Origin of the sequence: Acinetobacter sp. ESBL14 (assembly GCF_036668815.1) — a bacterium.
GTDB lineage: Bacteria > Pseudomonadota > Gammaproteobacteria > Pseudomonadales > Moraxellaceae > Acinetobacter > Acinetobacter gyllenbergii.
Genome location: NZ_JAZEVS010000008.1, coordinates 1 through 57109, shown reverse-complemented (window position 1 = coordinate 57109; position 57109 = coordinate 1). Strand labels below are relative to the sequence as shown.

The window sequence follows — 57109 nt, the reverse complement described above, 5'->3', positions numbered from 1 at the left end:
CATGAATAACTTTGAGGTACAGCCTTGGTTCTATGCCAAAGTGATTTTATTTTTTGTGTTGTGGTCGTCTTTGATCAAAACCTATAAAAAGGATCGTGATATTTTGCTGCAACAACGTCGTGCAGGGTTATTGATCGGAACGGTTGCAATGGTGGGAATTTTAGGTCTCGTTATGATTAAGCCAGTTTTTGCCTGATTGTTCGACACATTGTTTGAGTAATTGTTTTTGCACTAGGTTAAACTGCGTGCAGTTTACAAAAAATATGCTAGAGGGAAATCAATGTTAACGCGTGTTGTGTTTAACCAGAAAGGTGGCGTGGGGAAATCAAGTATTACGGTGAATTTAGCAGCGATTAGCGCTAAACAAGGTCTCAGAACCTTGGTGATTGACCTTGATCCACAAGCAAACTCAAGCCAATACCTGTTGGGTGAAGATGCAACCTATTCTGCGGATAAAGCCGCATTAGAGCCAAACATTGAAAATTTCTTCGACGATATTTTAGGTAGTACGCAGCAAAAGGGCTTAATTGGTAATGCCATTGGCTCAATCCTAAAAGCACCGCGTGGCAAAGGACTGGACAGTTATGTACATCGGACTACTTTTGAAAATTTAGATGTGATTCCTGCTAGCCCAAGTTTGGGTGCCTTAGAGCATGCACTGGAAAGTAAACATAAAATCTATAAGTTACGCGATTCGATTCAATCCCTCAGTGCACGTTATGACCGGATTTTTATTGATACCCCGCCTGCATTTAACTTCTTTACGTTATCGGCGTTAATTTCTGCAGATCGTGTGTTGATTCCATTCGATTGCGATGTGTTTTCGAAACGTGCGTTACAAACTTTGATTGAAAATGTGCTCGAAACCCAAGATGATCATAATGATCGCTTGGAGATTGAGGGAATTGTGGTCAATCAGTTCCAATCTCAGGCAAAATTACCCCGAGAAGTGGTTCAACAACTCAAAGATGAAGGTTTGCCTGTGCTAGAGAGCATGTTGCCGCCGTCGATCTTGATGAAAGAATCACATCAAAAGAATTTACCCTTGATTCATTTGGCATCTGACCATAAATTGACCGTCGCCTATGTGACCCTGTTCAATGAGATTGAATCAAAGAAATAAGAGAATCTTATGAAACGCTTATATTGGATGCCTGTTTTGGCAGCGAGTCTGTTATTGGGTGCATGTGCATCAACGGTTAAGCCCGCTTATGTGTCACCGACACAATATCAAGCATTGAATTGTCAACAGTTACAAGCAGAATACAACCGTATTCAGCTCTATATCGAAAATGGCGTACAAACACCAAAACGTACAGGTGTAGGCGTTGGTGTTGGACTTGGTGGTGGCTGGGGACGAGGTGGTTGGGGCTTTGGCCCATCGATCTCGCTCAATATGGGTCAGTCAATGAATACCAAAAATACTGAACTTGCCAATGTCATGGGGCAGCAAGACGCAATCGTACAGGCAGCAAAATTTAAAGGCTGCCCAATCATTGTCAAACAACGTCCGAAATCATAAATTTGAGAACTGATCGTCATCGCTTAAGATGGCGGTCAGTAACTAAATTATAGCAAAATGTTTCAAGATATAATGATAAAAAACAAATAATTAAAATTTATAACTCAGCTAATTCATTGATTTTTTTTATTCGAGGATGCCCTGAAAATTTGTATTTTTGCCCTAAATTCGTTTAAGGTGGCGCCCATGTCTAGCCGTTCGGTATGTGTATGATTGAGAGTTGGTTTTTTGTTTTGGCGATGTTGGCGGTATTACTGATACCAGGTCCGACCAATGCTTTGCTTGCCAGTGCAACACACCAACACGGTGTTCCTAAAACCATCACGTTTATTCCAATTGAGTGGTTGGGCTATCTCTATGGGATTAGTTTATGGGCGCTCTTCATTCATTTATTTGATCCGATTTGGCCTGCAATTGGTGCGATTCTACATACGCTCAGTTTGCTCTATGTTCTTTGGATGGCATTCCATTTGTGGAAAGGCTCACATCTACAAAAACTAGATCAACATCACCAACATATTCGTAAAAGACAGCTGTTTTTCTCAACGCTTAAAAATCCGAAAACGGTGTTATTGGCTTCTGGGATTTTTCCAGCTGAAACATGGAATTCGATTGAACAAGCCGCGCTGGTATTTGCAATTTTTAGTCTTATTCTGATTCCCGTTAGTATTTTCTGGATGCTGTTTGGACGGGCATTGTTGGCAGGAAGCCTGATTGGAATTAAAGCCGACCATTTATACAAAGGGTCGGCCATGCTATTGCTTATTTGTATGTTACCGATGCTATTACGTTTCTTTTAACAGCACCTTCGGTTTACTGGGCTTTAGCAGCTTTCATTTTCTGACGAATAAAGCCAATGATGCCCGGTAACACACTGATAATAATGATACCGAAAATAAGATGGGTAAAATTATCTTTCACGATTGGCATATTACCGAATAAGTATCCAAGCGTAATGAACGATGCGATCCAGCAAAATGCACCCACAACATTATAGGTCAAGAAATACTTATAGTTCATACTGCCAGCACCCGCCACAAAAGGAGCGAAGGTCCGCGCAAAAGGTACAAAGCGGGCAAAAATAATGGTTTTACCGCCGTGACGTTGAAAGAACGCTTGGGTTTTAAGCAAATGTTGTTTATTGATGAAGCGTGAATTGGTTTCAAATACGCGTGGACCCACGTAACGGCCAATATGATAGTTCAAAGTATCACCGAGTACGGCTGCGATAAACAATAAAACACCGAGTACCCATGGATCCATTGCACCTGTAGATGCAGCTAAAGCACCTGCGGCAAATAATAAGCTGTCACCAGGTAAAAATGGCATCACCACTAAACCAGTTTCAACAAAAATAATCAGGAATAAAATGGCATAAATCCACACGCCATAATTGGTAATAAATTCTAAAAGATGTTCGTCAACGTGCAGAATAAAATCAATGAGTTCCATGGAGGGGTTAACACTATGAATGTGGACTAAATCCTAGCAGTGCCTCTGTAGAATGTCAGTATAAAAAGCAAATTAATTGGTAACTTTTTAGAACAGATTAAGCGGGTCTTAAAGCGAGAAAAGGTATTTTATTGTTGCAAATAAGGAACGATATGTTAACTAAATTGGTGTTTATTGCAAAATCAAAGCTACATAAACTGCTAGCATGTTAAAAAACAAACAGTGTGGAAATTGATTATGTTTAATCCGAATGTTGTTGTAAAAAATATCGTAACACAGTCTGGCGTGGCCAATGTTGTCACTTTGATTGCGCGTTTGTTATTGGCTTATATTTTTCTTGTTGCAGGTTGGGGCAAGATCGTAGGTTATGCGGGTACAGCGGGTTATATGGAATCGATGGGGGTTCCGGGTGCCTTATTACCTTTGGTGATCTTGGTTGAGTTTGGTGGTGGCTTGGCTCTACTATTTGGTTTCCAAACACGTTTTGCATCTTTGGGTTTAGGTCTTTTTAGTATTATTACAGCCTTTATCTTCCATGCTGGTGCAGAAGATGCGATTAATTTTATGAAGAACTTCGCGATGGCGGGTGGTTTCTTTATGTTGATGCTCTATGGCGCAGGTCGTATTAGCCTTGACCATTTAATTGAAAAATAATAGCTCGGGATCAATCCCCGTTGTTCACAACGGGGTTAAATTTTGCCTAAAGCATCTTGCTTACAAACGAAAGCCGACATTGCGGCTTATTTCTGTTTAGATCATAAATGGTTAAAACAAATAGGACATGACAATGAAAAAAATGCTTTTGGGTTGCGGGATTGTAGTTTTCACTAGTTTATCGACACTGACATGGGCAGGTAAAGATGATCATGTATTACTACAGGAAGCGGCAAAGAATGTAGTGTCAGTGAGTCAAGTCGCGAAATTGGCCGATGAAACGGGTATTACCCTGACTGGCCAAATTAGCAAGCACCTGCAAAGTGATCATTATGAGTTTAAAGATTCGAGCGGCAGCATCGGCGTCGAAATTGATGATGATCTTTGGCGTCAAGCAGGGTTGAAAGTCGGTGATCATGTTCGTTTAGTCGGTGAGGTGGATACCCATCGCTATAAGCCAACTGATATTGAAGTCATTAAAATTGAAAAATATGCGCATCGATAAAGACATAAAAAAAGGAAGCTCAGGCTTCCTTTTTTTATGTCTGATGTTTTAGAGCATGAAATGGATTTGCATTTCCCCGACGAGGAAACCTAGTACCGCACCGACAATGATCAATGACCATTCATCTTCTTTAAATGCAGGACGTAGCATGCCCTCAAACTCTTCTGGACTCAGTTTCTGCATACGTTCAACCAAGGTATTACGCACATTCATGGCATCTTCAGCATAGGATTCGACATAACGCATGGTGTCTGGCAGTTGCTTGAGAATACGTTCTGCCACTTCGGCTTTCAGATTTTGGTATTTTTCACCGCCAATTGCATAGACCACCAATGGACGCACAATACCAGCCTGCAAATCAATTTCTTGTTTGACTTGGCGGCTGACCAACTCAATCACTTTGTCTGAATGCGTGCCTGAGAACAACTCTTCCATCATGTTGCGTGAGGTGAGTAATTGTTTGGAAATCAATGCGGCATAGTCGGCAGCCACTTCATTTTGACGTTTAATAAACAGACCTTGCCAAGTATAGCCCATGATCTTTTTTGGGTATAACGGACGGAACATCATTTGCAAGGCCATCCAGTCGCTAAAGAAGCCGACAAAGCCACCAAACATCGGCAGCATCCATGGATATTTACCTTGAGTCACGATCCAGCACAGCATTTGTACCACACCAATTGCAAAACCAAACACGAAACCGACATTACTAAAGAATTTGAATTCCTGTTTGCCCACTTTCTTAAAGATTTCATTGAGCAAACGTTTGTCTTTGAGCAGGTTATTGACCACCATATGTTTGATATCGAAGTACTTGGCAACATCTTTCTGCACTTCACTCATAATATGTTCAACAATTTCTGGCGCTTTGGCTTGGACACGCTTAATCAGTTTTTGTCGTGCAAACTCAGGCATGCCTTCCCATAGGCCAGGTTGGTATTGTTGTGCCACTTCTCGGGTAATGTCCTCAGCTGCTGCCATCAATGGTTTTTCAATTTCTTGGGCAATACGTTTGGGGTCGAGTCGGGCAAAAATTTCTTCGGGTTTAATCAGCTTGGAGGTCATTAACTCCACTGCTGTGGTGGCCATCTTCTCTGCTTTACGGGGAACAATCCCTTGCCATCCGAGTGGAAGCCCAAATAATCGCAATCCTTTAAATTCAAGTGGTGAAAACATCATTTGAATGGCAATGACCTTGGTCACATAGCCAATAAAGCCACTGATAAAGGGGATTGAAATATATAACCAGAAATTCTGTTGAAAATCCGCAATCATTTCTTGAAACATTATTTTATTGGTCCTTCAAGTCCTAATTGTTGCTCGTGGTCGGGCAAGCGCTAGATGATAGTGAAATATTTTCGGCCATTGATGAAACATCAGGACCCTTAATTTTTTGAGTTACCCTTTTATTTTTCCTTTGAATCAGGACATCACAATCGTATAAAAAGGCAACGATGCTGTCGATTGAATACCTTTCCATGGTAATGCATATCTTGACTCGTCATCTTAGCACCAATTTTTGCTTTGTGTTGAGCAGAATGGGCAAGAATTGTTGATTTAATACTCCTTATTTTGTGCTTTGCTGTGAAATTTTAGTTTAAATATCAGTGTCGATTGCTCAATCCAATGAAAAAATAAGATAGATGATGAATTGCGATGCGCCAAAGCGTGAAAAATGTTAGAATATGGCGCTTAATTCATTTGCCTTTAAGATGAACCATGACGACCAATACTCAAATTACTGAAGATCGTATCCTTATTTTGGATTTCGGCTCTCAATATAGCCAGCTCATTGCACGTCGTGTACGTGAAGCGGGTGTCTATTCTGAAATGTATGCATTCGATATGTCTGAAGCAGACATTCGTGCGTTTAATCCGAAGGGGATTATTTTATCAGGTGGCCCTGAAAGCGTACATGAAGAAGGAAGCCCACGCGCACCACAAGTTGTATTTGAATTAGGCGTACCAGTGTTGGGTATCTGTTATGGTTTGCAAACCATGTCTGAACAACTTGGCGGTAAAGTAGAGCCAGGTACAGTACATGAGTTTGGTTATGCAGAAGTAGATATTCTAGTACGTGATCAATTGATTGGTAACTTGCAAGATCGTGAAAACCAACTTCATGTTTGGATGAGCCATGGCGATAAAGTCAGTGCCATTCCAGAAGGCTTCCAAGTGACTGCGAGTACACCAAGCTGCCCGTTCGCTGCGGTGAGTGATGAAGCACGTCGTTTCTATGGTGTTCAGTTCCATCCAGAAGTGACTCACACTGCAAAAGGTGCTGAATTACTGTCTAACTTCGTACATCAGATTTGTGGTTGTCGTGGTCTGTGGACGCCTGAACACATTATCGATTTACGTGTAGAACAGTTACGCGCACAAATTGGTGATGAAAAAGTTCTGTTAGGTTTGTCTGGTGGTGTGGACTCATCTGTGGTTGCTGCGTTATTGCACAAAGCCATTGGCGACCAGTTAACTTGCGTATTTGTAGACAATGGTTTACTTCGTTTAAACGAAGGTGATCAAGTGATGCAAATGTTTGCAGAAAACATGGGCATTCGCGTCATCCGTGCCGATGCTGAACAGCGTTTCTTGTCTGCTTTGGCAGGTGAAGTTGATCCTGAGAAAAAACGTAAAATCATTGGTCGTGAATTTATTGAAGTATTTGCAGAAGAAGCACGTAAACTTGATGGCGTGAAATTCTTGGCACAAGGGACGATTTATCCAGACGTAATCGAATCTGCTGCAAGCAAACAAGGTAAAGCACACGTAATTAAATCACACCACAACGTGGGTGGTTTACCTGATGACCTAGAATTTGAATTGGTTGAACCATTACGTGACTTGTTCAAAGATGAAGTACGTAAATTAGGTACAACCATTGGTTTACCGCATAGCATGATTTACCGTCATCCGTTCCCAGGTCCAGGTTTGGGCGTGCGTATTTTGGGTGAAGTGAAGAAAGAATATGCTGATATTCTTCGTCTTGCTGACGACATCTTTATGCAAGAACTGCGTGACAGTGGTTGGTACGACAAAACTGCACAAGCATTTGCTGTATTCCAACCTGTAAAATCAGTGGGTGTTGTTGGTGATGGTCGCCGTTATGCATGGGTGATTGCACTTCGTGCGGTAGAAACGGTTGACTTTATGACAGCACGCTTTGCACATCTTCCATATGAATTGGTTGATAAAATCTCAACTCGTATCATGAATGAGATTAAAGATGTTTCACGCGTCGTCTACGACGTGTCATCTAAGCCACCAGCAACGATTGAGTGGGAATAAGATGAAGGGCAGGATGAAAATCCTGCCTTTTTTTATGCGATTGAAAAAAGAGGTCAAGCATGTCCGAAACCTTGCAACTCGAACAGTTAACAGGATCTTTACAGCAGCTTTTGGGTGAATCCCTCTTTGCCATTTATCTGTATGGTTCAGCTGTTGATGGCGGGCTAGGTCCAGAAAGTGATCTGGATGTTTTGGTTGTGGTGAGTCAAGCACTGACACTCCAGCAACGACAGCAACTGGCAGAAACCTTATTAAAAATTTCGTATCCAATTGGGGCTGCACAGCGTGCACTTGAAGTCACCATCGTACTTAAAGCGCAAATTCTTTCAGGCAGTTATCCACTCAGCTACGAACTACAATTTGGAGAATGGTTACGGGAGGAGTTAAACCAAGGTGCTTTGCTCCGCACACATACAGACCCTGATCTGAGTATTTTGCTGAAGAAAGCACAAGTGCATCATCGTAGTTTGTTGGGGCCAAGTTTGACACAGTGGTCAACGGCAATTCCTGAACAGCACCTCTGGCAGGCAATGGCAGACACCTATCCCTCGATTGTGGCGCATTGGGATGAGGATGCCGATGAGCGTAATCAGATTTTGGCCTTATGCCGTATTTATTTTAGTTTGGTGACGAATGAGATTGTACCTAAAGATCAGGCTGCGCAATGGGTGATAGCTCAGTTACCGTCGCAGCATCAACCCATTTTGCAGCGCATGATCCAAGAATATAAAGGTGAGATAGGCAAGCAAAGCTGGCAACAACAGCATCAGGCTTTAGGACCTGTTGTTGACTTCCTGAGTTCAAAAATTGATGAACAATTTAAGAAGAAGAGTAGCCTGATCAAATAATAATATTTTAAAAAGGTGGCTTTTTTATTACTTAACTTTTTCTAAAAATCGATCTGTAAAATAAATAACTCATTCAATATCAAAAAATTAAAATTTAAAGATATATCTTAACTTGCCATAAGACTATTTAAGATATATCTTAACATGCATAAATTGAGCAACATGAGAAAAATAAAGATGAAACACGCATCAGATCATCACGAAAACGAGCGTGATATCGAGCATCGAGAGCATCACCGTTCAGGGCGTCGTGGGCGCTTATTTGAATCAGGTCGCATGAAACTGTTGGTGCTGCATTTGATTCAACAAAGCCCCAAACATGGCTATGAAATTATTAAAGAAATTAGTGATCTGGTCGGAGATGGCTATACCCCAAGTGCAGGAACGATTTATCCAACGTTAACCGCATTGGAAGAAATGAATTTGATTCGCGTGCTGGATGCCGAACGTAAGCAATATCAGATTACCGACTATGGCGATAGCTATTTAAAAGAGCAGCAAGACATGTTGGCCGCTTTATTGCAAAAGCTGCGACTAAGACGTGAAATTCACAATAATGATCAGTTGATTGATATCCATCGCGCGATGGAAAACTTAAAAACGGCATTGCGTTTAAAACTGAACATCACAGATTTGCAGCAAGAACAGATCCATCAAATTGCGGAAAAAATTGATCAGGCTGCCATCGCCATTGGACGCTTATAAGTTGGGAGCGAAACATGTTAGAGCTACAACAGAAAATCAAGCAGGCGGGTCTAAGGGTGACACATCCTCGGATGTCGGTGCTGTCTGTCTTGGCACAACAATCAGAAGAACTCACAGTGAAACAGATCTATCAACAGCTGAATCAACAGAAACAGCAGTTGAGTTTGGCTACGGTGTATCGGGTGGTCAGTGATCTGGTGCAGGCAGGCTTGATTGCCAGTTATCAGTTTCATCGGGCAGAGACCAAGTTTAATTTGCCTTCAATTCCTAACAGTCAAATGCTGCATATCCGTTGCGCCGATTTAACCACGGCCAAACAGACCGCATTTTTACAGTCTTTGGCTGCGGTATTTCATCAATTTCAAGTCGACCTGATGCAGGTTGAAATTAAAGAGAGTGCTTAAAAGCCTCTTGGAGCAGAAGTATGAAACAACATCAATATCATGTCACAGTACAGCATTTAAAAGATGCGAAAGGGCAGGTTTCAACCTATACCGAGCGTTTGGAGTTTTATACGGGCAATCATGATGATATTTTCGAGATTGTCGAACGGTTGAAAAAGGCTGATTTTTTTGATGATCAAACCACAAAATCCTTTGCAGTGGGTTTAAAGCTGTTTAGTGAAGTGATGTTGGAAAATAAAGATCATCCTTTATTTGAGGCATTTCTTCCGCAATTTGGTCAATTCATGAAAAACTTAAAGCAACAGGTAAAGAAATAGTGAAAAATTTCAATAATATCGAATTGGTTGCTAAAAAGTGGTCGATGAAAAAACTACCAGCAAAATATGCAGCGTGGATATTGCCTTTAATTTTATCATTTTTTATGAGTGGAACTTTGTCATTGGCCAATATGTGGATGAGTATTGGCTTCATTCCAGAGTTTTTAAGTAAATGGTCAGCAACATGGATGTTTTCTTGGCTGATTGCTTATCCATTGGTCTTGGTTTTATTGCCTGTGGTACGGCGTTTAACAGGCTTGATCGTCGAGATGCAAACCCATTAATGCAATTCGAGCATTTTCTATTTCGGGGTATCAAAAAAAGGGGGTAGAGATTGTCCCATGAATAACACTCTGTGTATTACTAAAAGACTATATTGCTGAGTGATTGTATTGTTAAGATCAAGCTATCAACTCATTGCATTAGCATAGGTAAAAGAGAGTAATATCATGAGCAATAATAACGACTACGATATTTCTGATTCAAAAGACTGCGAAACATATATTAATCAATTTATTCAAGAATTTACCATTCGTTCTGCCGAAATTGGTAAGGGAACCGTGATTAAACGTGCTCTGCCGAGTCGACAAAAACGCTTGGTCGGGGCATGGTGTTTTCTAGATCATGCTGGGCCAGTGAGTTTTCCAGCGGGCGATGGTTTAGATGTGGGGCCGCATCCGCATATTGGTTTGCAGACGTTTACATGGATGATTGAAGGCACCATGATGCATACCGATAGTCTAGGTTCAAAACAATTAATCCGTCCGAAGCAGGTCAATTTGATGACGGCAGGTCGTGGGATTTCACACACGGAAGTTGCACCAGATACTGAAACTAAAATGCACGCTGCCCAGCTCTGGATTGCCCTACCAGATGACAAACTGAATATAGAGCCTAAGTTTGAGCACTATCCAGAATTGCCTGTGGTGACGAAAGATCAGGTTGAGTTTACCGTACTGGTCGGTGACTTTCTCGATACAACCTCTCCTGTGCAAGTGCATACGCCTTTGGTTGGCGTCGATCTCACTGCACAAGCTGATACCAAGACCCGTATTCCACTCAATCCAAAGTTTGAGTATGCCTTTATGGCACTTGAAGGCACAGCCCGCGTTAATGGGCATGAACTGACTGCCGATAATATGGTGGTTTTAGAAACGGGTTTAACGGAAATTGAAGTGGAACTCACCCAAGGTCATCGTTTACTGCTAATAGGCGGTGAACCGTTTGAATCACCGATTTTACTGTGGTGGAATTTCGTGGGACGGACGATGGATGGTTTAAAGCAAGCCCGTGAGGATTGGATTAATCATGATGCTCGTTTTGGAGAAATTCCTGATTACCAAGGTAAGCGTCTAGAAGCACCTGTATTACCTGATCAAATGAGGGCATCAAAATGAGTATTATTGCCAGTGCAACCGTCCAGACTTTGCCAGAACCTTGGAAGGGGGAGGTGAAGAGTGGCACACATCAATTTCTTACCGATAAGCCAGAACAGTTCGGTGGACATGATACAGGGCCAGCACCTTATGATTTCCTGACTACAAGCTTGGCCTCCTGCACCATGATTACCTTGCGGATGTACGCGCAACATAAGGAAATGGATTTGGGTGCGTTTTCAGTTGAAGTGGACTTCCATACCAATCGCGAACAACAGGAACGAATCGAACGCCGTGTAATATTTGAACAACCTCTTTCACAAGATTTAAAAGAAAAGCTTCTCAATGTCTGTAGCAAAACCCCTGTTACTAAAACTTTGTTACGTAGTTTAGACATTCAGACCACGATTCTTTAAGACTAAAGTGCTATTGTGCTTGGGCAAAACATAATTCTAAGCGTAACTATGCGAGGGACTGAAACCATAGTTACGCAGCTAAAAAGCAGGCACAAAAATGATTACCTTACATTACCTACAATGCTCGCGTTCGTTCCGTATCTTGTGGGCATTAGAAGAACTTGGTGTGGATTGCCAAGTTGAGTATTATCAAAGGTTAGCCAATTTCTCAGCACCAGACAGCCTCAAACAGATCCACCCACTCGGTAAAGCACCGATTTTAGTTGATGGTGAAGATGTGATTGTTGAATCTGCTGTGATTCTTGATTACTTGCAACAACAGTATGATCTTCAACATCAATTTAAACCGCAACAACCGGCTGAGCAGCGTCAATATTCATATTGGATGCACTATGCAGAAGGCTCATTGATGCCTTTATTGGTCATGACCTTGGTGATGAACAATGTCAGCAAACATGTTCCATGGGTCATTCGCCCGATTGCTGAAAAAATTAGTGATGGCGTCAAAGCTGGCTTCGTACGTCCACGAGTGAAAGAACATATTTTGTATCTTGAAGATTATCTGGCAAAACATGATTATTTTGCAGGTGATTTTTCTTTTGCCGATATTCAAATGGCCTTTCCACTGATTGCCATCCAAAACCGTTTACACGGTAAATATCCAAACATTCAAGCCTTTGTGCAACGGGTCCAACAACGCCCAGCCTTTCAACGTGCTGAGCAAAGAAGCTTGCATTCGCAATGCGCATAAATTTTTTGAGTATAAAAAAGGGAACAGATTGTTCCCTTTTTTATGCTGAATTGGTTTAGCGTTTAATCACAATCGAATCAATACCACTATGTTGCAGGGTTTGTTGCGCTGCCAATGCTGAATCTTGACTGTCATAAGGGCCAGAGAACACACGGTACCATGTCTGACCATTTTCAACACTTTTCACCACATCTGCAGATAAACCATTCAGGATGATTTCTGCACGACGTGCGTCGGCACTGTCTGGGTCAGGGTAGCTACGTACTTGTAAAATATAAGTCGCATGTGCAGGTGCAGCAGCTTGTTCACTTGGTGTGATGCCGCTTGGATCTTCTGTTGTAGTGGTCTCAGGTTTTGGTGACTCAATAATCACAACATTGCCTTGAGGTTTGGCCTCAGGCACAGCTTGTTCGGGAATTGGAGTTACTTGTTGCTGAGGCAGTAAATCATAAAAACGGTAGTCTTTATTGGTATTTTCTTCTTGGTAATGTTCTGAGGTTACCTGATTTTTTGCAGGAACTGGCTGCCAAGGTTGCCAAAGCATTAACATTACCGCAGCACATAGGATCGCGAGAATTGCGACAAGCATTCCTAACCACTTTGGAATGAGTGGTTTTTTTGGCTTGTTTGGTCGTTCAGATACACCACGTTGCGTTTTTCCAAACACCGGAAAATTCCTCTTGATCCTATTAGGTTATTTGTAACTTGAATCTGCTTAAAAACAAAGCATTATGTTTAAAAATAATGCTTTGTTTACCATATTGTTTAACAATGATGGCTTAAGTTTACATGTGTTTAAGCTTTAATTTACTGGTTGCCGTTTTAGCTCAGGCATCGCCTTCGGTCTTGCGACGATGTGCAAAGCGTTGCTTTGCTGTTTTACAGCCCACCTCAAGCATAGCTTTCGGTCTTGCGACGATGTGCAAAGCGCTGCTTTGCTATTTACATCGTCTCAGGAGCGGATACACCAAGCAATTCTAAGCCATTACGCAAAACTTGCTGTACGTTGATTGAAAGCAATAAACGTGCTTGTGTCAGTGCCACATCATCACCCAATACTTTATGTTCGTTGTACCAAGCATGGAATAGGGCAGCGAGCTCTTTCAGATAGTTACCAATTTGGTGTGGTTCATACACATTTGCTGCACGAACTAAAACATCTGGATAAGCTGCGAGCTTAGATAAGATCTCAGTTTCAGCATCAAGTTCTAAATGATTGGCTTGTTCACGTGCCGCAACAGCATCAAAACTGATCCCCGTAGAAGCTGCTTTTTCTAACATACGGCAAATACGTGCATGGGCATATTGAATGTAATACACCGCATTGTCTTTGCTTTGTGAAACAGCAAGATCGAGATCAAAGTCAATGTGTTGTTCAGACTTACGCATCACATAGTAGAAACGCGCGGCATCATTACCTACTTCTTTACGTAGATCACGTAAAGTCACGAATTGACCTGAACGAGATGACATTTGTACCATCTCACCACCACGCCACAAGCTCACGAACTGAACCAAAAGTACGGTCAGTTTCTTCGAGTCGTAGCCCATGGCATCAATGGCTGCTTTAACACGTGAGATATAACCGTGGTGGTCAGAACCCCAAATATCAATCAGGTCAGTATAGCCGCGTTGTAGTTTATTCAAGTGATAGGCGATGTCAGAAGCAAAGTAAGTGGTTTGACCATTACGACGTTTCACCACACGGTCTTTTTCATCACCGAACTCAGTTGATTTAAACCAGATGTTACCGTCCTTTTCATAGAGGTAACCACGTTGGTCTAATGTCTCCAGTGCTTCGTCAATTTTGTCAGTTAAAGAGTCTTCACTGAACCATTTGTCAAAGGTTACGCCAAAGTCAGCTAAGTCATCTTTGATGTCATCTAAGATGGCATGCAAGGCTGCTTGATGGAAAACACGGTAGTCCGCACCCAAGTGTTGTTGAGAGTTTGCGATCAAACCATCAATGTGCTTTTCTTTGTCGCCAGAAAGGACAACTTTGTTGCCTTCTGCATCGAGTTCTTCAGCGTATTGAACATCTTCTGGTACATCTTTATAAATGTCAGCAACAGCACGAACATGTGCATTACCATCTTTATCAATAATTTCTTGAGCGATTTCTTTAACGTAGTCGCCTTGGTAGGCATTTTTAGGGAAAACTAAAGTTTGTCCCGTCAATTCTAAATAACGTAGATAGGTTGAAGTCGCCAAAATGTCCATTTGACGGCCTGCGTCATTGACATAGTATTCACGATCAACTGTTGCACCTGTTGCTTCTAATAGATTTGCAACCGTCATGCCATAGGCTGCGCCACGACCATGTCCGACATGCAGACTAGAGGTCGGGTTTGCAGAGACAAACTCGACTTGGATTTTTTTAGCTGCATTGGCTTGGCTGCGGCCATAGTCATTTTTTTGTGCTTGGATTTGATCAAGCACGGCATAGCGTTGGTCTGCATTTAAAAAGAAGTTAATAAAACCCGGACCTGCAATTTCTGCTTTGGTAATATCAGCCACTTCTGGGAGGGCTGCCAAGATTTTTTCAGCAAGATCGCGTGGTTTCATGCCAGCCGCTTTTGAGCCGATCATGGCAATATTTGAAGCAAAGTCTCCGTGACTTCGGTCTTTGGTACGGGTTAAATGGCTCGTGTTGGTCCAATCGGAAGGAAGTACACCTTGCTGTTGCAGGGTTTGTACCGCATGATCGAGAGCTGCTTGTATTGCCGTATTCATAGTTACCGAAAATAAATGTCGCGGAAAAACGAACAATATAGCAAACTTTATCGGCTTAGGGGGAGTGGGAATGATCTGGAATTAACATATTCCTATAAAACTTTTTAAGTTCATGTTTTTAAGTTGTGTGTTGAAGATGCTATACCCTTGATAGATATAGCATCTTGGTATTTTAGTCTTCTAAAATTTGTTCCAATAGTTCATCACTTGGCGCAAAATAATAAGCACCATCAATGGCAGTGGTGAAATGCAATAAGCGGTCATGAATACCATCACCTGTGGTGCCAAACATGCGTTTTAGCATTTCATCAATAATACTGAGCTGGTTGGTATAAGCGACGAAAAATAAACCTTGCTCACCTTTACCATCGCCATAAGGCAGGCTGTGACGCAAGATTTCCATTTCTTCACCTTCATCATCTTCCACGACAGTACGTGCCACATGCGAGTTTTGTGGTTTGATGTCATCATCCAGTTCAATCGACTCGAGTTTGGTCCGACCAAAGACATGCTCTTGTGCATCAACTTTGAGTTGTTGCCATTTTGCTAGGTCATGGATATAGCGTTGCGCAAAGATAAAGCTACCATCAGCAAACGCCTCTGCCTGCTCAGAAAGTAGTGCTGCTTCAGCACGGTCATCAGGGAATTGTGGATTTTCAGTGCCGTCAATGAAGCCAGTCATGTCACGACCATCAAAGAAACGGAAACATGCACGTTCGTCCAAGACCTCTACTTTATCTTGGATACCATTAAAGAAGGCTTGGCTCATGGCAAAGCAGATATCAGCACGGGCACTGGCAATATGAATAAATACATCAGCGGGTACCACAGGCATTTGAAACGCACCCTGTTGCGGGTCGAGTTGCTTAAAGCCCTCAGGGGTTTGAGCATAAAGTTGTGCCCACAGTTCAGGACCAAACGCGATCGCTGTTTTAATCTGGTCATTCGGGTGTTGTGTGATTAAACGGTCACGGGTCGAAAGTAGCGCTTCAATTTGTTGTTTTAATTCAGCAATGCTTAAATCTTTTAAACGTAAAACAATAAAGCGGGCATGGTCGGAAGGCAATGGAAGAATGACAGATTGCGCAGTCATTAAAATCTCCTTAGTTATTTTTAAGGGGCAAAAAGGATAATTGTGCCTGATGTTATGAGGGCTGAGTAGCTTATTTGTTAAATTTTCTTGCCTAAAATATCATCGTGAGGCGTTGATAAAACGGTATAATTCATCTTTTATTGTTCAAATCTTTTGCTATGGCTGTGCAGGTTTGGTTTGCTTTTATGTTGGCGTGCTGGGTGATTAGTGTTTCACCAGGTGCTGGCGCAATTGCCTCAATGTCGAGTGGGTTAAACTATGGATTTCGACATGGCTATTGGAATGTCATAGGTCTGCAAGTCGCGTTGATCATTCAAATCATGATTGTTGCAGCAGGTGTCGGCGTCTTGTTCGCGACCACACCTTGGGCCTTTCAGGTGATGAAATGGTTTGGGGTGATCTATTTACTATACTTGGCTTATACGCAGTGGAAAGCACCCATTCAGAACATCGAGATTCAACAGGAGCAGAATGATAAATCTGCCTTGGCTTTGGTATTTAAAGGCTTTGTGGTGAATATGAGCAACCCCAAAGCAATCGTGTTTTTATTGGCTGTTTTGCCACAGTTTTTGGACTTGAATCGACCGCAATGGCTGCAATACTGCATCATGGCGACGACAATGGTGACGATCGACCTGATTGTCATGGCGGGTTATACCGGACTAGCATCGAAAGTATTGAGACTGCTTCGTTCACCGACACAGCAAAAATACTTAAATCGTGGTTTTGCGGTGATGTTCAGTTGCGCAGCCTTATTATTGAGTGCCATTCAGCAATCGGCCTAAACCTCGTTAGGCAGATTGTGACTGGCTTTTGAGTTTCTGTACGATAAAAATGGCAGCAAAACACAGTGCCATGCACAACACAATGCTCAGGCCTGTTGAAATATTTAAGGCAGCACTTGACCATAGGCCAACTGTGACGCCAAGCTGTGCCAGAATAAAGGCCCAGACCACCATCTGTTTGGGAGAGTGCGCCAGTAAGCGTGCGCTAAGTGCTGGAATCACCAACAGTGCACCCATCAATAATGAACCCACCGCACGTAAAGCCAGTACCGTAAACAATGCCAATAACAACATAAAGATCAGGCGTTGCCAATTGGCACTGACGCCTTCACTCATAGCAATATCAGGATCAATCGCAATTTGAATTTGTGCTGACCAAGAGCGATACAGTACGATCAATGCGGCGATGATGACCACCGCAAACATCGGTAAATCAGACCATTCGATACTGAGTAAATCACCGAATAAATAGCTGAGCAATTCAGGGCGTAGACTTGGCACTTGTTGAATCAAAAGTAAGCCTGAGCAGAGTAGGGTCGCAGAGCTTAAAGCGAGCAAGGCATCATTGGGAAGGCGAGAGTCATGCAGCACCCACAGCAATGCAACCAGTAACAGCGCCAGACAGGCAACACCCAACCAGAAAGGTAAATTTAAAATACCTGCAACTGCGACCCCCAGTAGGGTGCCGTGAGCCATGGTATCGGCAAAAAAAGACATTCTGCGCCACAGCATTAGGCAACCGAGTGGAGCGGTCAGAAAAACCAGCAATGACCCCATGATCCAAGCAGGTAGGAGGAGTTGTAACCATTCCATCATGGCTTAGACCTTTGGCTCTGGGTGAATGTGTGGGCGTGGATCGTGAGAACACGGTTCGGCATGATCACTATGCCCACAGTGATTATGGTGATGCTGATAGAACATTCGTTGTGTGCCAAAAATGGCTTGATATTCTGGATGCTGTTGAATATTTTCAGGCAAACCGCTGCAACAGATGTGTTTATTGAGGCAGACCACACGATGCGTACCTTGCATGACCCATTGCAAATCATGCGACACCATCAGGACGGCACAACCATAGCGTTCGGGTAAGCTGCGTACATATTCATACAGTTCAGCTTCGGACTGGATGTCCAGACCTTGCATCGGTTCATCCAAGACTAAGATATCAGGCTGCCGCAGTAAGGCTCGAGCCAGTAAAACGCGTTGCCGTTCACCGCCTGATAGCTGCTGTACTTTGGATGCTTGTAATTTTTGGATGCCGGTGTCGCGGACAATCTCTGCACGTAAATCAGCGCTGCAGATTTCAAGATCAAGTAAATCTTGTACCCGTAAAGGCAGGCTAGCAGACGGATTAAACTTCTGCGGCACATAAGCCAGTTTTAATTTTTTTGAAAAGTGCACCTTGCCTTTATTGGGTGACATGATGCCAAGGAGTACTTTGATTAAGGTTGATTTACCTGCGCCATTGGGACCAATCAGCGTCACAATCTCTTTTGACTGCAAAGCAAAATCGACATTTCTCAAAATATCCCGTTCGTCACGTCGAACCGAGACTTTCTCCAACTGTATAAGCGGAGTGTTTACTGGAGTGTGCTGCACTGATGACATTTTCCAGAAATTTCAATAATGCTGTGTTGCGCTAAAAACTGGTCTGAGGCGGCAAGTTGGTCGAGTTGTTGAATCAAGCCTTGCGCAGAAGCCTCTTTGACAGAATGGCATTCGGTACAAATCAGGAAAGCAGCTTGGTGTCCTTCACGTGGATGGCAACAAGGTATATAGGCATTGATTGAGGTCAGTCTGTGAATGAGGCCTTTTTCTAATAAAAAGTCTAAACTGCGATACACTGTCGGTGGGGCAGCAGGGCGGTCTGCTTGGCCTTTAATTTTTGCCAATAAGTCATAAGCACCCATTGGGCCAGAGGCATTCAAAATGAGTTCAAGCACTTCTTTACGCAAAGGGGTCAGGCGAGCGCCAGTCGCAGTGCATAACAATTCTGCTTCAGCAAGTCGCGCTTTAATATCGTGATGACCATGAACACCATGTAATGCATTGTCATGTTCATGTGAACAAGAACTCATAGATTGACCTCATTGTTTTTGTAGAACCTATTGATCTGTTACAGCGCCATAAAAGGCTGATGGCCTTACAATAGATTCAATATCATAACACGCAATTTAGGATAACTATCTATATATAGTTAAAGCCAAGTCTGTTCAGGTGATGAATCTCGAAAATAGACATAGGCATTTTTTAACTTTTGTTATATTATAACATGCTTCGCTAAATTGAGTAATGCTGTGATGTCTCGCCTAATTGTTTTGGTCTTGTTTTCGATGTTAAGCACATGGGGCTGGACACAAAGCTTGGTGGTTTCAACACACCCAATTTATTTGATTGCTAAACAAGTGACAGACGGAGTAGAAGAGCCGATCCTGTTATTGAAAGATCAAAGTGGCCATGATGTGCAACTCACACCCGCCCATCGTAAAGCGATTCAAGATGCTTCCTTGGTGATTTGGCTGGGTAAAGCCCATGAAGCGCCACTGGAAAAAATGCTGAACCAAAACCGTAAAGCAATTGCTTTATTAGACTCAGGCATTTTAACCGCTTTGCCGTTACGTAATTTACGTGGTGTATCTATGGCCAATACCGTAGATAGTCATGTGTGGTTAGATCCGAATAATGCGGTTCGGATCGCTTTCTTTATTGCAACTTTACGTTCTCAGCAATACCCAGAAAATAAAGCCAAATACATGGCCAATGCCAAAGAATTCTCTCAGCAGATGCTGCAAGCCTCACAACAATATGAAAGCTCGAATAAAGCCAAAAACTATTGGTCTTATCATGATGCCTATCAGTATCTAGAACGTGCTTTGAACTTAAAATTTGCGGGTGCATTGACCGATGATCCACATATTGCCCCAACGGCAGCTCAAATTAAGTACTTAAGAGACAATCGTCCGCAAAATAAAATGTGTCTATTGGCCGAAACGACAGCAAGTGCCAGTCAGTACCAAAAAATGAACCCAGTAGTTTTCCAGTCGGTCGATGAAAGCATGCGTGGCGAAGACAATTTTGTAACAGCGTGGCAAAAATTGGCTTCAAAAACCGATAAATGCGTAATAAGTGCACAAAATTGATCAAAAAAATAAAAATCAATTGACTCTATCGTCAAAAAATATGGTAACGAAAAAAGCAGACTTAAGTCGAGAAAAGATTGCATGTTCAGGGGTGTAACTCTATAATGCCTGCGATTCGAAACGATCATGATTAAAACTTGTCAAGCAGTTCTGCTGTAAGTGGGTAAAAAATGAGCCAAACTAGTCGCATGATTGACCGACGATTAGCAAAAGCTTTGGTCTTCTTACAAGCGTGTATGATTCCTGTTGCCGCTTTACTGGCATGGGCAATCAAAGATACAACTGCTGCTTTGAGTGCTGCGCTTGGGGCTTTGGTATGTTGGTTGGCACATTGTTATTTTGCTTGGCAGTCGTTTAGAACGGCAGGCGCAAGAGCATCAAAACAAGTCATGCTGAATATGTACCGAGGAATGCTCGGTAAGTTTGCGATTGTGATTGTGGGTTTTATATTAATTTTGAGCAATGTTAAACCGCTGTCACCGGTTGCATTGTTTTGTGGATTTATTCTCGTACAAGCGATGTCGTGGGTCGCGCCATTTTGGGTGGCACGTCTACAAAAACGAGGGTAAGGCACATTTTGAGATTTTTGGAAGTAGAGACGGGATCTTTGCCATCCGCTTGATTCGTTTCTACTTCTTTTTAATGATTGACATTGACCAGGTGTGATTTATGGCTGCTGAAGAACATGCCCTGACTTCGACCGAGTATATCAAGCATCACTTGACCAATATGACCTATGGCAAAATGCCTGACGGTACATGGAAATTGGCTGAGACTGCTGAAGAAGCTCATTCGATGGGGTTCACTGCAATTCACTTGGATTCAATGGGTTGGTCTATCGGACTTGGTGTGATTTTCTGTTTGTTGTTTTGGACAGTTGCGAGAGCTGCGAATGCAGGTGTTCCAACTAAATTCCAATCAGCAATTGAAATGATTATCGAGTTTGTTGACTCAAGTGTTCGTGATACTTTCCACGGCAAATCACGCTTAATTGCACCCTTGGCATTAACCATTTTCGTGTGGATTTTCCTCATGAACGCAATGGACTTAATCCCAGTTGACTGGATTCCGTATACAGCTCAATTGATTGGTGCAAACGTATTTGGCATGGACCCTCACCACGTTTACTTCAAGGTTGTTCCTTCTACTGACCCGAACATTACCCTTGGTATGTCGTTGTCTGTATTTGTTTTAATCTTGTTCTATAGTATTCGTGAGAAAGGGATCGGCGGTTTCGTCGGTGAATTGGCACTTAACCCATTCAACCCAAGTAACCCAGTTGCAAAAGCGTTATTGATTCCAGTGAACTTAATTTTGGAATTAGTAACTTTCCTTGCTCGTCCAGTTTCGTTAGCTCTACGACTGTTCGGTAACATGTATGCGGGTGAGTTGATCTTCATCTTGATCGCATTATTGCCGTTCTGGATCCAGTGGGCGTTATCTGTGCCTTGGGCTATCTTCCACATTCTCGTAATCACGCTGCAAGCATTTATCTTTATGATGCTGACCATCGTTTACTTGAGCATGGCAAGCGAAAAGCATTAATGGTATTGCCTGATTGTCACCTGACAGTTGGGCTTAAATTTTAGTTTAATTTGGTAATAACCTAACCTCTGAGGAATTTTTCATGGAACTCACTTTAGGTCTAGTTGCAATTGCATCTGCTATCTTGATCGCTTTCGGTGCTTTAGGTACTGCGATTGGTTTCGGTCTTTTAGGCGGTCGCTTCTTAGAAGCTGTTGCTCGTCAACCAGAATTGGCTCCACAACTTCAAACTCGTATGTTCTTAATCGCGGGTCTTCTTGATGCTGTGCCTATGATCGGTGTTGGTATTGGCTTGTTCTTCATCTTCGCTAATCCATTTGTAGGTTAATAGCTTAATTCCTAAATCCACATATTGAGGAATAGCGAAATGAATATCAACCTCACATTGATTGGCCAAGCAATTGCATTTGCGATCTTTGTCGCATTCTGCATGAAGTTTGTATGGCCTCCACTAATCAATGCGATTAGTGAGCGTCAGCGTAAAATCGCTGATGGCTTAAATGCTGCTGAAAAAGCAAAAGCTGACCTTGCTGATGCGCAAGCACAAGTTAAGGCAGAATTAGACGCAGCAAAAGCACAAGCGGCTCAATTGATCGAACAAGCGAACCGTCGTGCAGCACAATTGATCGAAGAAGCGCGTACCCAAGCATCTGCTGAAGGTGAGCGTATTCGTCAACAGGCGAAAGAAACTGTTGATCAAGACATCAATTCTGCTCGCGAAGAATTACGTCAACAAGTTGCTGCTTTGGCAGTTGCTGGCGCAGAAAAAATTCTGAACCAACAAGTTGACGCAGAAGCTCATAATGCCATGCTGAATCAGCTGGCTGCTAAACTTTAAGCGAGGCGAATATGGCTGAACTCTTGACGTTAGCACGCCCGTACGCCAAAGCAGCATTTGCTTATGCATCTGAGCAGAATGCAACTGACGCTTGGTCAAATGCGTTACAACTGCTCGGTGCTGCGGTGCAAGACGAAGCATTTTCCGCTTATTTAAATCGCCCTGAGCTGACTCCTGCGGAACAAGTAGGTCTTTTTGCCAAGGTTTTAGGTGAAGATCAGTCTCAATCAGTGTCAAATTTTTTGACCTTGCTTGCAGACAACGATCGTTTGGTTTTATTGCCTGAAATCGCAGCAGAATACGAATTACTTAAATCGCAGAACAACAACACATTGGAAGTAGAGATTGAATCTGCTTTCCCAATGGATGCGACACAAGAGCATATTTTAGCTCACGCGCTTGAAAAACGTTTTAACAGAACAGTTCATGTCTCTGTTAACGTTAATCCAGCGTTGATCGCAGGTGTTGTGATTCGTGCAGGCGACCAAGTGATAGATGACTCTGCGCTTAACAAGCTTGAAAAAATGCGGACTCGTCTTCTTGCCTAACAGCAATAAGACTGAACTTAAAAAAGATTGAGGAATAGCGCAATGCAACAACTGAATCCATCCGAGATCAGTGCGCTCATTAAACAGCGTATCGGCGATCTGGACACCAGCGCGACCGCGAAGAATGAAGGTACCATCGTCATGGTATCTGACGGTATCGTGCGTATTCACGGTCTTGCAGATGCAATGTACGGTGAAATGATCGAATTCGACGGCGGCTTATTTGGTATGGCACTGAACCTAGAACAGGATTCAGTGGGTGCCGTTGTTTTAGGTAACTACCTAAGCCTGCAAGAAGGTCAAAAAGCTCGTTGCACAGGTCGTGTATTAGAAGTTCCGGTTGGTCCTGAACTTCTTGGCCGTGTCGTAGACGCTTTGGGTAACCCAATTGATGGTAAAGGCCCGATTGATGCAAAATTAACTGATGCTGTTGAAAAAGTAGCACCAGGTGTAATTTGGCGTCAGTCTGTCGACGAACCTGTTCAAACTGGTTATAAATCAGTTGATACCATGATCCCTGTAGGTCGTGGTCAGCGTGAGTTGATTATTGGTGACCGTCAAACTGGTAAAACAGCAATGGCGATCGATGCGATCATCGCTCAGAAAAACTCTGGCATTAAATGTGTATACGTTGCGATTGGTCAAAAACAATCAACAATTGCAAACGTAGTACGTAAGCTAGAAGAAACTGGCGCTATGGCGTATACAACTGTTGTCGCAGCTGCGGCCGCTGATCCTGCAGCAATGCAGTATTTAGCTCCGTACTCTGGCTGTACAATGGGTGAATACTTCCGTGATCGTGGTGAAGATGCATTAATCATTTATGATGATTTGTCTAAGCAAGCTGTTGCTTACCGTCAAATTTCATTATTGTTACGTCGTCCACCAGGTCGTGAAGCGTATCCAGGTGACGTATTCTATCTTCACTCGCGTCTTCTTGAACGTGCTTCGCGCGTTTCGGCTGATTATGTTGAGAAATTCACGAACGGTGCAGTAACAGGTCAAACTGGTTCTTTAACTGCATTACCGATCATTGAAACTCAAGCTGGTGACGTATCTGCATTCGTACCAACCAACGTAATTTCGATTACTGACGGTCAGATCTTCTTAGAAACATCATTATTCAACGCAGGTATTCGTCCTGCTGTGAACGCGGGTATCTCGGTATCACGTGTTGGTGGTTCAGCTCAAACTAAGATCATCAAAAAATTGTCTGGTGGTATCCGTACTGCTCTAGCACAATACCGTGAATTGGCTGCGTTTGCTCAGTTTGCTTCTGACCTTGATGAAGCAACACGTAAGCAACTTGAGCATGGTCAACGTGTAACTGAGTTAATGAAGCAAAAACAATATGCTCCATACTCAATTGCTGACCAAGCTGTTTCTGTATATGCATCTAACGAAGGCTACATGGCTGACGTAGAAGTGAAGAAAATCGTAGACTTTGATGCTGCGTTAATCTCTTACTTCCGTTCTGAACATGCTGCGTTAATGCAACAGATCGATGAAACTGGTGATTACAACAAAGACATCGAAGCAGCGTTCAAAGCAGGTATTGAGAGCTTCAAAGCGACTCAAACTTACTAAGTTTATCTTTAGTTAAGTTTGGTTCACGGATCAACCTTCGGAAGCTCGAAAGAGCTTTCGAATACTAGGTTAAGCGTATGGCAAATTTAAAAGAAATTCGCGCCAAAGTAGCTAGTATCAAGAGCACGCAAAAGATTACTCGCGCGATGCAAATGGTAGCTGCTTCGAAAATGCGTCGTGCGCAAGAGCGCATGGCTCAGGGCCGTCCGTATGCCGATAATATGCGCCGTGTAATTGCTCACTTGGTCCAAGCAAACCCTGAATATAAACACCGTTATATGGTTGAACGCCCAGTTAAGCGCGTTGGCTATATCGTAGTGTCTTCAGATCGTGGTTTGGCAGGTGGCTTGAACATTAACTTGTTCAAGAAAGTTGTGCAGCATGTCAAAGCACAACAACAGCAGTCAATTGAAGTTGAATTTGCTTTGATTGGTCAAAAAGCGGTTTCGTTTTTTAAGAATTACGGCGGTAAAGTGCTTGGTGCAACGACCCAACTTGGCGATGCGCCGAGTTTGGAACAGTTAACAGGCTCAGTGCAAGTTATGCTTGATGCATTTGATAAGGGCGAATTAGATCGTATCTACCTCGTATCAAATGGCTTCGTCAATGCAATGACTCAGCAGCCTAAAGTTGAACAACTTGTTCCTTTAGCACCGGCAGAAGAAGGCGATGACCTCAACCGTACTTATGGTTGGGACTATCTCTACGAACCAGAAGCAGAAGAATTGTTAAATGGTTTGTTGGTTCGCTACATCGAGTCTATGGTTTATCAAGGTGTGATTGAAAACGTTGCATGTGAGCAGTCAGCTCGTATGGTCGCGATGAAAGCAGCGACAGACAACGCAGGACAATTGATTAAAGACCTACAGCTCATTTACAACAAGCTGCGTCAAGCCGCGATTACTCAGGAAATTTCCGAGATCGTTGGCGGTGCCGCTGCCGTTTAACATTATTAAGTTTGAATTGAGGAGACAGCAATGAGTAGCGGTCGTATCATTCAGATCATCGGCGCGGTTATCGACGTCGAGTTTGAGCGCAATAGCGTTCCTAAGATCTATGACGCTCTCCAAGTTGACGGTACTGAAACTACATTAGAAGTTCAGCAACAGCTTGGCGATGGTGTTGTTCGTACCATCGCAATGGGTTCTACAGAAGGTCTTAAACGTGGCCTAAATGTAACCAGCACAAATGCACCGATTTCTGTTCCAGTAGGTCCAGCGACACTTGGTCGTATCATGGACGTATTGGGTCGCCCAATTGATGAAGCAGGTCCTGTAGCGACTGAAGAGCGTTTGCCGATTCACCGTCAAGCACCTTCTTATGCTGAACAAGCAGCTTCGACTGACCTTTTAGAAACTGGTATTAAAGTCATCGACTTACTTTGCCCGTTCGCGAAAGGTGGTAAAGTTGGTCTGTTCGGTGGTGCCGGTGTTGGTAAAACCGTTAACATGATGGAGTTGATCAACAACATCGCGAAAGCTCACTCAGGTTTATCTGTGTTTGCTGGTGTTGGTGAGCGTACTCGTGAAGGTAACGACTTCTATCACGAAATGAAAGATTCTAACGTTCTTGACAAAGTAGCAATGGTCTACGGTCAGATGAACGAGCCACCAGGTAACCGTTTACGCGTAGCGTTAACTGGTTTGACCATGGCTGAATACTTCCGTGATCAAAAAGACGAAAATGGTAAAGGTCGTGACGTATTATTATTCGTCGACAACATCTACCGTTATACACTTGCGGGTACTGAAGTATCAGCATTGTTAGGTCGTATGCCATCTGCAGTAGGTTACCAACCGACACTTGCAGAGGAAATGGGTGTTCTTCAAGAGCGTATTACGTCGACTAAATCTGGTTCGATCACATCGATCCAAGCAGTATACGTACCTGCCGATGACTTAACAGATCCATCGCCTGCAACAACGTTTGCTCACTTAGATGCTACCGTTGTATTGAGCCGTGACATCGCATCTTCTGGTATTTATCCAGCGATCGATCCACTTGACTCAACTTCACGTCAGTTAGATCCATTGGTTGTTGGTGCTGAGCATTATGAAATTGCACGTTCTGTACAGAACGTATTGCAACGTTATAAAGAGCTTAAAGACATCATCGCAATCTTGGGTATGGACGAGTTAGCTGAAGAAGATAAATTGGTTGTTTACCGTGCGCGTAAAATCCAACGTTTCTTCTCTCAACCGTTCCACGTCGCTGAAGTATTTACTGGTGCGCCTGGTAAATTAGTACCACTTAAAGAAACGATTCGTGGCTTTAAAGGTCTATTAGCTGGTGAATACGACCACATCCCAGAACAAGCGTTCTATATGGTTGGTGGTATTGACGAAGTGATTGCTAAAGCCGAGAAACTTTAATTAGCAACTCTAATTTAAGGAGATTCTCATGGCGACTATGCAATGTGACGTTGTAAGTGTGAAAGAGTCGATTTACTCTGGACAAGTTACGATGTTAATCGCAAAAGGTGCGGGCGGTGAGCTTGGTATTTTACCAGGACATGCGCCACTCGTAACTTTACTCCAACCGGGCCCGATTCGTGTTCAGTTGGAAAATGGTACAGAAGAAATCGTGTATGTATCTGGCGGTGTGTTAGAAGTTCAGCCTCATGTTGTGACCGTGCTTGCAGATACTGCAATCCGCGCTGACAACTTAGATGAAGTAGCAATTATGGAAGCTCGTAAACAAGCTGAACAATTGCTCGCAAATCAAAAGAGTGATCTGGATTCTGCTGCTGCGCTTGCTTCGCTTGCAGAAACTGCAGCTCAGCTTGAAACGATTCGTAAAATCAAAAACCGCGCACTTTAATTATTGCTGGTTTGAGATTGAAGAAAGCCACCGTCAGGTGGCTTTTTTTTTATTTTAATGTCTTGAATAATTATAATTTTTCTATAAATTACAAAGCTTAATTTAGAATTATTAGTCCAAAGAGAAAATCATCATGAAAATGATAAAAAGTCTTCCGTTTTTGATCGCTGTGGCTTTTGTGGGGTGTGCATCGGTACCAACAGCAAATAATCAACTGAATGAACAAGCTAAGAAGCTTGAAGCTCCTTCGCAAGGCAATGCTGCAATTTATGTCTATCGTTCAAACAGCGCGTTTGGTGCCGCATTGAAAAAAGATGTATGGATTGACGGTGAGTGTTTGGGTGAAACGGCACGTGGTACCTTTTTCTTCAAAGAGGTCTCAGGTAATCAAGAACATACAGTTTCAACTGAATCAGAGTTCTCGCCTAACCATTTAGTGCTTAAAACAGAACCTGGTAAAAATTATTTTGTTCAACAATCGATCAAAATGGGCGCATTTGTTGGCGGTGCAAATGTGAAACTAGTTGATGATGAAACTGGGAAAAAAGCAATTCGTGAGTATCAGTTAGCCCAATCAGGTAAATGCAGTAAACCCACCATCGCACTCGATAAGAAATAAAGAGAAAGCCACCGTCAGGTGGCTTTTTTATACATTCAAATCAGGAGCTATATTTTATAGATAATTATCATTTTAATATTAATTCTTGTTATCATTTGTAAACTTGAAAAATGAGAACTTTAACGTGCAATCTAAAATCTTACTTCTAGCGCCTTTATTTATCATGTCTGTTGGCTGTACTGTAACTAAAACGCCTGAGGGGAAATCTATTGGCATGTTGCCAATAAAATCAGCGCCTAAGCATGAGCGTTATTTGAATATAGACAGTAGTGCGAGTAAAGCTGACAAAATTCAGATGTATCGTGATCAGTTAATTGAAAAGTTTCCGAATCAAGACTTTACATTTATCCGTACTTTTCCATACCGTGCTTATCAATCCTATGACTCTTTTACCCCTCGTCCTTATATGATCAATACAATTGATGGTCATCAGGTCAAAGTACCTGAATTTATAATGTTTGGATCAAAAAATGTATTGTTAACAGAGTTAGCTCAACAGGATTTAAAGGTACCTGTTGGCGTGCATGATTTAGTGATTATAAATGGATTCAAAAGTACAAGTTATTATACCGAAATAAAAAATGTGAATTTTGAGAAAAATAAAAATTATGTCATGGGTGCGGATTATAGTAAGGAAACTGGTTCTCGGCTTTATATTGCAGAATATGAGATAGATCAAAGGTTTAAAACGAATGAGCCAGAATCTATTGTGATTAAGAAAAAAATTGTTGAAGGTATTGAACAAGGAAATTTGAAGTATGTCAAAATTTACTAAATCCGTATTTAAATTTAGTTTATTGTTTTCGATCTTGCTGTCTAGTGGCTGTGTGCGAATGATGCTGCCGACCTCTGAATCACAGCTTATTCAGCAATCTGTGGGGGGTGGATATAGCACTGAACTCAACATGGATTATATTCAAGTATATGCAAATTTAAAACGAGCTTATGATAAATGTGTCGCCTATAAAAGCCCTGTACCTAATGATATGAGTTATATTGCGGTAGACGGTCAACTCGAGCGTGATAAGCATCAAGCTACAATTGAAGCTAAAGCAAACTATGGAACCTATGTTTCTAAAGTGAATTTGAAAGAGATACCAGATGGAAAAACTTTGTTAACCTTATATCTTTCAAAAAGTAAGCTTTTGACCGGAAATAAAAATGCTGAGTTGTCGCAGAAGAGATTTGAACAAGAACAGTTAAGAGCCTTAGGAAATGATCCTAAGTGTAATTAGAAAGATGCGATAAAAAAGAAAGACTGAGTAATAAACGAATCGTTTAGCTCAGTCTTTTGATTTTTTATCTCTAAGCGTTTGAATCAGCTTTATCTCCCAATACCAAGGTCGCAAGCTTCACCATATCCATTTGAATCGTATTGAACTGTTTTTCAATCTTGGCAAAATCAATTTTTGATAAATCCGTTTGACCATGTAATAAGGGCATATTTAATAGCTGTTGATTAGCAGCCAATAAGCTTTGGCGGATCTGATCGACTTCATTACTTTTTAAATTCAGTGATAATAAGGCATCGTGCAGCTTATGCAATTCTTGATTCAACTCACCCGTAGTACTTTGTAGCTGTTGCACATTTTTATCTTGGATGGCCTGCTCCAAATTACTTTGCGATTGCTTGAGCAAGGTGACATAGTCACCAGTTTCAATCTGCAATTTGGCAATATCACGGGCGATATTGAACATATTGCCACGGCTTAGGTTCTGCGTATCTTGAGCTGCTTCGGCTTCTACTTGCTCATCCTCCGCCTGGGTCAGGTTCTGTTCAATCCCAGCTGTTGATTCAGCCCCTTCATTGCCCTGAGGCGTTTGATCACAACCAGCTAGTATGAAAGCTGTAGCAAGTGTGGATGCGAAAAGAATGGCTTTGATAGAGAATTTTTCCATCATGGCTGAACGACACCAGATTACAAGAAGAGGGTCACTATAATGAGAAACTGTGGAGAAAAAACTGATTTTTGCAAATTAGCAACAGTTTGAAGGGCATAGGGGAGTTGAACGCGGATTCTACATTTTGCATAGAAAAGAACAGATTAACTGCTCTTTTCTATTTGTTTCTTAAATTTATTTTGCTAATTCAGCTTCAATTGCACTGACAATACGTTCATCATCGGCAGTGATATCTGGTGCAAAGCGAGCAACAATTTCACCCTGCTTATTTACCAAGAATTTTTCAAAATTCCATAACACTTCAGGTGGGTTATTTGGGGTTAAACCATAATCGACCAAGTCTTTCCACCATGGGCCTTCGCCTTGACGTTCTGGAATAGCCTGTGTCAGGGTTTGATACAAGGCATGTTTGTCATCACCCGCAACTGAGATTTTTGCGAAAAGCGGGAAGTGCACATCATAATTCAATGAACAAAACTGTTGAATTTCATCATTGGTTCCAGGCTCTTGTTCTAAGAAGTTATTCGCGGGGAAGCCCAGAATTTCTAGGCCTTGCTCTTTTTTGGCCTGATACAATTTTTCTAAACCTTCGTACTGTGGGGTAAGGCCACACTTTGATGCCACGTTAACGATCAACAGAACTTTGCCTTGATATTGATTGAGATCAATCTCTTGGCCTTGGATGTCCTTAACGGGAATGTGATAAACCGACTGGCTCATGGGATACGTCCTAATTTGTTGTTGTGACAAAACCTATTTGTTTTAACTGCTATTGCTGCTGAGTGCAATGCTCTTAAGATGATTGCATACAAATAATGTGTAAAACCAAGCCTTTGTTTTAAAGTGCTGCATTTTTGAGTTGAATGGGAGTCTGCCCTGTATAGCGTTTAAAAAACTCAATAAAACTGGAACTGTGCTGATAACCCAGGGCAAAAGCGAGTTGTTTGATGGTCATGCCTTGGCGGATCTGATTAATCGCAAAAATAATTTTGGCACGATTACGCCACTCGGACAGGGACAGTTGCAGCTCTTGCTGGCTGAGGCGTAATAGATGTCGCTCACTGACTGCAAAGTGTTGTAGCACTTGTTGCAGACTGCTATTAAACAGATCGGGATCGGCAAGTTGTTGCAGAATCGGTGCTAAAATTGGATGACTGCTTTGAGGTAAATAATGTGAATAGGCAGGTGCCTGCTTAAGTTGATCGAATAAAACTTGAAGCAGATGTTCGAGATATTCAGGCGCGGCAAGCTGTTTTTGCTGCTCTAAGATTTGCAGTACTAAGGCCCGAAAAAACGGTTCAATACTGAAACAGCGACAACTATCCCCTAAAAAATCACCAAATTTTGGATGTAGACGAATACAGATATAGTGAATTTCGTGTTCAACCGGCAGTGATTGATGTTCAGTTCGTGGCGGTAACCATAATCCATAACTGGGCGGTGATAAGTAGTATTGACCTTCAATATCAAATTCTAAAGTTCCATTTAGACTGAAATTGAAATCGCCCCAAAGTGAAGAATGAGGTGTGACAATATCATCCTTTTGATACAGAAATTCATGGACTTCTATACCGTGCAAGAATGGAAATTGTTCAGCAACATCATGCTTCATTTGAGGATCTCATGTTAATTCTCGAAAGTTACTTTCGGGTTATTCAAGCCTTTGGCCAAAGTGAAGATACTAATCAATGCTAAGGCAACAAAACTGATTACACCATAAATTAAGATATTTTCATTGAAATGATCAACCACATAACCGCCTAGTAGCGAACCTGTGGCAATCATGACTTGGAACATACCCACAAACAGAGGCATGCCTTTTTCAACTGCGTGAGGTGCATGCACAAACATCCAAATATTGGCAGAAGTCGGGAAGGCACCAAAAGCGAAGCCCCATAAAGCAGTCAATACAATTGCCCCAAATTGGTGAGTCGCGAAAATCGGAAAGCCGAAGAACACGATTGTAAAGCAGACCCCAACAAAGGCGAGGGTATAGCGTACATTTAAATTGCCGCTATAGCCTGCAAATGCATTGCCAAAAATACCTGCAATACCGTAGAGCAATAATAATGAACTGATCGTAGTACCATCAAAGCCAGCAATATTCTTAAAGAACGGTGCCAAATAACTATAGGCACAGAAGTGTGCAAGACCGATGAGCAGAACAATCAGCATCCCACTGCGTGCTTTGGGGGTACGGAGTAAGGCGGGTAGGTCACGTAAATGAATGGCTGACTCAGGTTTGAGTGCTGGTAGGAAAATCAACTGTAGCACTAACACCACCAAGCCGATTGCTGCGGTAATTCCAAAGGCACTACGCCACCCATAGAATTCACTGAGCCAAGTCCCGATTGGGACACCTAAAACGGTAGCAAAGGTTACTCCAGCCATCACAATGGCAGTTGCTTTCGCAATCGGCAAATGTGGGGGTGCAAGTTTGCCACTGAGCGCGATGGCAGTGGCCCAGAAGCCACCAATTGAAATACCAAGGACCAAACGACTGAGCAGCAATACATTAAAGCTATCTGCAAAGGCCGTAATGGTGTTGGCAATCACCATAATCGCGGTTAATAGAATCAACACATAACGACGATCCAGTTGTTTCACGGAAATCGGCAGTAAGGGTGCAGCAATCGCAGCCATCACCCCAGGTAAGGTAATGATTAATCCTGCTGTACCTACTGAAATGTTTAAGTCGGTTGCGACACTATTGAGAACACCCACAGGTAAGAATTCGCTGGTGACCAGTGCAAAGGCAGCAACAGCGACAGCTAAAATTGCATACCAGCTTCCTTGTGTGGTTTCAGTGGGTCGTGCGTCTGAAGAGGTGGATTGTTCCATGAGAATTTCCTTATTTGTCAGTTGGATGACAAAAGGGTGGAGAATAAGTTGGTTTTTATAACGATCACTATAAAATAAAATAGTGGATAAACAACGTGTCGTCAAATATTTTTATAATGATCATTATGAAAATATCTGTAAGGCTTATGAGAAATCTGCATAGCTGGGACAATTGATACTGGAACGGGACATTATCAATACGGTCGCCTTAACTTATCGTTGTAGAGCGGCGACCATTGATTATTGCTCAAAGACGAGTTTCTTCTCGGCTTGTATCATTGTTTTTGATAATGGATTTTAGGATTGTTGAGACCGCGTGCCAGTGTAAAGATCAATACCAAAGAACAGAGCACTAACGGCAGCATGGCGAAAAATAAGACCGTACCATTAAAATAATCCACGATAATACCGCCAAACATACTGCCCAACGCAATCAGGATTAAGAAGGTTAATGTCACCATTGGCATGCCTTTTTCAACAGCCTCAGGGGCATGGGTGAACATCCAGATGTTGACTGCGGTTGGGATAATGCCATAAGCGAAGCCCCATAAAGCCGTCAAGATGATGGCAGAACCGATATGTGCTCCAGTTAGCGGTAAGCAGAGAAAGGCAAAGAAGAAGGTGATCGCACTGACTGCAAAGGTATAGCGGATATTCTTCTGACCCAGATAGCCTGCAAAAATATTGCCAAAAATCCCAGCAATCCCATAGATCAGCAGTAAACGGCTAATCAGACCATCAGAGAAGTCTAGCTGATGCTTAAAAAAGGCAGAAAAATAACTGTAGGCCGCAAAGTGTGCAAAACCCATAAAAATAAAGATGATCAGTCCTTTACGTGCAGCAGAATGTTGCAACAAGATTGGTAGCTCTTTCCAACGTAGAGAAGAAGCAGGTTTCAATTGAGGCAGATAGAGATACTGGAAGATAAACAGGAGTACCCCCATCAATGAAATCGCCGTGAAAGAAGTTTGCCAGCCATTATACTGAGCCAACCATGTACCCATCGGCACACCCAATACACTGGCCAAGGTCACTCCGAACGCGACCCAAGCAGTGGCCTTGGCAATGGGTAAATGAGGTGGGGCAAGACGACCGCTTAAAGCAACTGCAGTGGCCCAGAATCCACCAACCGCAACGCCTAAAATGATACGTCCGACTAAGAGCAGGATAAAGTTAGGCGCAAAGGCTGTAAGCAGATTGGCGACAATCATCAGCAGGGTAAGCATCAGTAATAAAGTACGCCGATCCAGTGTCTTCGCCGAAATAGGAATCAGCACTGCCGCAAACATGCCGACGATTGCGGTCAATGAAACGGTTAGACCTGCTGTTCCCACAGAGACTTGAAAATCCCGTGCGATGTCATTGAGTACTCCAATCGCAAGAAACTCACCTGTGACCAAGGCAAAAGCGCTGAAGGTAACAGAGAGCAATGCCAGCCAGTTCCCTTGGGAAGGGTTTGACGCCAGTGCGTTGATGTCTGTTGCTGATGGGTTTTCCATAAAAATTCCCTTTATTGTTAGTGAGATAACAATAAAATTGAAAAATATTAATTTTTTATAACGATCGATATAAAATAAAATAGTTGATTAATGTTGCTGCGTCAATTAATTTGATAGTGATCGTTATGAAAATATCTGTGACTGTTATGACAAATGCACCTGATCCTCTGCCAATACCGTGTGATGACAGCTTGAAAAAGAAGCGTGGTCGTCCGAAGTGTTTTGACGAGCAGCAGGCTTTGGAAAAAGCCATGTTGTTATTTTGGGAGCATGGTTATGAAGCCACGTCGATCAGTGATTTAACGCAAGCGCTAGAGCTGACCGCGCCAAGCTTATATAGTAGCTTTGGTGATAAAGCTGGGCTGTTTTATAAATGCATCGATTATTATTTGGCGCATGAGGCTTGTCCGATTGTGCCTATTTTTTTAGAAGCCAAAACCGCAAAAGTTGCATTTGAGCTTTATTTATATGACAACGTCAAACGTTTAGCGCAACCCAATAAACCAGCAGGGTGTATGTTGGTGGTTGCTACCATGAACTGCTCGGACAATGCACAGGCGGTGCAACACAACATTCTGGAAAAGCGTTTGCAGACCAAGCAAAAACTGTTTGAGCGTTTAGAGCAGGGCGTTGCCAACGGGGATTTGCCAGCAACAGCACCTTTACAGGAAATGACAGACTTCTATGCAACGGTTGTGCAAGGTTTGACTATTCAGGCACGAGATGGGGCAACGGTTGAACAATTGCATAAAGTGGTTGAACATGCGATGCGTGCTTGGGAGCTATTCTAAGCAGTGATGTCGTGACTGCGATATAAATGTCTGAAATACGATATTTCAATTATTTTGGACATCTTCCACAATACTCCCATTGCTGAGATATGGTGAGGAAATGATGGGTCAGTTGAGTAAATACCAGAAATGGGCTTTTGTCTTGCCCTTGATAGCCGTTTTGATTTGGTCGCTGAATATTGCCGTGACCCGCTATGTGGCGGACTATATTTCACCCGTCAGTATCAGTTTTTACCGCTGGTTGGTCGCCTTTGTGATTTTAACGCCGTTTATGTTACCGAAAGTATGGAAACAGCGCAGTTTAATTGTGCCATACCTTCCTAAATTAGCGGTGTTGAGTGCCTTTGGCATGGTGTTATATCAAGGTCTTTCTTATACCGCGGCGCACTATACCACGGCAACCAATATGGGCATTGTGAATGCTTTTGTCCCGATCTTTACCATTTTTATCTCTTATTTCATTTTAAAAGATGCACCGAATCGTTTTGCGATTTTTGGTAGCGTATTGTCCTTTGCTGGCTTGATCTATGTCATGAGCCAAGGTCATCTTTCGAGTCTATTTGCACAAGGTGGACATTGGGGCGATGCGGTGATGGTACTCGCTGTCGGGTTCTATGCCTTTTATGGCGTCTTTCTGAAAAAGTGGCAGCTACAATTGCCATTGCTGACCAGTCTCTACGTACAAATTGCGTTTGCTTTGTTGTATCACCTGCCATTTTTACTTTGGTTAGGCCTAGATAGTATCAATGCTGAAAATGCAGCCAGTGTTTTCTATGCAGGGATGTTTCCATCGCTGATTGCACCCTTATTATGGATGGTGGCGGTACAGGCGATTGGCCCAAACCGGACCAGTATTTTTATGAATTTAATGCCTGTATTTACCGCAATTATTGCAAGCCTATGGTTGTCGGAACATTGGACGATTTACCACACCATCGGTGGCGTGATGATTCTGATCGGTATCGTTATGGCACAGAAGAAAACAGTGAAAGCACCTGCACAATTAGCAGAACCTGCAGCATAAATGTGAAATAAAGCGGTGCGTTTGCTCAAAATAACAACAAACGCACCAAATTATTTTTTTAATGACTGTGCTTTCTATATGATTTGCAAATATATTTTTAAGATTTATTAAATTTATGATCAAAAAAAAGCTGAATAAAAATATAAATATAATTTTATTGAAAATGCAGAACTGACAAAATTGGTACGCTTTTCACACTTTTTGTTAGATAAATAATATATTTGTATAAATGAGACGATTCCCCCATAATAACCAACACAGCAAGATGATTCATTTGAGAATGAATAAGTTGCTTATCAAATTTGCGAACCCTCTGGATGTGATTATACACATCCTTTTTATGCTCAGTTATCCCTATATAACTGAGCTTTTTTTTGTCCGCTATTCACCTAATTAGGCGCGAACAACTTCACCTGTCAGTGCATTCAAAATGCGACTTGGTTCTCGACTCAACCCTAAATCACCTTGTAGGTAATTTAAGTTATTACCAAAATAAGCCTGAGCATCTTCCAAGCGTTGCGCGGGTGCAAGACCTGCAGGGTTGGCACTGGTAGAGACAATAAAGCCGCCAAATTGCTGACATAGCGCCATGCACAATGGATGTGTTGTTACTCGAACCGCGACCAAAGGATGTTGGCCTTTGATCCATGTTGGAATACTTTGATCAGCAGGAAGTAGCCAGGTTGTGGCACGTTCTGTCTCAAGGCGATTCGACCACGTCGCAATCACTTGCTGACGGATTGTTGTGTCTAAGTCCTGCAATAAATGTTCCACTTGCTGTAAGTGGCCAGCCAATAAGATCACACCTTTTTCAATAGGGCGATGTTTCAGTTCCAGAATCTGCTGAAAGGCTTGCTCCTTGAAGGGATCACAGCCTAAACCCCAAACCGCTTCAGTTGGGTAAGCCAGAACCTGCCCTTGTTTTAGAAAGTGTGCTGCTTCGGAAATAGAAGATGTGATCATGGAGTGTGTAAAAAGAAAAGGGAGAATAGGACTAGTTTAATGCATTGGGCGACAACGTAAATAGCGTCCTGCTTGTTGTAGGCATAAGCCCAGTAATTCCAATTCCATTAATTGAGCGGTTAACTCTGCAATCGTGATTGGATGGTGCTGAGCCAGTTGATCTAAATCTTGTCCAATCCAGTCCAAACTCTGATATAACGCAATTAAATGTGTAGGTAGGCTCGGTGGCGCTGTTGTGGTGTGTTCCGCTGTTTGTTGTTGAGTTTGCCATTGCGTTGGTAGTGCTAAATCTTCGATGACCTGTTCGGGATGATCGACCAGAATCGCGCCTTCTCGAATCAGTTGATGACAACCTTGATGATGTTCACTGTAAATATGCCCAGGAATCGCGAATACCATTTTACCTTGATTGGCTGCTTCATTGGCAGTGATGAGAGAACCACTTTTCAGTGCAGCCTCAACCACCAATACTCCTAGACTTAGGCCGCTGACAATTCGATTACGTCTTGGGAAGTGTTGTTGTAAGGGCATCGTGGTCGGCAGAAACTCAGTCACGATGGCTCCAGATTGGGTAATTTGTTGTGCCAGTTGTTTGTGCTGAGCAGGGTAGACGCTATCGAGACCTGTACCTGTCACTGCAATGGTGCGTTGATGTGCCAATCCACCCTGATGTGCAGCTTGGTCAATCCCATGTGCCAAACCACTGCTGATATAAAAGCCTTTTTCACTGAGATAATAAGCAAAATCATAAGCGACTTGGCGCCCATGTGGACTCGGTTTACGGCTGCCGACCATGGCAATCTGTGGCTGTAATAAGGCCTGTGCCTGACCTTGTCCAAATAAAATAGGAGGACGATCTGCATATGGCAAGAGCTGAGTGGGATAACCTAGATCTTCAGGCGTTAAAATAAAATCACTAGATTTACAAACCAGATCAAGCAATTGTTGGAATTGTTGTTGACCCTGAGGGCTTTGAAATTCTGCTAAACGTTTTAAGTGATTGGCATGTAAGCCCAGTTGTGACCATTCTGAGAAACGATGCGGTTGTGTTGCTTGTTCACAGTCACCAAAGTGCTGCTGAATTTTGCTAAAACTCGACAGCGAATGCTGAACCAAGTACCACACCAACACGGTGTGATAGTGATGAGGTGATAATTGATTCAACATAGGCGTTTACTTAATCATCTAAACGAGGTGGCTTAATATCCGAGCCAAGCTTGATCGGTAACTCGCTTTCAAGGATATAGGCATAGCTGATACGATCAAAACTCTTAAAGATCATAGCGCTGCCCAAATATTGTCCAGGTAACTTCACTTTCTCTTTGGTTTTAGGATCTCTGACCACTTCACCATCTTGATAGACACTGAACACCTGACCAATTTCCACACCATCTGTGGTACCACGATCAACAGTCACCACGCCATTTTTGGCTGCGGTACCAATTGAACCCATCACACGAATGATTTTGCCGCCGTCTTTTACTTGATTGGCATCAATTGGGTAAAATAAGGTCGGAAGCATGGCATCCTGTTCAGCCATCACCCGATCGCCACGACGAACTTCACCATTGTAGCTTTCGGTTAATTCTATCGTGGTGATGTCGTTTTCATTGCGAATGGCAACACCTGAAGCCATTTGAGTCAGCTCAACCCCAAGGCTTTGTTTTTTACCATTTTGATCTAAGATAACGTACGGTTCACCTTCACGGAATACGCCATAACGTTGACCATTTTCAAGGCCTTGACCACGCACATAAACACTCTGGCCTTTACCCGCAAGTACACGGTTGTCTGCTGTACCTAAAATATAAGGGGTGTTGGCAATTGCATCTGCTGGCAATACTGAAGTACGTTCTAACCATTGCTGAATGTGTGCCAAAGGAATCACAGGAACGCTATTATTCAAAGCCTCAACACGGACTTGTGGACGTAGATTTGAAGTGTTGCCTGTGTAGCGACGAATAATCCCGTCACAACCATCACCCTCATCTTTACCGATTAAGGGTTTACCGTTCAAGCTACATAACAATAAGCGATCGCCTGGGTAAATCCAATGTGGATTTTTGACGTGTTTGTTGCTTGCCCAAATTTCTGGCCAGCGCCAAGGCTTGCTTAAAAATTTCCCTGAGATGTCCCAAAGCGTATCGCCTTTTTTCACCACATAGACATGTGGCGCACCGACTTTCACCGAAGGTGGACTCACATTTGGGCTTGCTGCATGGGCCATGTTCATGCCCATCCCCAATCCCGCACAAATTGCAGCGGCAATCAGTTGTTTTTTTAACCCCAAGGCATGAAATGAGTGTATGCCGTTTAAAACCTTTTTCATTATCATAATTCCTAAAAATTATGTGTGTAGTTGCGTTATAATAACGACTTTACACACAATTTTTTTGATCAAGTATTCCCTTTAGTTGGTTTTTTTGATCAATGGCATAAGTGAGGACGACTGTATGGCCTTATTACCTATTCTAAGTTTTCCTGATCCCCGCCTTCGTACCATCGCCAAACCAGTCGAAGAAGTCACTGATGATATTCGTCAGCTTGCAGCAGATATGTTTGAAACCATGTACGAGGCACCGGGTATAGGTTTAGCGGCAACTCAGGTTGATCATCATATTCAGCTTATTGTTATGGACATCTCTGAAGAGAAAAACCAACCGATGGTGTTCATTAACCCCAAAGTCATTCCACTGACTGAAGATACCCAGCCTTATGAAGAAGGCTGTCTCTCTGTGCCTCAAATATACGATAAAGTTGAGCGCCCGTCACGTGTAAAAATCGAGGCAATTAACCTTGAAGGTCAAGCATTTGAGTTAGAAGCTGACGAACTTCTCGCTGTTTGTATCCAACATGAAATGGATCACTTAAATGGCAAACTTTTTGTTGATTATTTATCGCCATTAAAGCGTCAACGTGCACGTGAAAAAGTGGAAAAAGTGGTTCGCCAACGCGATAAAGAGAAAGTTGCAGTCAAACGCTAAACTGCAACGATGATGATAGAGTAGATGTTGTCCTTGTTTCGTTGTGGCTTGTTGCTGGCTTTAACCGCGGTCTGTTTACAGATTGCGGTTTTCTTGCAGCCACTACTTCCGAAGCAATATCAAATCGCGCCTGTCTGTGAAACCATCACTCAGGCGTTGCTATTACCTAAGTTACAAGCTTTGCATAGCCATTCGGCCCATGCATCTCAGCAGCATGCGCATCAACTTGAACACACGCAAGTGTCGATGCCACAACATGATCATCACGACCCTAACCACCAATGTCAGTACTGTACGGTCTATGCCAATCTGGTGTTGCCGCCTGAATTGGGGGTAAAAGAGGTTCTGGTACGTGTCCAAATCCGTTTAGTTGCCTATCAACATGCTTTTAAGCATGTTTATTTTGCGCTACAACGGTTGTTTCTATTGCCCCAAGGACGGGCTCCGCCACTCTTTGCATAAATTAAAACTTTATTTTCGTTAGGGTTTTTTTTGAACTCTGGCTCTGTTTTATCTATGTTTTAAGAGAGACCGATGATGGCTCAACCTAAATTTTTATTACAACCGCTAACGGTTGCGATCTTGGCTGCTTCAAATACCGCAATGGCGTGGGCAGAACCCGTTCAGCATGAGCAGGCACATGTTTCACTTGCACCGATTGTGGTCACGGCACAACAACCAAATGAAAGTAATGGTTTGGTGGTGAAAGCAGACCCGAAGAAACCGATACAACCTATCCCTGCGACAGATGGGGCGGACTATCTACAAAGTATTATGGGTTTTAACTCGATACAAAGTGGTGGCACCAATGGAGATGTGACCTTTCGTGGCATGTTTGGCTCCCGTATCAAGATTCTGACTGACGGTACGGAGAACCTTGGCGCATGTCCTTCGCGTATGGATGCACCGACCTCTTATATTTCTCCTGAAAGCTATGATCGAATTTCAGTGATTAAAGGACCACAAACGGTTCAATATGCCAATACTGGCTCAGCAGCAACAGTGATTTTTGAACGTGAACCTGAAAAGCTCACGCAAGACAAACCCTATCGTGGACAGGCGAGTGTATTGTGGGGTTCATTTGGGCGCTTAGACCAGAATGTTGAAGCAGCGATTGGTGATGAGAAAAAATATATCCGTTTAAATGCCAATCGTTCTGAATCGAATAGTTATCAAGATGGCGATGGCAACACTATACCGTCTTCATGGGAACGCTGGAATGCCGATGTTGCATTGGGTTGGACACCAGATGAAAATACGTGGCTGGAATTGACCGGTGGTAAAGCAGATGGTGAGGCTGAATATGCTGGGCGTGGAATGGATGGTGCACAATTCGCCCGTGAAAGTTTAGGTTTACGGTTTGAAAAGAAAAATGTCACTGATGTAATCAAGAAAATTGAAGCTCAGGTGAACTATAGCTATAACGACCATATTATGGATAACTATAGTTTGCGTACACCGCCATTGGTTGAAATGAGCCATGATGGCATGACCATGTTGATGCCAAACCCGATGGCCATGCAAGTGACACGCCGTACTTTGAACTCACGTTTGGCGATGACATCTGAATGGGATCAGTGGAGCTTAATCACTGGGGTCGATTCTCAGTTCAATAAACATGGTGGCAGTATGTCATCGCCGACCATGCCATCGATGAATGTGCCATTCCGTCAAGATATGCGTTTCCAGTCTTATGGGGCATTCGGTGAGTTGACTTATCAATTGAACCCACAGAATAAAATCGTGACAGGTGCTCGGGTAGACCAGGTCAAAGTTGAGGATGAGCGAGCGGACACTAAAGCCAAAGGTTTTAACACCCAGCTTGAAAAAACCTTACCTAGTGCTTTTGTTCGTTTGGAAAATCAAAATGCTGAACATGGCCTAAATAGTTATGTCGGTGTGGGCTATGTTGAACGTATGCCTGATTACTGGGAGTTGTTTAGCCCAGAGCATGGCAATGCAGGTTCGACGAATACCTTTAATGGTGTGCGGCCAGAGAAAACCTTACAGTTAGATCTTGGTTTTACTCAGCAACAGGGCGCGTTTAATTCTTGGGTGTCGGCTTATGCTGGCTTGATTGACGATTATATTCTGATGAATTATCACGATCATAGCCATTTACATGCGGGTGAGCATGGCGGACATGGCGGTGGTGGAATTACCGCAGGTGCCAAGAATGTGGATGCCACCATTGCGGGTGCTGAGGCTGGAATCGGCTATCAGTTTACCGATCGCATTCAAGCAGATGTAAGTGCCATGTATGCGTGGGGTAAAAATACCACGGACAATACGCCATTACCACAAATTGCACCTTTAGAAGGTCGGGTGAATCTACGTTATGTTGCCGATAAATATACATTGGGTATGTTATGGCGTGTAGTGGATCAGCAAAATCGTGTCAGCTTGCATCAAGGGAATATCGTTGGCTATGACTTGAAACCAAGTGCTGGTTTCTCAACGGTTTCATTGAATGGTAGTTATAGCCTCAATAAAGATATCGATCTTTCAGTGGGGGTGGATAACGTCTTGGATAAGACCTATACCGAACACCTCAATAAAGCAGGCAGTTCTGGTTTTGGTTTTGCCAGTGAAGAGCAATTCAATAATACGGGTCGAAATTACTGGATGCGTATGAGCATGAAGTTCTAAGCTGAGTTAGAATCAGTCAGCCCAATCAAACACGTTGGGCTGACTGAATCGAGGTGAAGAAAAAGATGCATCATATTGTGGATGACAAAATAACAATTATTCAAGAATTACAACAACAGGGCTATGCTCGTATTCTAGTTGAAGTGTGGACTGATGAAGTTCGAGACAGTATTGATCAGATGTTGCGACAAGCAGGATTCGCGCACTACCATGTACATAAAATTAAGAATGAGCAGAATAGTTACGTACTTGTTCTAAGCAATTTGACTCATGACCTCCCTTATTCTGTGGAAAAGGACTACCCAGCCAGATCTTCATTTTTACGGATTTTACCGTTAATTTTGGCTGCAAGTTTGATTGCATTTACCGTACTGTTAAGCAGTTATTCCAAAGATCTAATGTCCTTTGTTGTGGTTATTGTGATTCCGGCAATACTCGGCTCATTGTTCGAATATTTTATGATTCGAAAGCAGCCCAATCCCATTTTTCTCTCCAAGCTGTTCAAGATTCAGCCGCTTGTTTTTGTAATCGTGATTATGTTCTGTGTGATCGTGTTAAGAGAAGGCATTATCTGTTTGATCATGCTCTTACCGATTTTACTGATCGGTTTACTGCTGGGTGCAGGTTTGATGCGATTGATCTGTCATTATCTATGGAAGCCCAGCGCCAAAATCTATTCTTTTGCACTCCTGCCGCTGATTTTATGGTTGTTATTACCTGATTTTAGCCGTACTGAATATGGACAAACCCAACGTTCGGTCGTGATTCACGCCCCAGCACAGCAAGTATTTCAGGCCATTAACCAGATTGGCAAGATCCAACCAGAGGAGGTCAAAGACAGCTTTATTTTTAGCATGGGCTTTCCCAAGCCTATTTTTGGTATGACAGAGCAGCATGAGGGTGAGCTGATACGCACCATTCAGTGGGAACGTGGTATCAAGTTTGAAGAAAAGGTGACCGCATCGCATGCGCCATATTTATTGTCCTGGACATACCAGTTTGCTCCAGATTCTTTTCCAAAGGGGTCATTGGATGATCATCTGGAAATGGGCGGCAAGTATTTCGATTTGCTGAAAACAGATTATCAATTAGAACAAATCGATGCGCATACCACCAAGTTGATTCTAAGCATTGATTATCGTTTATCCACTGAATATAACTGGTATAGCCGTTTATGGGTCAATTATGTTTTAAATGAGTTTAGTGATGTGGTGATGCAAATTCATAAACAGCGTTTAGAAAAAGATCTGCCTTGAGCGAAAGTCAAAGAGAAGCCACAATCTTGGTTGTGGCTTCGGCTGATTAAGCCAAGCAATCTTGTTTTGGCATTAAGCTATCGCAATACAATGGGTTTAAAGCACATTGTAAATCATCAATCTGCTCTTGAGTCACATAGCCTTTGGCTTTGAGGTATTCAGCAACACGGTCATCACGCAAACTTAAAAAGGCGGCATCATATACGCCTAAATCAACAAATAAAGCCGCGGTTTCCAAGCTGTTAAAATGGTCTAAGAACACATCATTTTCATACATCAAGAAAATATGCGTCAAAGCGGCATTAGCATCAACTTTGAGGCGCTGTGCTAATTGCTCAGGACGCGTTTTAATAAACAATAAATCAGAAAGCTCATCAAACTGGGTTTTGTCCAGTTGATGTTCACCGCCTTTAACATGACCTAACCATGCTTTGAATACCAGTACCGCACCACCGCGCAGTAACATACTCCAGATTTGATGACGGCTTTCATGGTCGAGGTGAGCCGATTCAGTTTCGAGAGCGTCTAAAAAATTTTCTTCCTGTTGCGCTAGTTTTTCAAATAAACCTAAACCTTGTGGGTGGTAGGCCGCAGGTGCAAACACATCAAAATTGAGTTGATCAAATACATTGAGCGCCAGAGGAACAGCGGCTTGATAAAGCGTGTTCAGTGCACGTAAATGGGTATCATCTAGTTTGCTGTGTACAAAAATTGTTTGCCAATCCAGTTCAGGTAGCAGAGCATTGGCACTGTATTGGCGATAAAGCTGTTGTGAGCTATGATCCGTTGTCGGGTTGTTGTGATTCATGATCAATGTCCTTTTTGACAATTTTGTGATGAGAAACCCAACAAGCATGGCGCTAGGCTTCGATTCAATTGATCAATTTATGCGGGATCAAGAAAGCAAGTAGAATACGACTAAAGTCGTAGATGTGATTTTCACCCTGAAAATTTATATTAAAAACAATTACTTAATTAATTGTAAGTAAGTGTACAAACGTTCACTAATGTAAGTGAACGTTTTTGCCATAGCCAATAATGATTTGAGCACTTTGGTCAATTTGTCGTCAACAAAAGGGCTTGTTTTTGATCATTTTGGCCTATGTTGCAAAATATTTAGTCATTTATTGCATTGGCATGATTTTGAGTCCCGATAACCAAGCTCTTAAACCCGCAGGTTTAAGCGGCTTTTTCAACAACACAATATTCTGCTGTTTTAAGTACTGTGGTAACTCTGGATCAGAATCTGCAGTAATCAGGGCGACTGGAATATGAGGCAGTCGATGTTGTTCAATGAAATCTAGACCGCGTTGATCATGATTTAAGTGCTGATCGATCAGCCAGACCTGAATGTCTTCTTGCTCAATCAGACGCAAGGCTTGCTCAGGTTCAGTCGCGGTGAAAATCTGATAGCCCCATTTACTCAATAAAGTGCGCATCCCTTGCAGAATGGTCTCATCATTGTCTAAGCACAATACTTTATAAGCCGTATGTTGCAGTGCTGTCACATGTGGGAGGGTCATTTGAATTTTGGGCGCTTCAGCAAGAGGAACTTCAATCATGAAGCAAGAGCCTTTGCCCAGTTCAGAATAGACATGCACAGGGAAATCCAACAGGCTGGTCATACGTTGTACGATGGCCAGTCCGAGGCCAAGGCCTTGTTCACCCCAAGGCGAAGTATGGCCACAGCGCTCAAACTCTTGGAATAATTTGAGGCGTTGCTGTTCATGAATGCCGGGACCTGTATCCCAAACCCCAATCCGGATATGGTTTGGACGTTGTGCAGAACGTAATACCCCAACCACCACACGACCTTGAGCGGTATAACGCAATGCATTGCTGACAAAGTTTTGGATAATACGGCGCATCCATTGTGGATCGGTATCGACCCAAAATTTGGTGTCGTGAACAGACAACTGAATATTGCGTTGCGCTGCAATGGATTTGAACTGTAACTCCAGATCATTTAAGAGGTCGTGTAATGCATAAGCTTGGCGCTTGGGCTGAATGGTCCCCCCTTCCAAACGGGCAATATCTAGGAGTGCTGAGAGCATACTTTCTGCGCCGTAAAGTGCTCGATCCAGTTGTTGCAAGGTTTGTTGATCTTCTGCTGAATGCACACTTTGCTCTAGCGCGGTACTAAATAAGCGAGCTGCATGCATCGGCTGTAATAGGTCATGACTAGCGGCTGCCAAGAATCGACTTTTTGATTGATTGGCTTTATCGGCTTGTTCCAGTGCCAGTTGTTGCTCGGTCAAGGCATTGGCAAGCTGTTGAGTTCGGTCACTGACACGTTCTTCCAACACCGCTTCATTTTCACGGAAGGCGGTAATATCGGCGAAAGTGGTCACGAAACCACCACCCTCAATGGGATTACCACGCATCTGAATGACCAGACCATCTTTACGAATCCGCTCAAACTCATGGGCGCTACCGACTTTCATCCAGTGCAGTCGTTTACGCACATGTTCCTCGACAGGACCAGGACCGCATTCACCACGTTCTGCGTTATAGCGAATCAAATCAGAAATTGGACAGCCAACGTAGACTAAGTCTTTAGGATAATCAAATAACTTCAGGTATTGATTGTTCCATGCCACCAGACACATGTTTTTATCTACCACACTCACACCTTGGGTCATATGGTCGATCATGGTCATGAGCAAGTTTTGGTTGAAACGTTGCCATTGTGAGGCTTGGTCAAGAATATTGGCGACTTGGCCTAAAGCTAGACCATTGTTAATCATGGCGGTGGTTAATAAGGTGCGGGCAGACGCTGCACCAATAATCCCAGCCAGATATTGTTCAGTGAAACGCCACCACATGCCATTGGCGACATGATTTTCATTTAAAACCACATGGTTTTGTTCACAAAACTGTTGGAAGGCTTGAAGGGTTGGCTTATCACCGGTGACCCGTTTAGCCAAGGCCAATAAGTCCCCAACCTTGAGACGTGCTGCATTCAGGTGTAGATCTGTTAGATCGGTATTGGATTGAGCCGATGGCAGGGGTTTACTTTCATAATAGAAAAAGCTTTCCGCCTGAATTTGTTCAGCCACACTTGGACGATACAGGCGCGACACCCAAATATACAGCACCACGTTGAGCCCCAGTGACCACAATACGCCGTGAGTGAGAGGTGCAAAGGATTCAAATCCAAGTAACGCTTCAGGACGTAGGCCATTAATATCGAAAGGCCCAAACAATAATAGATGTTGTGCAAACTCTTGATAATGATCTGGTAGGCTGCGCAATACTGTTGGGAACAGTAGCGTGTAGCTCCACATGGCAAAGCCCATAAGTAAGCCAACATAGACCCCTTGACGACTTGCACCACGCCAATACAGCCCCCCAATTAGGGCAGGGGAGAATTGGGCCACCGCACTAAAGGCCAATAAACCAAAAACCGAAAGCTGATTGATGTCATTAAAGAAATGAAAGAATAAAAAGCCCAGTAGCATCACGCTGACGATACTGATGCGGCGGGTCAATTTAAGTACACGCGGCAGATGCTGATCATGGCGAGAAATGATTTTAAAGCGCCATAATGCAGGCATGATCAAGTCATTACTGAGCATGATTGATAGTGCCACCGAAGCCACCAACAGCATCCCAGTCGATGCTGAAAAACCGCCTAAAAAGGCCAACAAAGCCAGCCATTCTTGTTGATAGCTTAAAGGCAGGGCTAAGACCGCAATATCAGGAGTACCGAGGGATTCAGGTAAGGAATGCAAGGCCCAACTGGCAATCGGTATGATTGCAATCACAGTTAGGATCAGATAAGCCGCGAACCAGCGGCGTGCGCCACGAATATGCTTTTCATCGCGTAATTCGACCACCGCCACATGAAATTGACGCGGCAAGCAAATCATGGCTAAGCCTGCCAATAGGGTCTGCACCCAAAAGGTTTCAGGAACCCCCAATTGTTGCAGGTCATGGAAATGCTGATGGACGTCGCTACTGACCTGTTTGATATTCTCAGGCGATTGTAATAAGAAAAAAGCAGCGACACAGAGCAGTGCGAACAGTTTCACAAAGGATTCAAAGGCAACCGCCAGCATTAAACCGCCATGTTGTTCGGTATGGGCAATATGGCGGGTACCAAAAATCATGGCCAAAATCGCCAATACCGCAGTCAACACCAGCACGCTATTGGTGGTGGTATGAATATGTGCGTTTTGCTCAAGAATGACTGAGGCACTCAACGCAATGGCACGCAGTTGCAACGCCAGATAAGGCACAATCGCAATGACCGCAAGAATCGTGACCAAGGCCGCCAAGCTCCCGCTCTTGCCATAACGCGCCGCGACAAAATCGGCAATTGAGGAAATGGCATGATGTTGGCGAATGCGTCCTAAGCGCTTCCAGATGTCATAGCCAAACCAGATAAACAGCAACGGGCCTAAATAAATGGGCAGGAAAATGACGCCTTGACGCACTGCAGCACCCGTTGCGCCGTAAAAGGTCCACGAAGAGCAATAAACCCCTAAAGTCAGACTAAACAGCAGCATACGCCCACGAGTACTTAAACGGCTGGCGTGTTTTTCACCAAAAAAAGCACAGCCGAATAACAGCACGATATACAGGGCAAGGACGCTAAGAATAAGCCAACTGTTCATATTGCTCACGTGATCGAATTCCATTTTTTATCATACCCGAAGCGCAGGTAGGGCAAGGAGTAGAGATTTGCATTTAGAGACCAAAGTCTAAGTTACGAGTCAAGCATAATCTTGTTACTTTGGATAATGAAAAATCCCATGCAAAAAAGGGGTCCACGGTTGGACACAAAAATAAGGAGTTGATTATGGATGATTCACAGGTAGATCGAATTCTACATAATCCAAAGTTTCAAGAGATGGTCAGCAAAAAGCGCACATTAAGTTGGACATTAACAGCAATCATGTTGTTTATCTACGTCGGGTTCATGCTTTTGGTTGGCTATAACAAAGAATTTTTAGCAAGTTCATTTAGCGGTGGTGTAACAACATGGGGAATTCCCCTAGGTTTAGGCATTATCGTGTTGTCATTTTTATTATGTGGTGTGTATTCCTATATTGCCAATACCAAACTTGATCAACTGAATGAAGCAGCCCTCAAGGAAGTTGAGGCCATTGCACATGAAAAAGGGATGCACTGAGATGAAAGGGACATCATTCAAAGCGATACTGTTTACGCTGCTCAGTTTTTGTTGTTCAAGTGTGGCATTTGCCGGCCCTGATCTAGGTGCAGCGGAACAGCAAGCAACCAACTGGCACGCGATCATTATGTTTATGATCTTCGTGGGCTTTACCTTGTTCATTACTAAATGGGCAGCGAAACAAACCCAGTCAGCACAAGATTTCTATACCGCAGGTGGCGGAATCAGCGGTTTCCAAAATGGTTTGGCGATTGCCGGTGACTATATGTCAGCAGCATCGTTTCTCGGTATTTCGGCCTTAGTTTTTAGCTCGGGTTTTGATGGTTTACTTTACTCACTTGGTTTCATGGTGGGTTGGCCAATTGTACTTTTCCTTGTTGCAGAGCGCTTACGTAACTTAGGAAAATATAACCTGTCAGACGTGGTCTCATTCCGTTTGGAAGAAAAACCAGTACGTACCTTGGCAGCATTCAGTTCATTGGTTGTGGTGGCATTCTATCTGATTGCACAAATGGTGGGTGCGGGTCAGTTGATCAAATTGCTGTTCGGTTTGAACTACAACATTGCGGTGGTCATCGTTGGTTTATTGATGATGGCTTATGTCATCTTCGGTGGCATGTTAGCGACCACTTGGGTACAAATCATTAAAGCAGTGATGTTACTCAGTGGTGCAACTTTTATGGCCTTTATGGTAATGAAAGCAGTAGGCTTTAGTTTTAGCAATATGTTTAACCAAGCCATTGGTGTGTACAGCCAAGCACATAGCATAAGCTGGGACGAAGCAGCCAAAATCATGGGACCAGGCAAACTCGCGGCGAATCCAATCGATGCATTATCACTTGGTCTTGCCTTGATGTTTGGTACAGCAGGTTTACCGCATATCTTAATGCGTTTCTTTACCGTAAAAGATGCCAAAGAAGCACGTAAATCAGTTGTGGTGGCGACAGGTTTTATCGGTTACTTCTACTTATTAACATTTATTATTGGATTCGGTGCGATTCTATTTGTTGCCAACAACCCGCAGTTCTTGGATGCGGCGAAAGCAATGGCAACAGGTAAATTAGAATTAGTCGGTGGTAACAACATGGCTGCGGTTCACCTAAGTGATGCTGTTGGCGGTGATTTGTTCATGGGCTTTATCTCGGCAGTGGCGTTTGCAACAATCCTTGCTGTAGTGGCTGGTTTAACCCTCTCTGGCGCATCTGCAATCTCACATGACTTATATGCCAATGTGTTTAGAAAGGGTAAAACCACACCTGAGTCTGAATTGAAGATGTCAAAAATTGCAACCTTAGGTTTGGCAATCTTTGCCATGATCTTGGGGATCTTATTCGAGAAGCAAAACGTTGCCTTCATGGTGGGTTTGGCATTCTCAGTCGCGTGTTGTGCAAACTTCCCAGTATTGGTGTTATCAATGTTCTGGAAAGGTTTAACTACACGTGGTGCAGTGATTGGCGGTGTGGTTGGTTTAGTCGGTGCAGTGAGTTTGATTATTCTGTCTAAAGCGGTTTGGGTGGATACTTTGGCGATTTCTGAAACTGCGCCAAACCCATTCAATGGTCCAGCACTGTTCGCAATGCCGTTATCATTCCTTTGCTGTTGGTTCTTCTCTGTAACTGATAAATCAGCACGTGCACAGAAAGAGCGTAAAGCATTTGATGCACAGTTCGTACGTTCAATGACCGGGATCGGTGCATCTGGCGCGTCAGATCACTAATGACCTCGAGCAAAAAGACAGCCCTTATCTTTTGATAGGGGCTTTCTTTATTTGAAATACATAAAAAATATGATTGAGGTACGTGGTGAGGCTAAAAATAAATTTTGAATTGGTTTTTATTATTTAGATGACATTATAATTTTGAAAAATTTAAAAATTGCGACCATTACTTTATTTGTCGTCAAATTGATATGAGATAGCTTTATGTATTTAATAAAGAATATTTTAATTTTCTTAACTCTTGTATTTTCAACCATGGCATGTAGCGAAAGTTCAAATCTTCCTAAAACTCAACTCGCACAGATAGATGCAATGTTAGATGAAGATTTTGTGAAAAAAGATATCCATGTTGCTTATGCAAAATATTTAGAAGAAGCCAAACAAGGGGATCCAAATGCTCAACTTAGCCTTGGGATGATCTATAAACGTGGTTCATATGGCCCTGAAAGAGATTTTACCAAAGCTGTAGAGTGGTTTCGACAGTCTGCCCAATCTGGCAATCCTTATGCTCAATACAATCTTGGTTTAGCTTACTTGTTTGGACAAGGGGTTGATGAAAATTTTGAAGAAGCATATGCATGGTTTATGAAAGCTGCGATGCAGGGGCATGCAAATTCACAATATGAACTTGCATCAATGTATCGTGCTGGTGAAGGTGTAGCCAAAAATGAGATCAAAGCCATGGAATGGATGACAAAGGCCGCTGATCAGGAAATGGCGATTGCAGCATATGCACTCGGAGAAATGTATGAAGATGGTTCTGCTGGAGCAGTGAATATTAAGTTGGCCAAAAAATGGTATAAAAAGGCTGCTGAATATGGCTTATCATGGGGTGCAGATAAGCTCGTGGAATTACAATAGCAGGCGAGAAATGCAAAGCTCCCGATGGAATATCATTGGCATTTAAAAGAAAAAGGGTTGAGGCATAATTCAGTGAGCTACAAGAAGCTCGTATATCAATAATATGATCAATTGCTATTTATAAAGGTATTGGTGTCGTGAATAAACAGGGTTGATGAATCTGCTCCTTAACCGATATGTCAATATAATGAAGCCCTCGTAGATTGAGGGCCTTTTTTTATGAGCTATTGATGCATGCTGGCCAGTTGCTGCCCTTGGTTGCGATATAAAGACAAGCCGATTCGTTGCAAATGACGTCCATTTTGTTCAAGGAAGTTGTTTAATTTTGGAATATGTTTGGCACCTGTATAGAGGGCTAAATTACGACCTATTAAATAATAAGCAAACCATGATGCCGATTGAGTGGGTAAACCTAATTTCTGCATTTTTTTGCGACCGATAAAAAACTGGGTAATTTCTAGATGCTGCTTATAGGCCAGTTTTTGTTGGAAAGAACGTAGATACTGATATTTTCGCTCAAAGGGTTCTTTGGAAAGGCTAGACCCCAGAGAAATACTGCTTGCATCTGCTTGAGGGTGTGCGAAGTGCATCCAGTAAATGAGTTTCCAACCATCAGCCTCATGATCAACCAACCATTTTTCCTCTACACCCATTAACCAGCCCGCATATTTCCAGAAGTGTAAGAAGCTATCGACTTCTTGTTTGCTTGGAAAAATGCCTAAAGCCCGTATTCCAATCAAGACGACGCCACTAAAAGCGATATTGGTCATCGCCTGATCATATTGATTGATCGGTATGCCCCAAGTGTCTGCATCCCATTTTTCTGATTTTTGTAATTGATGACGCACTAAGGCATGGATGAAGCGTACAAAAATGGTGGAGGTAAAACCTTTGCTATAACGTTCAAACCCATTGGGCTCAGTGATATCCACCCACCATTTGGTGGTTTCGGCTAAACGTGTTCCCGCCTGTTTCTTTAATGCGCCTGTTAGGATTAAAGGTTGATTAAAACCAGGATACATATAACCCGTCATTAAGGATAGATCTCGTAGGATCAGTCCGTTATTGATGCCCAAGCGATAGGTGAATTTCAATGCAGCATCAATTTTGTTTTGCTCATACCAAGCAGGTTTTTTTTCAACAAATTGGAAGAAGGCAGTGAGTTCGGGAATTTCATGTGGCAGTTTATCGAGGCCTTGATATAGCGCCGTTTCAAAATATTTACGATGCAGCTTAGGATTTTGTAACACCCACAGCAGCAGCTGATCCATCGGTGCATCACCACTTTGCAGGGCAGTATTCAGTGCCTGATACTCTTGATAACTCGGCTGAACGTCCTGTCGGGTCATGTAGCTGAGAAGCTTGGTTTTGAGATTAGATTGACTCATGTCTTCAAACGCTGCCAAACGTTTAGGTTTAACGATGCTCTGCATTGCATAAAGCCTCTGATTGTTATTTAATCAAAGCTTAATACGAATAATTATTCGTATTCAATTCGCATTTCCATTGAGGCTGAGTATGAGAAAACGACCACAGCAGCAACGTGCCAAAATGATCGTCGAAAGTATTTTGGAAGGGGCGCAGAAATGTATCGCTGAATATGGCGTGTTGCAGGTGACGACACCTAAAATCTCTGAAAAATCAGGTGTGAGTGTTGGGTCGATTTATCAATATTTTGAAAATAAAGAACAGATCATCGCAGAACTATTACTGCGTAAAAGTGAAAATTTGGGGCAGGCAGTCAAGCAACTGGTGATGCGACAACAACAAACCTCTATTCAGGACATCATCACATTAAGCATTGCTTTTGGCTTTGAATCTTTGAAATCCGATCAAGGTTTTTTTATCGAAATCTTAAAAAACTGGCATGCCTATAGTGATTCCGAAGCAGCACAAGTTTTGGAGCAGCATTTTTTAGAAATCGGTATGTATTTATTCGGGCGTTATTATCCGCATTGGGATTTTGAGACCTTAAAGCACAAGTCTTTTGTGATTATTAATAGTACCTTATTTACCATGATGCGTTATGCCAGTAAAAATACTTTTCTAATTGAAGAACAGCGACTACAACAAGAACTGTCTAAAATGATTGTTTCTTTTTTAGATGCAGTATGATGCACTCAACATAATCAAAACATAACAAGATTCAGGACAATAACATGCAAAGTTTAAAACAATTTTGGAGCGGCTTTCGTTTACTGCCATCAGCATGGTTATTACTGGTTCAACTGGCATTATTAGTTTTATATATGTTGACCACAGGTGACAGTGAATTTCGGGCTTTGACTTGGTCATTAGGTGTCTTGGCCTTGTTGATTATTGCCAAGGTGATTCGACAGACACCTGTGTTTACTTTTTGGGGCTTGGTTTTTGTCAGTGGTGCCTTTCTATTTTCGATTATGATTTTTATTGGTTATGGCAATCAGACCATTCAAATCATCGCGCATAGTTTTGAAGCTTTGGCCTATTTCTATGCTGCCTATGGCTTATTGCGCTATATGTTTGCAGATCGCTATCTCACTAAAGATGAGTTATTTGCGGCAGGGGCGGTATTTACCCTCATCGCTTGGGGGTTTGCCTTTTTATATAGTATCTGTCAATTAATTTTGCCCAATAGTTTCCAAAATCCTAATCAACCTCAAGCCTTACAGCATTGGCTTGATCTATTATTTTTGAGTTTTAGTCTACAGTCTGCAACAGGATTGTCGGATTTGATCCCGATCAGTCCTGCGGCTAGAGTATTGGCGATGCTACAAATGTTTGGTGGGGTAATGTATCTGGCGGTAGTGGTCTCGCGTCTCATCGCGTTGCAATATATTGCACACATGCCCAAACACTTGAGTGATAAAGAATAACTTTGTTACAGCATTACAACTGCTTTATTTTTCACATTTTTTATAATTTATATCGAGTTTTGCAAAATTTAAGCTCGCTTTTGTTCACATTGTGAATGTCTTCTTTGGCCATTAGGGCCTGTCCATTATCATTAGAATAACGTGGGGGAATTATGCCTTCCAAGCCATCTTCGCAATTTGCGAATGTGAATCCAAACGTGTTTTTAAGCACGGTGATTATCATTGCGATTTTTATCGCAATCGTTGTAATCGCACCCAGTTCATTTGAATTTCTGACCCAACAATTGAAGCAGTGGATCACCGATTCCTTTAGCTGGTTTTATGTCTTGTCTGTTGCGGTGTTTTTGATTCTGCTGATTTATATTGCTTGTTCCGCCAGTGGTAAAATCAAATTAGGACCCGATCACAGTCAACCTGAATATAGCAATGGCTCCTGGTTTGCCATGCTGTTTACTGCAGGAATGGGCATCGGTTTGATGTTCTTTGGTGTCGCGGAACCCGTGATGCACTATGTCAGTCCACCAAGCGGTGATCCTGAAAGTGTAGATGCTGCACAACAAGCCTTAAGAATTACCTTTTTCCATTGGGGCTTACATGCATGGGCAATTTATGCCGTGGTCGGATTGGCCTTGGCCTATTTTGCTTATCGGCATAATTTACCGTTAAAAACCCGTTCAGCCTTATACCCCATTATTGGTAAGAAGATTTATGGTCCTTGGGGCGATAGTATTGATACCTTCGCCACCATTGGTACGGTTTTCGGGGTGGCGACCTCTTTAGGTTTTGGTGTGACGCAAATCAATTCAGGTTTGCATTATCTCTTTGGTATTGAACAAAGCAGCAATGTTCAGGTGATCCTGATTATTTTTGTCAGTGCTTTGGCATCCATGTCGGTATTTTTAGGTCTGGATAAAGGGGTAAAACGTCTCTCCGAACTGAATCTGATTTTGGCTTTGGTGCTGCTGGCCTTTGTGTTTATTGCAGGTCCAAGTATCTATTTGTTGCAAACCACCATTCAAAACATGGGTTCGTATATGTCGAACTTATTTGGTATGACCTTTAATCTCTATGCCTATCAACCGAATGGCTGGATTGGCGGTTGGACCATTATGTATTGGGCATGGTGGATTTCATGGTCGCCGTTTGTAGGCATGTTTATTGCCCGTGTATCGCGCGGCCGAACCATCCGTGAGTTTATTGTCGGTGTGTTATTGATCCCGACAGGTTTTACCATCATCTGGATGGGGTTCTTGGGTAATGCCGCGCTGTTTAACATTATGCAAGAACATAATGTTAGTCTCATTCACGCCGTACAAAGTGATTCATCAGTTGCGTTATTTGAGTTTTTGAATCATTTGCCATTTTCAGGGGTGATGAGTTTACTGGCGACGGTATTGGTGATGCTCTTTTTCGTCACCTCTGCGGATTCGGGCGCGCTGGTTACTGATTATCTCACCGCTAAAACCGAAAACTCTCCCACATGGCAACGTTTGTTTTGGACGGTGTTGATGGCAGCATTGGCCATTATCCTATTGTTGGTTGGTGGTCTATCGGCATTGCAATCTTCCATCATTATGAGTGCATTGCCTTTTACTTTTATTATGTTGTTGATGAGCTGGGGGCTATTAAAAGCCTTAAAGCTGGATGTCACCAAGATGAAAGCCATTCAGGAAGCGCGAATTACCCCACGTGCCATCAATAATCCACGTAGTTGGCAGCAACGTTTGGGTCTGATCATGCATTACCCGCATACAGAAACAGAAGTTCAGCACTACATTGAGACACAGGTGCGTAAAGCCTTTGAAAGTATTCAACGTGAATTTAAGCGCCGTCACTTGGAAGTGGAGATACGTGAAATTGAAAATGGTCTGCAACTGCATGTCGATCATCATCATGAAATTAACTTCACTTATAAAGTCATCTCACATGCCACTGTTCCACCCAGCTTCATGTTGGGACGAGCAGAGGAGGATGAGGCCAATTACTTCCAAGCAGAAGTCTTTTTAAGAGAGGGTGGACAAAACTATGATGTGATGGATTGGACGCAAGAAGATTTAATCCAAGACATTATTGATCAATATGAACGTCATCTATACTTCTTGAATATTGTGAGGGGCAGTACTTCTTAAGAGAAAGTGCTTATTACAACACTGAAAACAACGGTTTTGAGCGATCAAAGCCGTTGTTTTTATTTTGGGTGGTGAAATTTTAAACATGAATCGAATAGGAGACAGATTTTTGCATGGAGTGAGGTGTTTAAAATAAAAGCTAAATATAAAAAGAAAGCTGCTTTATTGCTGATAATAAAAACAGAATTTCAATAAACTTATTTAATTTCAATTGGTTAGTCTATTTAAATTCACTTTTAAGATAATTAATAAATTTTAAATTATATAAATCAGTTAATTAGATGCGTTAAAGTTTAAAAATAAAACAACCGAATAATTTAATTTTTAAAAGTGCTTGCAACGGGTCTGAAATGCTGTAGAATGCACATCCATCGGCGGTGATGCAGATAAAAACTTGTTGAGAAACAAGGATTTGGCTAAAATGGTTAGATTCTTGGGTTGGTTGATAAGTTTGCTAAATATCTAAATTACCTGTTGACTTTTAAGAAATTGAGAGTAATATAGCCGACCTAGCTTGATGATGACGAATCATCGAGAAGATCATTAAGAGAATAG

The 57109-nt window shown here is 42.6% G+C and carries 60 protein-coding genes (1 of these 60 cut by a window edge); 41 read left to right on the top strand and 19 right to left on the bottom strand.

Annotation, left to right across the window (positions count from 1 at the left end; all coding sequences use genetic code 11):
• The 4 genes from V6E90_RS19660 to V6E90_RS19645 form a co-directional block, all read left to right on the top strand.
• A protein-coding gene (locus tag V6E90_RS19660) for a SirB2 family protein (protein ID WP_332606247.1) crosses the window boundary here: on the top strand, window positions 1-196 show its 3' portion. The gene continues 194 nt to the left of window position 1, outside the view; the window shows 196 of its 390 coding nt (coding positions 195-390); the start codon falls outside the window, past its left edge; its stop codon occupies window positions 194-196.
• 84 nt (window positions 197-280) lie between these two features.
• On the top strand, window positions 281-1123 hold the full coding sequence (locus V6E90_RS19655) for a ParA family protein (protein ID WP_016542556.1): 843 nt from the start codon (window positions 281-283) through the stop codon (window positions 1121-1123).
• Between the two features lie 9 nt (window positions 1124-1132).
• Window positions 1133-1522, top strand: a complete 390-nt coding sequence (locus V6E90_RS19650; protein ID WP_016542557.1) for a hypothetical protein — start codon at window positions 1133-1135, stop codon at window positions 1520-1522.
• Between the two features lie 209 nt (window positions 1523-1731).
• Complete coding sequence (locus V6E90_RS19645; protein WP_016542558.1) at window positions 1732-2322, top strand: LysE family translocator; 591 nt, start codon at window positions 1732-1734, stop codon at window positions 2320-2322.
• A 13-nt stretch (window positions 2323-2335) separates the two neighbouring features.
• On the opposite strand, the gene V6E90_RS19640 is transcribed toward V6E90_RS19645, so the two are convergent.
• Complete coding sequence (locus V6E90_RS19640; RefSeq protein ID WP_016542559.1) at window positions 2336-2974, bottom strand: DedA family protein; 639 nt, start codon at window positions 2972-2974, stop codon at window positions 2336-2338.
• Window positions 2975-3211: 237 nt separating this feature from the next.
• On the opposite strand from V6E90_RS19640, the gene V6E90_RS19635 reads away from it, so the two are divergent.
• The gene (locus V6E90_RS19635) at window positions 3212-3628 is read left to right on the top strand and encodes a DoxX family protein (RefSeq protein ID WP_016542560.1); all 417 of its coding nucleotides are present in this window, start codon (window positions 3212-3214) and stop codon (window positions 3626-3628) included.
• A 133-nt stretch (window positions 3629-3761) separates the two neighbouring features.
• Window positions 3762-4133 (top strand): NirD/YgiW/YdeI family stress tolerance protein, encoded by a 372-nt coding sequence (locus tag V6E90_RS19630; protein WP_065344143.1) that lies wholly within the window; start codon window positions 3762-3764, stop codon window positions 4131-4133.
• A gap of 48 nt (window positions 4134-4181) precedes the next feature.
• On the opposite strand, the gene V6E90_RS19625 is transcribed toward V6E90_RS19630, so the two are convergent.
• Window positions 4182-5408 carry a DUF445 family protein gene (locus V6E90_RS19625; RefSeq protein WP_171061146.1) on the bottom strand — a complete coding sequence of 409 codons (1227 nt, stop codon included), beginning with the start codon at window positions 5406-5408 and terminating at the stop codon, window positions 4182-4184.
• Between the two features lie 444 nt (window positions 5409-5852).
• Here V6E90_RS19625 and guaA point away from each other — a divergent pair, with 444 nt between their 5' ends.
• From guaA to V6E90_RS19580, 9 genes are all read left to right on the top strand, one after another.
• Window positions 5853-7421, top strand: coding sequence for a glutamine-hydrolyzing GMP synthase (gene guaA, locus V6E90_RS19620; protein WP_016542562.1), 1569 nt, complete (start codon window positions 5853-5855; stop codon window positions 7419-7421).
• Window positions 7422-7480: 59 nt separating this feature from the next.
• Entirely contained in the window at window positions 7481-8269 is a 789-nt protein-coding gene (locus tag V6E90_RS19615; RefSeq protein WP_332606246.1) for an ANT(3'')-II family aminoglycoside nucleotidyltransferase, read from the top strand.
• 177 nt (window positions 8270-8446) lie between these two features.
• Window positions 8447-8974: a PadR family transcriptional regulator gene (locus tag V6E90_RS19610; protein ID WP_332606245.1), complete on the top strand. Its 528-nt coding sequence runs from the start codon at window positions 8447-8449 to the stop codon at window positions 8972-8974.
• A 14-nt stretch (window positions 8975-8988) separates the two neighbouring features.
• A complete protein-coding gene (locus V6E90_RS19605) occupies window positions 8989-9378 on the top strand; it encodes a transcriptional repressor (protein ID WP_023271010.1) in 390 nt (129 codons plus the stop codon).
• A gap of 20 nt (window positions 9379-9398) precedes the next feature.
• Window positions 9399-9695 carry a DUF3861 domain-containing protein gene (locus V6E90_RS19600; protein WP_023271009.1) on the top strand — a complete coding sequence of 99 codons (297 nt, stop codon included), beginning with the start codon at window positions 9399-9401 and terminating at the stop codon, window positions 9693-9695.
• Window positions 9696-9739: 44 nt separating this feature from the next.
• The gene (locus tag V6E90_RS19595) at window positions 9740-9979 is read left to right on the top strand and encodes a DUF2798 domain-containing protein (RefSeq protein ID WP_332606289.1); all 240 of its coding nucleotides are present in this window, start codon (window positions 9740-9742) and stop codon (window positions 9977-9979) included.
• Between the two features lie 165 nt (window positions 9980-10144).
• Window positions 10145-11092, top strand: a complete 948-nt coding sequence (locus tag V6E90_RS19590) for a pirin family protein (protein ID WP_332606244.1) — start codon at window positions 10145-10147, stop codon at window positions 11090-11092.
• Window positions 11089-11487 (top strand): OsmC family protein, encoded by a 399-nt coding sequence (locus V6E90_RS19585; protein ID WP_332606243.1) that lies wholly within the window; start codon window positions 11089-11091, stop codon window positions 11485-11487. The genes V6E90_RS19590 and V6E90_RS19585 overlap by 4 nt, the downstream gene beginning before the upstream one ends.
• 97 nt (window positions 11488-11584) lie before the next feature.
• The gene (locus V6E90_RS19580) at window positions 11585-12238 is read left to right on the top strand and encodes a glutathione S-transferase family protein (protein WP_065344148.1); all 654 of its coding nucleotides are present in this window, start codon (window positions 11585-11587) and stop codon (window positions 12236-12238) included.
• Window positions 12239-12293: 55 nt separating this feature from the next.
• Here the strand turns inward: V6E90_RS19580 and V6E90_RS19575 are convergent, their stop codons facing one another.
• The 3 genes from V6E90_RS19575 to V6E90_RS19565 all read right to left on the bottom strand — a co-directional run bounded on the left by V6E90_RS19575 (window position 12294) and on the right by V6E90_RS19565 (window position 16064).
• Entirely contained in the window at window positions 12294-12905 is a 612-nt protein-coding gene (locus V6E90_RS19575; protein WP_016542578.1) for an SPOR domain-containing protein, read from the bottom strand.
• A gap of 275 nt (window positions 12906-13180) precedes the next feature.
• The gene (gene argS / locus V6E90_RS19570; protein ID WP_332606242.1) at window positions 13181-14971 is read right to left on the bottom strand and encodes an arginine--tRNA ligase; all 1791 of its coding nucleotides are present in this window, start codon (window positions 14969-14971) and stop codon (window positions 13181-13183) included.
• Between the two features lie 172 nt (window positions 14972-15143).
• Complete coding sequence (locus V6E90_RS19565; protein ID WP_332606241.1) at window positions 15144-16064, bottom strand: Dyp-type peroxidase; 921 nt, start codon at window positions 16062-16064, stop codon at window positions 15144-15146.
• 158 nt (window positions 16065-16222) lie between these two features.
• On the opposite strand from V6E90_RS19565, the gene V6E90_RS19560 reads away from it, so the two are divergent.
• Window positions 16223-16849 carry a LysE family transporter gene (locus V6E90_RS19560; protein WP_332606240.1) on the top strand — a complete coding sequence of 209 codons (627 nt, stop codon included), beginning with the start codon at window positions 16223-16225 and terminating at the stop codon, window positions 16847-16849.
• A gap of 6 nt (window positions 16850-16855) precedes the next feature.
• Here V6E90_RS19560 and znuB read toward each other — a convergent pair whose 3' ends face one another.
• From znuB to V6E90_RS19545, 3 genes are read right to left on the bottom strand one after another with little or no spacing between them, the layout of a single operon-like run.
• Window positions 16856-17665 (bottom strand): zinc ABC transporter permease subunit ZnuB, encoded by an 810-nt coding sequence (gene znuB, locus V6E90_RS19555; protein ID WP_016542582.1) that lies wholly within the window; start codon window positions 17663-17665, stop codon window positions 16856-16858.
• A 3-nt stretch (window positions 17666-17668) separates the two neighbouring features.
• Window positions 17669-18457: a zinc ABC transporter ATP-binding protein ZnuC gene (gene znuC / locus V6E90_RS19550; protein WP_016660530.1), complete on the bottom strand. Its 789-nt coding sequence runs from the start codon at window positions 18455-18457 to the stop codon at window positions 17669-17671.
• On the bottom strand, window positions 18430-18927 hold the full coding sequence (locus tag V6E90_RS19545; RefSeq protein WP_016542584.1) for a transcriptional repressor: 498 nt from the start codon (window positions 18925-18927) through the stop codon (window positions 18430-18432). Before V6E90_RS19545 ends, znuC begins: the two co-directional genes overlap by 28 nt.
• A 222-nt stretch (window positions 18928-19149) precedes the next feature.
• Between V6E90_RS19545 and V6E90_RS19540 the strand changes: the two genes are divergently transcribed.
• The 13 genes from V6E90_RS19540 (at window position 19150) to V6E90_RS19480 (ending at window position 29181) form a co-directional block, all read left to right on the top strand.
• Window positions 19150-19989, top strand: a complete 840-nt coding sequence (locus V6E90_RS19540) for a metal ABC transporter substrate-binding protein (protein ID WP_065344151.1) — start codon at window positions 19150-19152, stop codon at window positions 19987-19989.
• A gap of 170 nt (window positions 19990-20159) precedes the next feature.
• Window positions 20160-20558 (top strand): ATP synthase subunit I, encoded by a 399-nt coding sequence (locus V6E90_RS19535; protein WP_016660529.1) that lies wholly within the window; start codon window positions 20160-20162, stop codon window positions 20556-20558.
• Window positions 20559-20658: 100 nt separating this feature from the next.
• Window positions 20659-21534, top strand: coding sequence for a F0F1 ATP synthase subunit A (gene atpB / locus V6E90_RS19530; RefSeq protein ID WP_016542587.1), 876 nt, complete (start codon window positions 20659-20661; stop codon window positions 21532-21534).
• 82 nt (window positions 21535-21616) lie between these two features.
• Window positions 21617-21862, top strand: coding sequence for a F0F1 ATP synthase subunit C (gene atpE, locus V6E90_RS19525; protein WP_000424060.1), 246 nt, complete (start codon window positions 21617-21619; stop codon window positions 21860-21862).
• Window positions 21863-21901: 39 nt separating this feature from the next.
• Window positions 21902-22372: a F0F1 ATP synthase subunit B gene (locus tag V6E90_RS19520; RefSeq protein WP_004656525.1), complete on the top strand. Its 471-nt coding sequence runs from the start codon at window positions 21902-21904 to the stop codon at window positions 22370-22372.
• Between the two features lie 11 nt (window positions 22373-22383).
• Entirely contained in the window at window positions 22384-22920 is a 537-nt protein-coding gene (locus V6E90_RS19515; RefSeq protein ID WP_016542588.1) for a F0F1 ATP synthase subunit delta, read from the top strand.
• 42 nt (window positions 22921-22962) lie between these two features.
• Window positions 22963-24507: a F0F1 ATP synthase subunit alpha gene (atpA, locus tag V6E90_RS19510; protein WP_004656522.1), complete on the top strand. Its 1545-nt coding sequence runs from the start codon at window positions 22963-22965 to the stop codon at window positions 24505-24507.
• A gap of 77 nt (window positions 24508-24584) precedes the next feature.
• Entirely contained in the window at window positions 24585-25454 is an 870-nt protein-coding gene (gene atpG / locus V6E90_RS19505) for a F0F1 ATP synthase subunit gamma (RefSeq protein ID WP_005240419.1), read from the top strand.
• Window positions 25455-25484: 30 nt separating this feature from the next.
• Window positions 25485-26879 (top strand): F0F1 ATP synthase subunit beta, encoded by a 1395-nt coding sequence (atpD, locus tag V6E90_RS19500; RefSeq protein ID WP_004656517.1) that lies wholly within the window; start codon window positions 25485-25487, stop codon window positions 26877-26879.
• A 28-nt stretch (window positions 26880-26907) separates the two neighbouring features.
• On the top strand, window positions 26908-27327 hold the full coding sequence (locus tag V6E90_RS19495) for a F0F1 ATP synthase subunit epsilon (protein ID WP_004656515.1): 420 nt from the start codon (window positions 26908-26910) through the stop codon (window positions 27325-27327).
• 133 nt (window positions 27328-27460) lie between these two features.
• Complete coding sequence (locus V6E90_RS19490) at window positions 27461-27946, top strand: DUF2846 domain-containing protein (protein WP_016542589.1); 486 nt, start codon at window positions 27461-27463, stop codon at window positions 27944-27946.
• A 124-nt stretch (window positions 27947-28070) separates the two neighbouring features.
• On the top strand, window positions 28071-28721 hold the full coding sequence (locus V6E90_RS19485; protein ID WP_262758506.1) for a hypothetical protein: 651 nt from the start codon (window positions 28071-28073) through the stop codon (window positions 28719-28721).
• The gene (locus V6E90_RS19480) at window positions 28705-29181 is read left to right on the top strand and encodes a hypothetical protein (protein ID WP_332606239.1); all 477 of its coding nucleotides are present in this window, start codon (window positions 28705-28707) and stop codon (window positions 29179-29181) included. The genes V6E90_RS19485 and V6E90_RS19480 overlap by 17 nt, the downstream gene beginning before the upstream one ends.
• A 70-nt stretch (window positions 29182-29251) precedes the next feature.
• Here the strand turns inward: V6E90_RS19480 and V6E90_RS19475 are convergent, their stop codons facing one another.
• The 5 genes from V6E90_RS19475 to V6E90_RS19455 all read right to left on the bottom strand — a co-directional run bounded on the left by V6E90_RS19475 (window position 29252) and on the right by V6E90_RS19455 (window position 34188).
• Window positions 29252-29848: a hypothetical protein gene (locus V6E90_RS19475; protein ID WP_262758508.1), complete on the bottom strand. Its 597-nt coding sequence runs from the start codon at window positions 29846-29848 to the stop codon at window positions 29252-29254.
• A 174-nt stretch (window positions 29849-30022) separates the two neighbouring features.
• Window positions 30023-30568, bottom strand: coding sequence for a glutathione peroxidase (locus V6E90_RS19470; RefSeq protein WP_332606238.1), 546 nt, complete (start codon window positions 30566-30568; stop codon window positions 30023-30025).
• A gap of 118 nt (window positions 30569-30686) precedes the next feature.
• The gene (locus V6E90_RS19465; RefSeq protein ID WP_332606237.1) at window positions 30687-31460 is read right to left on the bottom strand and encodes a helix-turn-helix transcriptional regulator; all 774 of its coding nucleotides are present in this window, start codon (window positions 31458-31460) and stop codon (window positions 30687-30689) included.
• A gap of 14 nt (window positions 31461-31474) precedes the next feature.
• A complete protein-coding gene (locus V6E90_RS19460; RefSeq protein ID WP_016542595.1) occupies window positions 31475-32689 on the bottom strand; it encodes an MFS transporter in 1215 nt (404 codons plus the stop codon).
• A gap of 275 nt (window positions 32690-32964) precedes the next feature.
• Window positions 32965-34188: an MFS transporter gene (locus tag V6E90_RS19455; protein ID WP_332606236.1), complete on the bottom strand. Its 1224-nt coding sequence runs from the start codon at window positions 34186-34188 to the stop codon at window positions 32965-32967.
• 137 nt (window positions 34189-34325) lie between these two features.
• Here V6E90_RS19455 and V6E90_RS19450 point away from each other — a divergent pair, with 137 nt between their 5' ends.
• On the top strand, window positions 34326-34979 hold the full coding sequence (locus tag V6E90_RS19450) for a TetR/AcrR family transcriptional regulator (protein ID WP_392390260.1): 654 nt from the start codon (window positions 34326-34328) through the stop codon (window positions 34977-34979).
• A 103-nt stretch (window positions 34980-35082) separates the two neighbouring features.
• Complete coding sequence (locus V6E90_RS19445; protein ID WP_016660526.1) at window positions 35083-36003, top strand: DMT family transporter; 921 nt, start codon at window positions 35083-35085, stop codon at window positions 36001-36003.
• 393 nt (window positions 36004-36396) lie between these two features.
• On the opposite strand, the gene V6E90_RS19440 is transcribed toward V6E90_RS19445, so the two are convergent.
• Genes V6E90_RS19440 through V6E90_RS19430 form a run of 3 tightly spaced genes read right to left on the bottom strand, consistent with a single transcriptional unit; the run spans window position 36397 to window position 39295 of the window.
• Window positions 36397-36966 (bottom strand): L-threonylcarbamoyladenylate synthase, encoded by a 570-nt coding sequence (locus tag V6E90_RS19440; RefSeq protein ID WP_332606235.1) that lies wholly within the window; start codon window positions 36964-36966, stop codon window positions 36397-36399.
• Between the two features lie 36 nt (window positions 36967-37002).
• Entirely contained in the window at window positions 37003-38133 is a 1131-nt protein-coding gene (gene dprA / locus V6E90_RS19435; RefSeq protein ID WP_023270991.1) for a DNA-processing protein DprA, read from the bottom strand.
• 10 nt (window positions 38134-38143) lie between these two features.
• Entirely contained in the window at window positions 38144-39295 is a 1152-nt protein-coding gene (locus tag V6E90_RS19430; protein WP_332606234.1) for a LysM peptidoglycan-binding domain-containing protein, read from the bottom strand.
• Window positions 39296-39419: 124 nt separating this feature from the next.
• Here V6E90_RS19430 and def point away from each other — a divergent pair, with 124 nt between their 5' ends.
• The 4 genes from def to V6E90_RS19410 all read left to right on the top strand — a co-directional run bounded on the left by def (window position 39420) and on the right by V6E90_RS19410 (window position 43855).
• Window positions 39420-39950, top strand: a complete 531-nt coding sequence (def, locus tag V6E90_RS19425) for a peptide deformylase (protein WP_016542602.1) — start codon at window positions 39420-39422, stop codon at window positions 39948-39950.
• 24 nt (window positions 39951-39974) lie between these two features.
• Window positions 39975-40412, top strand: coding sequence for a DUF2946 family protein (locus V6E90_RS19420; RefSeq protein WP_332606233.1), 438 nt, complete (start codon window positions 39975-39977; stop codon window positions 40410-40412).
• Between the two features lie 75 nt (window positions 40413-40487).
• Window positions 40488-42599 carry a TonB-dependent copper receptor gene (locus tag V6E90_RS19415; protein ID WP_332606232.1) on the top strand — a complete coding sequence of 704 codons (2112 nt, stop codon included), beginning with the start codon at window positions 40488-40490 and terminating at the stop codon, window positions 42597-42599.
• A 65-nt stretch (window positions 42600-42664) separates the two neighbouring features.
• Window positions 42665-43855, top strand: coding sequence for a hypothetical protein (locus V6E90_RS19410; protein WP_332606231.1), 1191 nt, complete (start codon window positions 42665-42667; stop codon window positions 43853-43855).
• Between the two features lie 46 nt (window positions 43856-43901).
• Here V6E90_RS19410 and V6E90_RS19405 read toward each other — a convergent pair whose 3' ends face one another.
• Window positions 43902-44663 carry a hypothetical protein gene (locus tag V6E90_RS19405; RefSeq protein WP_332606230.1) on the bottom strand — a complete coding sequence of 254 codons (762 nt, stop codon included), beginning with the start codon at window positions 44661-44663 and terminating at the stop codon, window positions 43902-43904.
• A gap of 316 nt (window positions 44664-44979) precedes the next feature.
• Window positions 44980-48474, bottom strand: a complete 3495-nt coding sequence (locus V6E90_RS19400; RefSeq protein ID WP_167539969.1) for a PAS domain-containing hybrid sensor histidine kinase/response regulator — start codon at window positions 48472-48474, stop codon at window positions 44980-44982.
• Window positions 48475-48659: 185 nt separating this feature from the next.
• Here V6E90_RS19400 and V6E90_RS19395 point away from each other — a divergent pair, with 185 nt between their 5' ends.
• The 3 genes from V6E90_RS19395 to V6E90_RS19385 all read left to right on the top strand — a co-directional run bounded on the left by V6E90_RS19395 (window position 48660) and on the right by V6E90_RS19385 (window position 51570).
• Window positions 48660-48992: a DUF485 domain-containing protein gene (locus tag V6E90_RS19395; RefSeq protein WP_016542608.1), complete on the top strand. Its 333-nt coding sequence runs from the start codon at window positions 48660-48662 to the stop codon at window positions 48990-48992.
• A 1-nt stretch (window position 48993) separates the two neighbouring features.
• Window positions 48994-50709, top strand: coding sequence for a cation acetate symporter (locus V6E90_RS19390; protein ID WP_016542609.1), 1716 nt, complete (start codon window positions 48994-48996; stop codon window positions 50707-50709).
• Window positions 50710-50913: 204 nt separating this feature from the next.
• The gene (locus V6E90_RS19385) at window positions 50914-51570 is read left to right on the top strand and encodes a tetratricopeptide repeat protein (RefSeq protein WP_016660521.1); all 657 of its coding nucleotides are present in this window, start codon (window positions 50914-50916) and stop codon (window positions 51568-51570) included.
• Between the two features lie 224 nt (window positions 51571-51794).
• Here V6E90_RS19385 and V6E90_RS19380 read toward each other — a convergent pair whose 3' ends face one another.
• Window positions 51795-53003 (bottom strand): oxygenase MpaB family protein, encoded by a 1209-nt coding sequence (locus tag V6E90_RS19380; protein ID WP_332606229.1) that lies wholly within the window; start codon window positions 53001-53003, stop codon window positions 51795-51797.
• Window positions 53004-53088: 85 nt separating this feature from the next.
• On the opposite strand from V6E90_RS19380, the gene V6E90_RS19375 reads away from it, so the two are divergent.
• The 3 genes from V6E90_RS19375 (at window position 53089) to V6E90_RS19365 (ending at window position 56554) form a co-directional block, all read left to right on the top strand.
• Window positions 53089-53685: a TetR/AcrR family transcriptional regulator gene (locus V6E90_RS19375; protein WP_016542612.1), complete on the top strand. Its 597-nt coding sequence runs from the start codon at window positions 53089-53091 to the stop codon at window positions 53683-53685.
• A gap of 44 nt (window positions 53686-53729) precedes the next feature.
• Complete coding sequence (locus V6E90_RS19370) at window positions 53730-54425, top strand: ion channel (protein ID WP_065344166.1); 696 nt, start codon at window positions 53730-53732, stop codon at window positions 54423-54425.
• Window positions 54426-54577: 152 nt separating this feature from the next.
• Window positions 54578-56554 (top strand): BCCT family transporter, encoded by a 1977-nt coding sequence (locus V6E90_RS19365; protein WP_016542614.1) that lies wholly within the window; start codon window positions 54578-54580, stop codon window positions 56552-56554.
• The last annotated feature ends 555 nt before the right edge of the window (window positions 56555-57109 follow it).

Excerpts from the sequence above, each read along its gene's own strand:
- V6E90_RS19655 (WP_016542556.1), top strand. The coding sequence starts at position 281 with ATGTTAACGCGTGTTGTGTTTAACCAGAAAGGTGGCGTGGGGAAATCA.
- V6E90_RS19650 (WP_016542557.1), top strand. The coding sequence starts at position 1,133 with ATGAAACGCTTATATTGGATGCCTGTTTTGGCAGCGAGTCTGTTATTG.
- V6E90_RS19645 (WP_016542558.1), top strand. The coding sequence starts at position 1,732 with ATGATTGAGAGTTGGTTTTTTGTTTTGGCGATGTTGGCGGTATTACTG.
- V6E90_RS19640 (WP_016542559.1), bottom strand. The coding sequence starts at position 2,974 with ATGGAACTCATTGATTTTATTCTGCACGTTGACGAACATCTTTTAGAA.
- V6E90_RS19635 (WP_016542560.1), top strand. The coding sequence starts at position 3,212 with ATGTTTAATCCGAATGTTGTTGTAAAAAATATCGTAACACAGTCTGGC.
- V6E90_RS19630 (WP_065344143.1), top strand. The coding sequence starts at position 3,762 with ATGAAAAAAATGCTTTTGGGTTGCGGGATTGTAGTTTTCACTAGTTTA.
- V6E90_RS19625 (WP_171061146.1), bottom strand. The coding sequence starts at position 5,408 with ATGATTGCGGATTTTCAACAGAATTTCTGGTTATATATTTCAATCCCC.
- guaA (WP_016542562.1), top strand. The coding sequence starts at position 5,853 with ATGACGACCAATACTCAAATTACTGAAGATCGTATCCTTATTTTGGAT.
- V6E90_RS19615 (WP_332606246.1), top strand. The coding sequence starts at position 7,481 with ATGTCCGAAACCTTGCAACTCGAACAGTTAACAGGATCTTTACAGCAG.
- V6E90_RS19610 (WP_332606245.1), top strand. The coding sequence starts at position 8,447 with ATGAAACACGCATCAGATCATCACGAAAACGAGCGTGATATCGAGCAT.
- V6E90_RS19605 (WP_023271010.1), top strand. The coding sequence starts at position 8,989 with ATGTTAGAGCTACAACAGAAAATCAAGCAGGCGGGTCTAAGGGTGACA.
- V6E90_RS19600 (WP_023271009.1), top strand. The coding sequence starts at position 9,399 with ATGAAACAACATCAATATCATGTCACAGTACAGCATTTAAAAGATGCG.
- V6E90_RS19595 (WP_332606289.1), top strand. The coding sequence starts at position 9,740 with ATGAAAAAACTACCAGCAAAATATGCAGCGTGGATATTGCCTTTAATT.
- V6E90_RS19590 (WP_332606244.1), top strand. The coding sequence starts at position 10,145 with ATGAGCAATAATAACGACTACGATATTTCTGATTCAAAAGACTGCGAA.
- V6E90_RS19585 (WP_332606243.1), top strand. The coding sequence starts at position 11,089 with ATGAGTATTATTGCCAGTGCAACCGTCCAGACTTTGCCAGAACCTTGG.
- V6E90_RS19580 (WP_065344148.1), top strand. The coding sequence starts at position 11,585 with ATGATTACCTTACATTACCTACAATGCTCGCGTTCGTTCCGTATCTTG.
- argS (WP_332606242.1), bottom strand. The coding sequence starts at position 14,971 with ATGAATACGGCAATACAAGCAGCTCTCGATCATGCGGTACAAACCCTG.
- V6E90_RS19565 (WP_332606241.1), bottom strand. The coding sequence starts at position 16,064 with ATGACTGCGCAATCTGTCATTCTTCCATTGCCTTCCGACCATGCCCGC.
- V6E90_RS19560 (WP_332606240.1), top strand. The coding sequence starts at position 16,223 with ATGGCTGTGCAGGTTTGGTTTGCTTTTATGTTGGCGTGCTGGGTGATT.
- znuB (WP_016542582.1), bottom strand. The coding sequence starts at position 17,665 with ATGATGGAATGGTTACAACTCCTCCTACCTGCTTGGATCATGGGGTCA.
- znuC (WP_016660530.1), bottom strand. The coding sequence starts at position 18,457 with ATGTCATCAGTGCAGCACACTCCAGTAAACACTCCGCTTATACAGTTG.
- V6E90_RS19545 (WP_016542584.1), bottom strand. The coding sequence starts at position 18,927 with ATGAGTTCTTGTTCACATGAACATGACAATGCATTACATGGTGTTCAT.
- V6E90_RS19540 (WP_065344151.1), top strand. The coding sequence starts at position 19,150 with ATGTCTCGCCTAATTGTTTTGGTCTTGTTTTCGATGTTAAGCACATGG.
- V6E90_RS19535 (WP_016660529.1), top strand. The coding sequence starts at position 20,160 with ATGAGCCAAACTAGTCGCATGATTGACCGACGATTAGCAAAAGCTTTG.
- atpB (WP_016542587.1), top strand. The coding sequence starts at position 20,659 with ATGGCTGCTGAAGAACATGCCCTGACTTCGACCGAGTATATCAAGCAT.
- atpE (WP_000424060.1), top strand. The coding sequence starts at position 21,617 with ATGGAACTCACTTTAGGTCTAGTTGCAATTGCATCTGCTATCTTGATC.
- V6E90_RS19520 (WP_004656525.1), top strand. The coding sequence starts at position 21,902 with ATGAATATCAACCTCACATTGATTGGCCAAGCAATTGCATTTGCGATC.
- V6E90_RS19515 (WP_016542588.1), top strand. The coding sequence starts at position 22,384 with ATGGCTGAACTCTTGACGTTAGCACGCCCGTACGCCAAAGCAGCATTT.
- atpA (WP_004656522.1), top strand. The coding sequence starts at position 22,963 with ATGCAACAACTGAATCCATCCGAGATCAGTGCGCTCATTAAACAGCGT.
- atpG (WP_005240419.1), top strand. The coding sequence starts at position 24,585 with ATGGCAAATTTAAAAGAAATTCGCGCCAAAGTAGCTAGTATCAAGAGC.
- atpD (WP_004656517.1), top strand. The coding sequence starts at position 25,485 with ATGAGTAGCGGTCGTATCATTCAGATCATCGGCGCGGTTATCGACGTC.
- V6E90_RS19495 (WP_004656515.1), top strand. The coding sequence starts at position 26,908 with ATGGCGACTATGCAATGTGACGTTGTAAGTGTGAAAGAGTCGATTTAC.
- V6E90_RS19490 (WP_016542589.1), top strand. The coding sequence starts at position 27,461 with ATGAAAATGATAAAAAGTCTTCCGTTTTTGATCGCTGTGGCTTTTGTG.
- V6E90_RS19480 (WP_332606239.1), top strand. The coding sequence starts at position 28,705 with ATGTCAAAATTTACTAAATCCGTATTTAAATTTAGTTTATTGTTTTCG.
- V6E90_RS19475 (WP_262758508.1), bottom strand. The coding sequence starts at position 29,848 with ATGATGGAAAAATTCTCTATCAAAGCCATTCTTTTCGCATCCACACTT.
- V6E90_RS19470 (WP_332606238.1), bottom strand. The coding sequence starts at position 30,568 with ATGAGCCAGTCGGTTTATCACATTCCCGTTAAGGACATCCAAGGCCAA.
- V6E90_RS19465 (WP_332606237.1), bottom strand. The coding sequence starts at position 31,460 with ATGAAGCATGATGTTGCTGAACAATTTCCATTCTTGCACGGTATAGAA.
- V6E90_RS19460 (WP_016542595.1), bottom strand. The coding sequence starts at position 32,689 with ATGGAACAATCCACCTCTTCAGACGCACGACCCACTGAAACCACACAA.
- V6E90_RS19455 (WP_332606236.1), bottom strand. The coding sequence starts at position 34,188 with ATGGAAAACCCATCAGCAACAGACATCAACGCACTGGCGTCAAACCCT.
- V6E90_RS19445 (WP_016660526.1), top strand. The coding sequence starts at position 35,083 with ATGGGTCAGTTGAGTAAATACCAGAAATGGGCTTTTGTCTTGCCCTTG.
- V6E90_RS19440 (WP_332606235.1), bottom strand. The coding sequence starts at position 36,966 with ATGATCACATCTTCTATTTCCGAAGCAGCACACTTTCTAAAACAAGGG.
- dprA (WP_023270991.1), bottom strand. The coding sequence starts at position 38,133 with ATGTTGAATCAATTATCACCTCATCACTATCACACCGTGTTGGTGTGG.
- V6E90_RS19430 (WP_332606234.1), bottom strand. The coding sequence starts at position 39,295 with ATGAAAAAGGTTTTAAACGGCATACACTCATTTCATGCCTTGGGGTTA.
- def (WP_016542602.1), top strand. The coding sequence starts at position 39,420 with ATGGCCTTATTACCTATTCTAAGTTTTCCTGATCCCCGCCTTCGTACC.
- V6E90_RS19420 (WP_332606233.1), top strand. The coding sequence starts at position 39,975 with ATGTTGTCCTTGTTTCGTTGTGGCTTGTTGCTGGCTTTAACCGCGGTC.
- V6E90_RS19415 (WP_332606232.1), top strand. The coding sequence starts at position 40,488 with ATGGCTCAACCTAAATTTTTATTACAACCGCTAACGGTTGCGATCTTG.
- V6E90_RS19410 (WP_332606231.1), top strand. The coding sequence starts at position 42,665 with ATGCATCATATTGTGGATGACAAAATAACAATTATTCAAGAATTACAA.
- V6E90_RS19405 (WP_332606230.1), bottom strand. The coding sequence starts at position 44,663 with ATGAATCACAACAACCCGACAACGGATCATAGCTCACAACAGCTTTAT.
- V6E90_RS19400 (WP_167539969.1), bottom strand. The coding sequence starts at position 48,474 with ATGAACAGTTGGCTTATTCTTAGCGTCCTTGCCCTGTATATCGTGCTG.
- V6E90_RS19395 (WP_016542608.1), top strand. The coding sequence starts at position 48,660 with ATGGATGATTCACAGGTAGATCGAATTCTACATAATCCAAAGTTTCAA.
- V6E90_RS19390 (WP_016542609.1), top strand. The coding sequence starts at position 48,994 with ATGAAAGGGACATCATTCAAAGCGATACTGTTTACGCTGCTCAGTTTT.
- V6E90_RS19385 (WP_016660521.1), top strand. The coding sequence starts at position 50,914 with ATGTATTTAATAAAGAATATTTTAATTTTCTTAACTCTTGTATTTTCA.
- V6E90_RS19380 (WP_332606229.1), bottom strand. The coding sequence starts at position 53,003 with ATGCAGAGCATCGTTAAACCTAAACGTTTGGCAGCGTTTGAAGACATG.
- V6E90_RS19375 (WP_016542612.1), top strand. The coding sequence starts at position 53,089 with ATGAGAAAACGACCACAGCAGCAACGTGCCAAAATGATCGTCGAAAGT.
- V6E90_RS19370 (WP_065344166.1), top strand. The coding sequence starts at position 53,730 with ATGCAAAGTTTAAAACAATTTTGGAGCGGCTTTCGTTTACTGCCATCA.
- V6E90_RS19365 (WP_016542614.1), top strand. The coding sequence starts at position 54,578 with ATGCCTTCCAAGCCATCTTCGCAATTTGCGAATGTGAATCCAAACGTG.